This is a genomic window from Aeromonas diversa CDC 2478-85 (assembly GCF_000819805.1).
In the GTDB taxonomy this organism is placed as follows: domain Bacteria; phylum Pseudomonadota; class Gammaproteobacteria; order Enterobacterales; family Aeromonadaceae; genus Aeromonas; species Aeromonas diversa.
The window spans coordinates 76726-131478 of record NZ_CDCE01000020.1; the positions used below are offsets into that span (position 1 = coordinate 76726).

The 54753-nt window shown below is 62.3% G+C and carries 56 protein-coding genes, 6 tRNA genes and 1 riboswitch (1 of these 63 only partly in view); of the genes, 34 read left to right on the forward strand and 28 right to left on the reverse strand.

What is annotated here, in order from left to right; genetic code table 11:
- Nucleotides 1–639, reverse strand: a 639-nt coding sequence (locus BN1121_RS05195; RefSeq protein ID WP_082038227.1) for a YtjB family periplasmic protein, incomplete at its 3' end; no start/stop codon positions are given.
- Nucleotides 640–748: 109 nt separating this feature from the next.
- Here BN1121_RS05195 and serB point away from each other — a divergent pair.
- Both serB and BN1121_RS05205 read left to right on the forward strand, forming a co-directional pair.
- Entirely contained in the window at nt 749–1753 is a 1005-nt protein-coding gene (serB, locus tag BN1121_RS05200) for a phosphoserine phosphatase SerB (RefSeq protein WP_043156967.1), read from the forward strand.
- Nucleotides 1754–1774: 21 nt separating this feature from the next.
- Nucleotides 1775–2674 carry an alpha/beta fold hydrolase gene (locus tag BN1121_RS05205; protein ID WP_005345971.1) on the forward strand — a complete coding sequence of 300 codons (900 nt, stop codon included), beginning with the start codon at nt 1775–1777 and terminating at the stop codon, nt 2672–2674.
- Here BN1121_RS05205 and BN1121_RS05210 read toward each other — a convergent pair.
- Entirely contained in the window at nt 2649–5048 is a 2400-nt protein-coding gene (locus BN1121_RS05210; protein ID WP_005345975.1) for a PilZ domain-containing protein, read from the reverse strand. The two genes, BN1121_RS05205 and BN1121_RS05210, sit on opposite strands and share 26 nt — an antisense overlap.
- Nucleotides 5049–5154: 106 nt before the next feature.
- On the opposite strand from BN1121_RS05210, the gene radA reads away from it, so the two are divergent.
- Nucleotides 5155–6525 (forward strand): DNA repair protein RadA, encoded by a 1371-nt coding sequence (gene radA / locus BN1121_RS05215; protein WP_005345977.1) that lies wholly within the window; start codon nt 5155–5157, stop codon nt 6523–6525.
- 34 nt (nt 6526–6559) lie between these two features.
- On the opposite strand, the gene nhaC is transcribed toward radA, so the two are convergent.
- The gene (nhaC, locus tag BN1121_RS05220) at nt 6560–7960 is read right to left on the reverse strand and encodes a Na+/H+ antiporter NhaC (RefSeq protein ID WP_043156926.1); all 1401 of its coding nucleotides are present in this window, start codon (nt 7958–7960) and stop codon (nt 6560–6562) included.
- Nucleotides 7961–8247: 287 nt separating this feature from the next.
- Here nhaC and BN1121_RS05225 point away from each other — a divergent pair, with 287 nt between their 5' ends.
- A complete protein-coding gene (locus tag BN1121_RS05225) occupies nt 8248–8451 on the forward strand; it encodes a hypothetical protein (protein ID WP_005345982.1) in 204 nt (67 codons plus the stop codon).
- Here BN1121_RS05225 and BN1121_RS05230 read toward each other — a convergent pair whose 3' ends face one another.
- The 10 genes from BN1121_RS05230 to rsmC all read right to left on the reverse strand — a co-directional run bounded on the left by BN1121_RS05230 (nt 8452) and on the right by rsmC (nt 13484).
- On the reverse strand, nt 8452–8718 hold the full coding sequence (locus BN1121_RS05230) for a late competence development ComFB family protein (protein ID WP_005345984.1): 267 nt from the start codon (nt 8716–8718) through the stop codon (nt 8452–8454).
- 88 nt (nt 8719–8806) lie between these two features.
- A tRNA-Leu gene (locus tag BN1121_RS05235) sits at nt 8807–8892 on the reverse strand.
- A 42-nt stretch (nt 8893–8934) separates the two neighbouring features.
- A tRNA-Leu gene (locus BN1121_RS05240) sits at nt 8935–9020 on the reverse strand.
- 42 nt (nt 9021–9062) lie between these two features.
- A tRNA-Leu gene (locus tag BN1121_RS05245) sits at nt 9063–9148 on the reverse strand.
- A 41-nt stretch (nt 9149–9189) separates the two neighbouring features.
- Nucleotides 9190–9275, reverse strand: a tRNA-Leu gene (locus tag BN1121_RS05250).
- 41 nt (nt 9276–9316) lie between these two features.
- Nucleotides 9317–9402 (reverse strand) — tRNA-Leu (locus tag BN1121_RS05255).
- Between the two features lie 49 nt (nt 9403–9451).
- Nucleotides 9452–9537 (reverse strand) — tRNA-Leu (locus BN1121_RS05260).
- 116 nt (nt 9538–9653) lie between these two features.
- The gene (gene glgA / locus BN1121_RS05265) at nt 9654–11117 is read right to left on the reverse strand and encodes a glycogen synthase GlgA (RefSeq protein ID WP_005345987.1); all 1464 of its coding nucleotides are present in this window, start codon (nt 11115–11117) and stop codon (nt 9654–9656) included.
- The gene (glgC, locus tag BN1121_RS05270; RefSeq protein WP_005345989.1) at nt 11107–12324 is read right to left on the reverse strand and encodes a glucose-1-phosphate adenylyltransferase; all 1218 of its coding nucleotides are present in this window, start codon (nt 12322–12324) and stop codon (nt 11107–11109) included. Before glgC ends, glgA begins: the two co-directional genes overlap by 11 nt.
- Before the next feature lie 134 nt (nt 12325–12458).
- Complete coding sequence (gene rsmC, locus BN1121_RS05275; RefSeq protein WP_005345992.1) at nt 12459–13484, reverse strand: 16S rRNA (guanine(1207)-N(2))-methyltransferase RsmC; 1026 nt, start codon at nt 13482–13484, stop codon at nt 12459–12461.
- 283 nt (nt 13485–13767) lie between these two features.
- On the opposite strand from rsmC, the gene dapA reads away from it, so the two are divergent.
- The 3 genes from dapA to BN1121_RS05290 all read left to right on the forward strand — a co-directional run bounded on the left by dapA (nt 13768) and on the right by BN1121_RS05290 (nt 17489).
- Nucleotides 13768–14646 (forward strand): 4-hydroxy-tetrahydrodipicolinate synthase, encoded by an 879-nt coding sequence (dapA, locus tag BN1121_RS05280; RefSeq protein ID WP_005345993.1) that lies wholly within the window; start codon nt 13768–13770, stop codon nt 14644–14646.
- A gap of 91 nt (nt 14647–14737) precedes the next feature.
- Nucleotides 14738–16372 carry a GGDEF domain-containing protein gene (locus BN1121_RS05285; RefSeq protein WP_005345996.1) on the forward strand — a complete coding sequence of 545 codons (1635 nt, stop codon included), beginning with the start codon at nt 14738–14740 and terminating at the stop codon, nt 16370–16372.
- Between the two features lie 7 nt (nt 16373–16379).
- Nucleotides 16380–17489, forward strand: a complete 1110-nt coding sequence (locus BN1121_RS05290) for an HDOD domain-containing protein (RefSeq protein ID WP_005345997.1) — start codon at nt 16380–16382, stop codon at nt 17487–17489.
- Nucleotides 17490–17559: 70 nt separating this feature from the next.
- On the opposite strand, the gene hfq is transcribed toward BN1121_RS05290, so the two are convergent.
- Nucleotides 17560–17904 carry an RNA chaperone Hfq gene (gene hfq / locus BN1121_RS05295; protein ID WP_005345999.1) on the reverse strand — a complete coding sequence of 115 codons (345 nt, stop codon included), beginning with the start codon at nt 17902–17904 and terminating at the stop codon, nt 17560–17562.
- 180 nt (nt 17905–18084) lie between these two features.
- Between hfq and BN1121_RS05300 the strand changes: the two genes are divergently transcribed.
- Genes BN1121_RS05300 through BN1121_RS05310 form a run of 3 tightly spaced genes read left to right on the forward strand, consistent with a single transcriptional unit; the run spans nt 18085 to nt 21558 of the window.
- Nucleotides 18085–19359, forward strand: a complete 1275-nt coding sequence (locus BN1121_RS05300; protein WP_043156928.1) for a PqiA/YebS family transporter subunit — start codon at nt 18085–18087, stop codon at nt 19357–19359.
- Nucleotides 19352–21001 (forward strand): intermembrane transport protein PqiB, encoded by a 1650-nt coding sequence (pqiB, locus tag BN1121_RS05305; RefSeq protein WP_005346002.1) that lies wholly within the window; start codon nt 19352–19354, stop codon nt 20999–21001. Before BN1121_RS05300 ends, pqiB begins: the two co-directional genes overlap by 8 nt.
- Complete coding sequence (locus BN1121_RS05310; protein WP_005346005.1) at nt 20998–21558, forward strand: PqiC family protein; 561 nt, start codon at nt 20998–21000, stop codon at nt 21556–21558. The genes pqiB and BN1121_RS05310 overlap by 4 nt, the downstream gene beginning before the upstream one ends.
- Nucleotides 21559–21602: 44 nt before the next feature.
- Here the strand turns inward: BN1121_RS05310 and ompA are convergent, their stop codons facing one another.
- Nucleotides 21603–22649 (reverse strand): porin OmpA, encoded by a 1047-nt coding sequence (gene ompA / locus BN1121_RS05315; RefSeq protein ID WP_005346007.1) that lies wholly within the window; start codon nt 22647–22649, stop codon nt 21603–21605.
- Between the two features lie 187 nt (nt 22650–22836).
- Entirely contained in the window at nt 22837–23841 is a 1005-nt protein-coding gene (locus BN1121_RS05320) for an SGNH/GDSL hydrolase family protein (RefSeq protein WP_005346009.1), read from the reverse strand.
- Nucleotides 23842–24055: 214 nt separating this feature from the next.
- Between BN1121_RS05320 and BN1121_RS05325 the strand changes: the two genes are divergently transcribed.
- Nucleotides 24056–24436, forward strand: a complete 381-nt coding sequence (locus BN1121_RS05325) for a YgiW/YdeI family stress tolerance OB fold protein (protein ID WP_005346011.1) — start codon at nt 24056–24058, stop codon at nt 24434–24436.
- Between the two features lie 47 nt (nt 24437–24483).
- On the opposite strand, the gene clpB is transcribed toward BN1121_RS05325, so the two are convergent.
- The 3 genes from clpB to rluD all read right to left on the reverse strand — a co-directional run bounded on the left by clpB (nt 24484) and on the right by rluD (nt 29007).
- Nucleotides 24484–27057, reverse strand: coding sequence for an ATP-dependent chaperone ClpB (gene clpB / locus BN1121_RS05330; protein WP_005346013.1), 2574 nt, complete (start codon nt 27055–27057; stop codon nt 24484–24486).
- A 126-nt stretch (nt 27058–27183) separates the two neighbouring features.
- Nucleotides 27184–27924 carry a peptidoglycan editing factor PgeF gene (gene pgeF / locus BN1121_RS05335; RefSeq protein ID WP_005346015.1) on the reverse strand — a complete coding sequence of 247 codons (741 nt, stop codon included), beginning with the start codon at nt 27922–27924 and terminating at the stop codon, nt 27184–27186.
- Between the two features lie 102 nt (nt 27925–28026).
- Nucleotides 28027–29007, reverse strand: coding sequence for a 23S rRNA pseudouridine(1911/1915/1917) synthase RluD (gene rluD, locus BN1121_RS05340; RefSeq protein ID WP_005346017.1), 981 nt, complete (start codon nt 29005–29007; stop codon nt 28027–28029).
- Between the two features lie 117 nt (nt 29008–29124).
- Between rluD and BN1121_RS05345 the strand changes: the two genes are divergently transcribed.
- On the forward strand, nt 29125–29880 hold the full coding sequence (locus BN1121_RS05345; protein WP_043156969.1) for an outer membrane protein assembly factor BamD: 756 nt from the start codon (nt 29125–29127) through the stop codon (nt 29878–29880).
- Nucleotides 29881–29948: 68 nt separating this feature from the next.
- Here BN1121_RS05345 and BN1121_RS05350 read toward each other — a convergent pair whose 3' ends face one another.
- The 3 genes from BN1121_RS05350 to BN1121_RS19690 form a co-directional block, all read right to left on the reverse strand.
- Entirely contained in the window at nt 29949–31238 is a 1290-nt protein-coding gene (locus tag BN1121_RS05350; RefSeq protein ID WP_005355927.1) for an L-cysteine desulfidase family protein, read from the reverse strand.
- Entirely contained in the window at nt 31219–31935 is a 717-nt protein-coding gene (locus tag BN1121_RS05355) for a helix-turn-helix transcriptional regulator (RefSeq protein ID WP_005355924.1), read from the reverse strand. The genes BN1121_RS05350 and BN1121_RS05355 overlap by 20 nt, the downstream gene beginning before the upstream one ends.
- Before the next feature lie 353 nt (nt 31936–32288).
- The gene (locus tag BN1121_RS19690; protein WP_156139393.1) at nt 32289–32555 is read right to left on the reverse strand and encodes a hypothetical protein; all 267 of its coding nucleotides are present in this window, start codon (nt 32553–32555) and stop codon (nt 32289–32291) included.
- Nucleotides 32556–32743: 188 nt separating this feature from the next.
- Here BN1121_RS19690 and BN1121_RS05360 point away from each other — a divergent pair, with 188 nt between their 5' ends.
- Both BN1121_RS05360 and BN1121_RS05365 read left to right on the forward strand, forming a co-directional pair.
- Entirely contained in the window at nt 32744–33118 is a 375-nt protein-coding gene (locus BN1121_RS05360; protein WP_043157778.1) for a cytochrome b562, read from the forward strand.
- A complete protein-coding gene (locus BN1121_RS05365; RefSeq protein ID WP_005355915.1) occupies nt 33099–33623 on the forward strand; it encodes a cytochrome b/b6 domain-containing protein in 525 nt (174 codons plus the stop codon). The genes BN1121_RS05360 and BN1121_RS05365 overlap by 20 nt, the downstream gene beginning before the upstream one ends.
- An 80-nt stretch (nt 33624–33703) precedes the next feature.
- Here the strand turns inward: BN1121_RS05365 and BN1121_RS05370 are convergent, their stop codons facing one another.
- From BN1121_RS05370 to BN1121_RS05380, 3 genes are all read right to left on the reverse strand, one after another.
- Nucleotides 33704–34165: a tetratricopeptide repeat protein gene (locus tag BN1121_RS05370; RefSeq protein ID WP_005355912.1), complete on the reverse strand. Its 462-nt coding sequence runs from the start codon at nt 34163–34165 to the stop codon at nt 33704–33706.
- Complete coding sequence (locus BN1121_RS05375; RefSeq protein ID WP_005355906.1) at nt 34162–35205, reverse strand: NAD(P)H-dependent flavin oxidoreductase; 1044 nt, start codon at nt 35203–35205, stop codon at nt 34162–34164. The genes BN1121_RS05370 and BN1121_RS05375 overlap by 4 nt, the downstream gene beginning before the upstream one ends.
- Nucleotides 35206–35268: 63 nt before the next feature.
- Nucleotides 35269–35895 carry a ribonuclease T2 family protein gene (locus BN1121_RS05380; RefSeq protein ID WP_005355905.1) on the reverse strand — a complete coding sequence of 209 codons (627 nt, stop codon included), beginning with the start codon at nt 35893–35895 and terminating at the stop codon, nt 35269–35271.
- A gap of 204 nt (nt 35896–36099) precedes the next feature.
- Between BN1121_RS05380 and BN1121_RS05385 the strand changes: the two genes are divergently transcribed.
- From BN1121_RS05385 to BN1121_RS05450, 14 genes are all read left to right on the forward strand, one after another.
- Nucleotides 36100–36954: a FliM/FliN family flagellar motor switch protein gene (locus BN1121_RS05385; RefSeq protein WP_005355904.1), complete on the forward strand. Its 855-nt coding sequence runs from the start codon at nt 36100–36102 to the stop codon at nt 36952–36954.
- Between the two features lie 4 nt (nt 36955–36958).
- Entirely contained in the window at nt 36959–37336 is a 378-nt protein-coding gene (gene lfiN, locus BN1121_RS05390) for a lateral flagellar motor switch protein LfiN (RefSeq protein ID WP_005355903.1), read from the forward strand.
- On the forward strand, nt 37336–38067 hold the full coding sequence (fliP, locus tag BN1121_RS05395; protein ID WP_005355902.1) for a flagellar type III secretion system pore protein FliP: 732 nt from the start codon (nt 37336–37338) through the stop codon (nt 38065–38067). The genes lfiN and fliP overlap by 1 nt, the downstream gene beginning before the upstream one ends.
- 1 nt (nt 38068) lies before the next feature.
- Nucleotides 38069–38338, forward strand: coding sequence for a flagellar biosynthesis protein FliQ (fliQ, locus tag BN1121_RS05400; RefSeq protein ID WP_005355893.1), 270 nt, complete (start codon nt 38069–38071; stop codon nt 38336–38338).
- The gene (gene lfiR, locus BN1121_RS05405; protein WP_005355892.1) at nt 38335–39054 is read left to right on the forward strand and encodes a lateral flagellar biosynthetic protein LfiR; all 720 of its coding nucleotides are present in this window, start codon (nt 38335–38337) and stop codon (nt 39052–39054) included. Before fliQ ends, lfiR begins: the two co-directional genes overlap by 4 nt.
- Complete coding sequence (gene flhB / locus BN1121_RS05410; RefSeq protein ID WP_005355891.1) at nt 39051–40184, forward strand: flagellar biosynthesis protein FlhB; 1134 nt, start codon at nt 39051–39053, stop codon at nt 40182–40184. The genes lfiR and flhB overlap by 4 nt, the downstream gene beginning before the upstream one ends.
- A gap of 3 nt (nt 40185–40187) precedes the next feature.
- The gene (gene lfhA / locus BN1121_RS05415; RefSeq protein WP_005355889.1) at nt 40188–42263 is read left to right on the forward strand and encodes a lateral flagellar biosynthesis protein LfhA; all 2076 of its coding nucleotides are present in this window, start codon (nt 40188–40190) and stop codon (nt 42261–42263) included.
- Nucleotides 42264–42461: 198 nt separating this feature from the next.
- Nucleotides 42462–42551, forward strand: a riboswitch (cyclic di-GMP riboswitch).
- Between the two features lie 114 nt (nt 42552–42665).
- Complete coding sequence (locus tag BN1121_RS05420) at nt 42666–44042, forward strand: sigma-54 dependent transcriptional regulator (protein WP_005355888.1); 1377 nt, start codon at nt 42666–42668, stop codon at nt 44040–44042.
- 10 nt (nt 44043–44052) lie between these two features.
- The gene (gene fliE, locus BN1121_RS05425) at nt 44053–44379 is read left to right on the forward strand and encodes a flagellar hook-basal body complex protein FliE (RefSeq protein ID WP_005355883.1); all 327 of its coding nucleotides are present in this window, start codon (nt 44053–44055) and stop codon (nt 44377–44379) included.
- A 9-nt stretch (nt 44380–44388) separates the two neighbouring features.
- Nucleotides 44389–46131, forward strand: a complete 1743-nt coding sequence (gene fliF / locus BN1121_RS05430) for a flagellar basal-body MS-ring/collar protein FliF (RefSeq protein ID WP_005355881.1) — start codon at nt 44389–44391, stop codon at nt 46129–46131.
- Nucleotides 46124–47152, forward strand: a complete 1029-nt coding sequence (gene fliGL, locus BN1121_RS05435; RefSeq protein ID WP_051067529.1) for a lateral flagellar motor switch protein FliGL — start codon at nt 46124–46126, stop codon at nt 47150–47152. The genes fliF and fliGL overlap by 8 nt, the downstream gene beginning before the upstream one ends.
- A gap of 10 nt (nt 47153–47162) precedes the next feature.
- Entirely contained in the window at nt 47163–47849 is a 687-nt protein-coding gene (locus BN1121_RS05440; RefSeq protein ID WP_005355870.1) for a FliH/SctL family protein, read from the forward strand.
- Nucleotides 47842–49170 (forward strand): lateral flagellar FliI-like assembly ATPase LfiI, encoded by a 1329-nt coding sequence (lfiI, locus tag BN1121_RS05445; RefSeq protein WP_005355868.1) that lies wholly within the window; start codon nt 47842–47844, stop codon nt 49168–49170. The genes BN1121_RS05440 and lfiI overlap by 8 nt, the downstream gene beginning before the upstream one ends.
- On the forward strand, nt 49170–49580 hold the full coding sequence (locus BN1121_RS05450; RefSeq protein ID WP_005355866.1) for a flagellar FliJ family protein: 411 nt from the start codon (nt 49170–49172) through the stop codon (nt 49578–49580). The genes lfiI and BN1121_RS05450 overlap by 1 nt, the downstream gene beginning before the upstream one ends.
- A 1-nt stretch (nt 49581) precedes the next feature.
- On the opposite strand, the gene flgN is transcribed toward BN1121_RS05450, so the two are convergent.
- From flgN to flgA, 3 genes are all read right to left on the reverse strand, one after another.
- Nucleotides 49582–50010 carry a flagellar protein FlgN gene (gene flgN, locus BN1121_RS05455; RefSeq protein WP_005355865.1) on the reverse strand — a complete coding sequence of 143 codons (429 nt, stop codon included), beginning with the start codon at nt 50008–50010 and terminating at the stop codon, nt 49582–49584.
- Nucleotides 50007–50282, reverse strand: coding sequence for a flagellar biosynthesis anti-sigma factor FlgM (flgM, locus tag BN1121_RS05460; protein WP_005355863.1), 276 nt, complete (start codon nt 50280–50282; stop codon nt 50007–50009). Before flgM ends, flgN begins: the two co-directional genes overlap by 4 nt.
- Nucleotides 50283–50364: 82 nt before the next feature.
- Nucleotides 50365–51054, reverse strand: coding sequence for a flagellar basal body P-ring formation chaperone FlgA (gene flgA / locus BN1121_RS05465; protein WP_005355862.1), 690 nt, complete (start codon nt 51052–51054; stop codon nt 50365–50367).
- 135 nt (nt 51055–51189) lie between these two features.
- Here flgA and flgB point away from each other — a divergent pair, with 135 nt between their 5' ends.
- The 6 genes in view from flgB to lfgG are tightly spaced (at most 32 nt apart) and all read left to right on the forward strand, a layout consistent with a single transcriptional unit that may run on beyond the window.
- The gene (gene flgB, locus BN1121_RS05470) at nt 51190–51564 is read left to right on the forward strand and encodes a flagellar basal body rod protein FlgB (protein ID WP_005355859.1); all 375 of its coding nucleotides are present in this window, start codon (nt 51190–51192) and stop codon (nt 51562–51564) included.
- A gap of 2 nt (nt 51565–51566) precedes the next feature.
- Complete coding sequence (flgCL, locus tag BN1121_RS05475; RefSeq protein WP_005355843.1) at nt 51567–51992, forward strand: lateral flagellar basal body rod protein FlgCL; 426 nt, start codon at nt 51567–51569, stop codon at nt 51990–51992.
- Entirely contained in the window at nt 51989–52684 is a 696-nt protein-coding gene (locus BN1121_RS05480; protein WP_005355839.1) for a flagellar hook assembly protein FlgD, read from the forward strand. The genes flgCL and BN1121_RS05480 overlap by 4 nt, the downstream gene beginning before the upstream one ends.
- Before the next feature lie 20 nt (nt 52685–52704).
- Nucleotides 52705–53925 (forward strand): flagellar hook protein FlgE, encoded by a 1221-nt coding sequence (gene flgE, locus BN1121_RS05485; RefSeq protein ID WP_005355837.1) that lies wholly within the window; start codon nt 52705–52707, stop codon nt 53923–53925.
- A 10-nt stretch (nt 53926–53935) separates the two neighbouring features.
- Entirely contained in the window at nt 53936–54670 is a 735-nt protein-coding gene (gene lfgF, locus BN1121_RS05490; protein WP_005355834.1) for a lateral flagellar basal-body rod protein LfgF, read from the forward strand.
- 32 nt (nt 54671–54702) lie between these two features.
- On the forward strand, nt 54703–54753 hold the start of the coding sequence (gene lfgG, locus BN1121_RS05495; protein WP_005355831.1) for a lateral flagellar basal-body rod protein LfgG. 735 nt of this gene lie beyond the right edge of the window; the window shows 51 of its 786 coding nt (coding positions 1–51); it begins with the start codon at nt 54703–54705; its stop codon lies beyond the right edge, outside the window.

Sequence of the window (54753 nt, forward strand, 5' to 3'; positions counted from 1 at the left end):
GGGCTCGCTGGGCTCGCTGGTTACGCTCTGGGGAGGCGTCGGCAACGTAGCGGTCGCGCTGCGTTTCCTGTGCTTGCGTACTCGCACATAGTTGCGGCGCACGCCAAAGGAGACGAGAAAGCCGGCCATTAACATCACCAGCAACATCAGTCGCTGTCGCTCCTGCTGGCGCAGCAGCTTCTCCTGCAACGGCTCCAGCAGTTGCTGCTCCTCTAGCGTGATACGCAGATAGCCCAGGGTATCGTCCCCCTTGCGGATCTCTTCGACGAAGGGCCTGCGCCCCTCGCTCTGCGGTGTGCGGTTATCGCTGCCGATGGGGAGCAGTGCCTCCAGGGGCAGGGCATTGCCAGACTGGGCGATGGGAACCCCGCGTCCGTCGTAGAGGGTCACGTCTGTGATGAGCGGATCGCGAGCCAGGTTATCGGCCAGCAGGGAGAGTTCGTCCTTGTTCTTCTCCTGCAACCAGCGGCTCATGTTGCGGGCGGCGTAGCCGACCAGCGCTTCGGCCTGTTCCCGGGCCTGGGCATGCAGGGCCTGCCGCTCACTGGCTTCGATGCTGAGCAGGGTGGTCAGTACCCAGGCACAGAGCAGGGCACCCAGAGTCAGGCTGAGGGTCCGTTTGAGGGGCTGATGGCGCACGCAGGCAACTCCGCTGACGGGGAAGAGTGGCGGGATCTTGGGGCTTGCCTGCGGAAAATGCAATACGCTACTCTGGCTCCACATTGATAGAGGGAACCCTTTGACCGTGATACGGATTTCAACCCTGCCTGCCTGTGTGCAGGCGTGGCCACAGGCCCTGGCCGCAGCACCTCTCTGGCGCCTCTCGCACGATGCGCTCCTGCCGCAGACGGACCCACTACAGGAGGCCTGGCTGGTCATCACCGGGGCTCATTTTAGCGCCGAACACCTGGCTTCTCTGGCCGCTATGCTGGGCCGGCACCAGGTGGAAGTATGTCTCTATCCACCGGCTGCCGCCTGTCGTCAGACCCTGCTGCTGGGGTGTGATCGCTTCTCGCCCGAATTGGTTCATTCCTTGCGTGAGGCGAGCTTTCCCTTCGAGGTCTGCCATCTGACCCACCTTCCGACCCTGACCGAGCCCGGTCTGCTGGTGATGGATATGGACTCCACCGCCATTCGTATCGAGTGTATCGACGAGATTGCCCGTCTCGCCGGGGTCGGGGATCAGGTCGCGGCGGTGACGGCTGCTGCCATGCAAGGGCAGCTGGAGTTTGCCGATAGCCTGCGCAACCGTGTGGCCCTGTTGGCCGGTGCCCCGGTCGGGATCCTCGATGAGGTGGTCGCTCACATGCCCTGGATGCCGGGTCTGGCCGAACTGGTCGAGACCCTGAAACAAGCGGGATGGCGGGTGGCCATCGCCTCGGGGGGCTTTACCCGTTTCGCCAGCGAACTGCAGCAGGCGCTTGGGCTCGATGCCATCTTCGCCAATGAGCTGGCGGTGGAGGATGGCAAGCTGACCGGTCAGGTGAGGGGGCCCATCGTCGATGCCACCGTCAAGGCCGAGGTGCTGACCCGACTGGGGGAGCAGTATGGCGTTGCACGGTCGCAGCGGGTCGCCGTCGGCGACGGCGCCAACGACTTGAAGATGATGGCCGCGGCTGGCCTGGGTATCGCCATCCATGCCAAGCCGGTGGTGCGTGCCCAGGCGGCGGCCAGCATAGAGCACCACGATCTGGACGGGGTGCTCAGCCTGTTACAGTCATCGGGCGCGGCCTCGCTGCGCTGGGACCGATAAGCGAGCGGCCAGGGAGGGCCTATGACACTGGAACAAGAATCCTGCTATGTGACCGTGGGTGAGCACACCCTGCATGTGCGCCGTATCGCGCCGGCAGTCCCGGTTCATGGTGAACCCGTGCTGATGGTGCACGGCGCCATCGAGAATGGGCGCATCTTCTACACAGAATCGGGCAAGGGGCTTGCCTGTTTTCTGGCCCGCCACGGATTTTGTGTCTATGTTGCCGATCTGCGTGGGCGTGGGGCGAGCCAGCCCTGCATCGCCAGTGAGGCGCAGCACGGTCAATTTGAGCTCATCACCGAAGATATCCCGGCCCTGCACGCCTGGGTGAGCGCGCGGCACGGAGGGGCCAGGGTGCACTGGATGGCTCACTCCTGGGGGGGCGTCATCATGGCGTCGACCCTGGTCCGTCTTCCGGCCCTCTGCGAGGGGGTCGCCTCACTGCTCTTCTTCGGTACCAAACGCGGGATCTCGATACAGGGGCCCGAGCGCTGGTTCAAGGTGGATCTGTTATGGAACCGCCTCGCCCCCTGGTTGGCGCGCCGGCAAGGCTTCTTCGCCGCCCGTCGCTACCGGATCGGGGCCGACGATGAGCCGCTGGCCTATCTGCAGGAGACGATTCCCTGGGTCAAGGGGGAGCCCTGGGTCGATCCGCGGGACGGGTTCGATTATCGCAGCGCTGCTCCCCGAGTCAGTTGGCCGCCACTTTGGATGATCGCGGCCAAGGCAGATCGGGTCTTGGGGCACCCGACCGACGTGCAACGTTTTCAGGACGAGATGGGGGCGCAGGGGCGCTTCACCTTGCTTTCGCGCACCAATGGCAATCGGCTGGATTACGACCATATCAACATGCTGACGGCGCCCCAGGCGACCGAGGATCACTTCCCCGCCATCCTCAACTGGCTGGATCGGGTGGCGTAATCCCCAGGGCAAACAGGGTGGCGGCCGTGGTGTCGATGATGTCACCCAGCCCCACCACGCTCCAGAGCTCTTCCTCAAGCTGGCGCGCCTTGTGGATCGCAAACTTGGCGATGTAGTCGAGCTCGTTGGCGATGAAGTTGGTATCGGGGCGACCGGTGCGAGAGATGGCTACCCTGACCGAGAAGAAGTGGCCGTCGGCGACGGCCCTGGCCACGAAGGCGTGGCGTTGCGCCTGGTCGGCGAAGGAGTCGACCGGGCGGCACTCGCTCTGGGGCAGCAGGCCCCCCTCTTTCCAGATATGGATGTAGACCTCCTGCTCGGCCGGTGCCTCTTCCCGCTGACGCTCGCGCAGTACCTCCAGCACCAGAGTCTTGTACATCTCGTCGCCCAGCAGAGGGGCGAGGTTGTCCATGCCCTCCTGCTCGGCGAAGGTGGTCAGCAGGGGATCGAGCCGCCTGGCCCGGGCACAACGACCCACCGCCGTGATCCGGGTGCCGCTCTTGAGCTTGTTCACATAGAAAGGAACGGTGAAGAGGTGATGGGTGTAGAGGTTACGCAGTGCGCGCGCCAGCCCACGATAGCGGCGCCCCTCCTGTACTGCCTTGAGCTTGTTCTGGTTGCTCTCGATCAGCAGGGTGAAGAATTGGCGTCCCACATGGCGCTCAGGCGCACCATCGATACAGAGATGCAGCACTGTGCCGCTGCCATTACTGCCCACGACCCGATAGGCCAGGCTGCGCAGGTCCATGCTCTTTGAGAGCTCTTGCAGGCTGGGCAGAGAGAGCGAGAGCACATCATCCTTCTGACAGTGGAGTCCCTCTTCGAGCTCGATCTGCAGGCCATGGGTCGAGATATCTCGCGTCCAGCCCAGGTGCTTCTTTCCGGCATAGCGCAGGACCACGGCCGTCTTGTGGCTGTAGCGGCGTTCCTTGCGTAGCTGGATATAGTGCAGCGTTTCCACTTCGAAGGGGTCGGCTTCGATCGGGTGGCCAAAACGCTGTAGCTCGTTGGCGTTTGACCCCTCTTTTGGCGAGAGTTGGTAGTCTTCCAGAGTAAGCTCGTTGTCGATCTGTTGCAGCATGCCGACATAGGCTATCTGCTTAAGACGCTGCTGTAACAGGCTATCTTGCGGGTTACCCTGCTCGCCGGGCAGCAGGCTGCTTATGTCGGCCTCGAGCTGATTACAGGGCTCCATGATGAGGCGATAGACACGCCAGCTCGGGCGACGGGCCCCCACTTGAAAGAAGAGATCCCGCAGACCGCTCTCGATGAGCTCTTCACGGGTGGCGGAGAAGAAGTAGATGTGGCTGCGTACCGAGTGGGTAAAGCTGTAGATCACCGTCTCTTTCGTGTGCTCGGGTTGTTTGAGCAGACGCTGCATCCGCAGGGCCGAGAAGAGCCCCCCCAGCATCTCCCGGTTGTGCTCGTCACGCCAGTACTCGAGGATGCTCTGGTTGTTCTCGGTACGCAGGGCCATCTCCAGACGAGGGGCATCACCGGTGCCGAAGAAGAGGGGAATGCCCCCCATGCGCGGCAGGTAATACTGCTCGTATCCCTTGATGATGGCGGCCGACAGCAGGTAGTCGACGCTCACCCGGTAGCGGCTCTTGTTGCTGTCGATGAAGCCACGCAGGAAGTCGTCAAACTCCCTGTTCTCCCCTAGACGCAGCAGGCGCAGCCAGATCTTGTCCTCGCGCCGGCTCTCCCCCAGGATCTGGTATTTGACCGGTTGATGCAGCACCGGGTGTGGATTCTCTCGCTCCAGCCCGGTGAAGTAGACCTCCAGTTCATCGCCGGGTAGGTAGGGAGGAAGGTGGGGAACCTGAACCCTGATGCCGCCGACCGAGAGATCCGAGGTCTTGGCAAATAGACGCTCACCGTCATGGGTCTTGAGCAGCACGGGCGAACTGAAGTGCATCCGCTCTTCCCGGCGGCCATAGTAGCTGGCAAACGTGACCCGTTTGACATCAAATTGGCGCAAGGGGCTCTCGGGGGGCTGCAGCTGAGCGGCCCCGTTGGCACTGAGGCGGCCGTTGGAGTGCTCCTTTTGCCAGTGGGTGAGCGCTTCAAAGACACCCAGGGTATATTGATCGCGATAGAGATAGCAGTGAGAGTTGAAGAGCGCCCAGGCTTCCGGCGGCATGGCATGTTGTATGCCCTTGTACTCGGCGATCTGGCAGAGCTCACCGAAGTGATCGCGCATGTCGATGACGCGCCTGCATGGGGTGCAGAGGCGGTTGATCTCCATTTTGATCAAGAAACGGCTGTTGCTACTCTCCTGATGGGTCACCCGCTCGAACAGATCGTCGAAGTCCGGTTCCCGCAACAGGGGGATCAACTGCTCTAGCAGCGTGTTATCGATATCGCGTTCCATGCCTGCCTGCTGCGAAATGAGTGATTCTTAGTCCAACGGCAATTTGATCTGCCAAGTGCAAACAAGTATATCAAGCATCGAAATATTCTGTCTTAGAGTTGTGACCATGGCCAAAAACAAGACTGCCTACGTATGTTCCGAATGTGGGGCCGATTTCAGCCGCTGGCAGGGCCAGTGCACCGAATGTAAGGAGTGGAACACCATCACAGAGGTGCGCCTCGGGGTGAGCACGCCGCGCGGCGGCGCCTCGGCCCGCCTGAGTGGTTATGCCGGCGCCGCCGGCAGCCGGGTGCAGACCCTGGCCGAGATCGCCACCACCGAGATCCCGCGCTTCACCTCCGGCTTCAAGGAGCTAGACCGGGTGCTGGGGGGCGGCGTGGTGCCGGGCTCAGCCATCCTTATTGGCGGTAATCCGGGGGCAGGCAAGTCGACGTTGTTGCTGCAGACCATGTGCGGCCTGGCCGAGCGGATGAAGACTCTGTACGTGACCGGGGAGGAATCCCTGCAACAGGTGGCGATGCGCGCCACGCGCCTCGGCCTGCCTACCGACAAGCTGCGCATGCTCTCCGAGACCTCGGTCGAGCAGATCTGCGTGATTGCCCAGCAGGAGCAGCCGCAGCTCATGGTCATCGACTCCATTCAGGTGATGCATGTGGCTGACGTGCAGTCGGCGCCGGGTTCGGTCTCCCAGGTGCGCGAAGCCGCCGCCCTGCTGACCCGCTACGCCAAGCAGAACAACGTGGCCATCTTCATGGTCGGCCACGTCACCAAGGACGGCACTCTGGCCGGCCCCAAGGTGCTCGAGCACTGCATCGACTGCTCCATCCTGCTCGACGGTGGTCATGACTCGCGCTTTCGCACCCTGCGCTCTCATAAGAACCGCTTCGGGGCGGTCAACGAGCTCGGCGTGTTCGCCATGACCGGGCAGGGGATGCGCGAGGTGAGCAATCCTTCCGCCATCTTCCTGAGCCGTGGCGAGGAGCAGTCCCCCGGCTCGGTGGTGATGGTGATCTGGGAAGGGACCCGTCCCCTGCTGGTGGAGCTGCAGGCGCTGGTGGACTACTCCCAGCTCTCCAACCCGCGACGGGTGGCGGTGGGGATGGATCACAATCGTCTCGCCATGCTGCTGGCGGTGCTGCACCGCCACGGCGGCCTGCAGATGGCTGACCAGGATGTCTTCATCAATGTGGTGGGGGGCGTCAAGGTGGAGGAGACCAGCGCCGACCTGGGCCTGCTGCTTGCCATGGTGTCGAGCTTTCGCGATCAACCCCTGGCGCGGGATCTGGTGGTATTCGGCGAGGTGGGGCTGTCGGGGGAGATACGCCCGGTCCCGTCCGGTCAGGAGCGGCTGCAGGAGGCCGCCAAGCACGGTTTCCGCCGTGCCATCGTGCCCTGGGCCAACGCACCCAAGTCCCCCATCGAGGGGATGGAGGTGGTGCCGGTCAAGAAACTGGCCGACGCCCTCGAGGCGTTGTGATGATGAAAAAGGCGCCCAAGGGCGCCTTTTACGTTTAGCGGGAGCTCGCGGCCTCGATGACCGGCGCCCGGTTCACTGCCTTGCCGAGGTAGGCGAGGGTGATGGTGACTATGATGCAAGTGAAGCTCAGCCACATGTAGGGCAGGTAGTCGAGGGTAGCAACTCCCAATACCCCGGCCATGAAGATGCCGTTGTCGCTCCAGGGCACCATGCCGCAGGTCAGGGTGCCGCCGAACTCGGCGTTGCGCGAGAGGTTCTTGCGCTGCAGGCCGAGGCGGTCGTAGTTCTTGGCCATGATCTTGGGGGTCAGGATCAGCGACACGTACATGGCGGAGCCGAACACGTTGGCCAGGAAGGCGGTGCCTATGGTGTGGCTGGTCAGGCTGCCGACGCTGTTGATGCGCTTCTCGAACGCGTTGGCGATCACCTCCAGCACTCCCACCTTCTCGAGCAAGCCACCGAAGCCCAGACCAAAGATGATCACGGCTACCGAACCGAGCATGGACTCCATGCCGCCGCGACCGAGGATGTTGTCGATGAAGGGCACGCCGGAGGTGATGCTGAACGGACTGTAGGCCGAGTGCAGTGCGCGTACCGGGTCCATATCCTGGAAGGCAATAGCCCAGATGAGGCCGAGCAGGGCGCCGAAACTGATCACCGGGAAGGCGGGCTTGCGGTTAGCCAACAGACCCAGCACCACTATGATGGGAACCAGGGCCAGCGGGGTGATGTTGAACTGCTGCTCCAGGGCCTGCATCACCAGGTCGACCTGCTCCAGGCTGACATTGCCGGCGTACTGCATGCCGACGACGGTGAACAGGGCGGCGGTGATGACATAAGAGAAGAGGCTGATGGGCAGCATCCCCTTGATGTGCTCCACCACGTCCACGTTGGACATGGTAGAGGCCAGCACTACAGAGTCGGAGAGGGGGGAGAGCTTGTCACCGAAGTAGACGCCAGAGAGCACGGCGCCCGCCACCAGGGGAGCCGGAATCCCCAGGCTGTGACCAATCCCCATCATGGCGATGCCGGCTGTGGCGGCAGAGCCCCAGGAGGTGCCGGTGGCCAGGGAGGTGAGGGAGCAGATGATCAGAGTGGCCAGCAGGAAGATGGATGGATGGATCACCTGAAGGCCGTAGTAGATGATGCTGGGGACTATGCCACCGGCAATCCAGGTGCCGACCAGGGCTCCCACGGAGACCAGGATAAGGATCGCCCCCATCCCCTTGGCAACGCCGTCGACGGCGGCCTGCTCGAGGGACTTATAGTCGTGTCCCAGCGTGATGCCTAGGCCCATGATGACAAACCAGGCGATGAACAGTGCCAGCTGGATCGGCAGATCGAGGAGGCTGGTGAAGGAAAATGCCAGGGCCAGGAAGATGGCCAGACAGGCCATTACCTGGTGCATTTTCGGTAATCGGATTTGGTTTTGCATAGATACTTCCTAACTCTTGCTCGCCAGGATCGGTCCCTGCTCGTTCCTGACGGGCAGTTCGCCCCGAGGGGCCGATCGTAAAATGAGGGCGCAATCTAGCATAAAAAGTCGTTGATAAAGGCAAAAAATCGTTGAGATAAGATCTGTTTCTGCCACTGTCTGTGTTTTTTTTGATCCAGCCCCTGTTCACCTCTGATCTCTCTTCTATCAACAAGGATGCGTACTTGCATCGGAACGAGAAATGATCTCAAATGATAATTGTTTCCATTTGATGGTGTAATTTCCCCATGAGACCCTTATTCACCCTGATCCTGTTGCTCGGCCTGGCGGCGCAACTACTGGCCGGGCGGCACCACCCCTATTGGCTGGCGTCGGCGGCATTTCTGCTGGCGGCCCTGATCATGACAGAGCCCAGACTGAGGTCCGGGCTCATACTGCTTCCCATCGGTGGGATGGCCGGGGTAGTCACGCTCTTGCTGATGCACCCCTGATCAGGTTGTACTTGAGTTGAGTACCTTGTCATGGGCGAGTGCGAGTGCATCCTTTACCTTGGTCGTCATCTCTTTGCGTTGTTCATCGGTGAGGAAGTAGATCATGTCCACATCGTGGCGAATGTAGTGGGCAGGCAAGTGGTTGAGCGTGATGCAGCAGAGGTCGGCCAGTTGATCCAGCGTCAGGCGTGAATCCAAGCCCTGTTCGCGGATGGCATTGAGAACCAGCTGTTCATAGAAGTTGTGGATGTCATTATCCAGTCTCATGGTGGGCTCCCGGAATAAGAAAGAGTCGACCACAAGCATAGCCAAAACGAAAAGGCCGCAACCTGAGGTTGCGGCCTTTTCTGAATGATGGTGCGAAGAGAGGGACTTGAACCCTCACGCCCGGGGGGCACTAACACCTGAAGCTAGCGCGTCTACCAATTCCGCCACCTTCGCACGAGTGTTTTCCAGTTAGATTTACATGCTCTGGAAGAAGCATGGTGCGAAGAGAGGGACTTGAACCCTCACGTCCGTGGGACACTAACACCTGAAGCTAGCGCGTCTACCAATTCCGCCACCTTCGCACATTGTGTTTCCAGTTATATTTACATGCTCTGGAAGAAGCATGGTGCGAAGAGAGGGACTTGAACCCTCACGTCCGTGGGACACTAACACCTGAAGCTAGCGCGTCTACCAATTCCGCCACCTTCGCACATTGTGTTTCCAGTTATATTTACATGCACTGGAGAAGCATGGTGCGAAGAGAGGGACTTGAACCCTCACGTCCGGGGGACACTAACACCTGAAGCTAGCGCGTCTACCAATTCCGCCACCTTCGCACATTGTGTTTCCAGTTATATTTACATGCTCTGGAGAAGCATGGTGCGAAGAGAGGGACTTGAACCCTCACGTCCGTGGGACACTAACACCTGAAGCTAGCGCGTCTACCAATTCCGCCACCTTCGCACATTGTGTTGCCGCTGAGATTAACATGCATCGGCCTGCATGGCAGTAATGGTGCGAAGAGAGGGACTTGAACCCTCACGTCCGGGGGACACTAACACCTGAAGCTAGCGCGTCTACCAATTCCGCCACCTTCGCATCGCTGCGGAGGGGCATTCTATAGAGTTTTCAAAGGTCGTCAACAGCAAGCAGTGACTTTCTTCGCTCTTGGTCGGGTTTTTTGCGCCAATGGTTCAAATGTTGTACGTAACCCCTCATACCACCTTCGCCAGGGCCGCCCGGTACATGATCTCGTATTGTTTGACCGACGCTCCCCAGCAGAAGCGGGTGAGCATGGCGTTACGCTGCATGCGCTTGAACTCTTCAGGCTCTTGGAGGAAGAAGAGCAGGCTGCGGCGCAGGGTATCGAGCAGGGCACCTGCGTTGGGCTCGACAAAGCAGAAGCCATTGGCACGCAGGGGATCCTGGTTGAGGTCGATCACAGTGTCTTTGAGCCCCCCCACGGCGCGCACCAGCGGCAGGGTGCCATAGGCCAGGCTGTACATCTGATTCAGGCCGCACGGCTCGAACAAAGAGGGCATCAGGAAGAAGTCGGCCCCCGCCTCGACCAGATGGGCGAGGCGGTTATCGTAAGTGTTGAGAAACACCAGGCGGCCTGGGTGGCGTTCGGCCAAGTGAGTCAGCTGCTGAGCCAGCAGGGGATCGCCGGTACCGACAATGACCACCTGGACCCTGTGCTGGAGGAATTTTTCCAGCGCGGGGATGAGCAGGGGAACCCCTTTTTGCTCCGTTAACCGGCAGATCATGCCGTAGATGGCGACAGGGGACTCTGCCAGACCGAGTTCCTGCTGCAACTGGCGGCGACAGATCCCCTTGCCGCCCAGATCGTCGACGTGGTAGGTCGCGGGCAGGTAGTGGTCGGTGGCCGGATCCCAGTCCCGGTAGTCACAGCCGTTAATGATGCCGCACAGATCGTCGGCACGGGCGTGAAAGGCCTGTGCCATGCCGTGGGCGCCGAGATGAGTGAGCAGCTCCTGGGCATAGTTGGGGCTGACCGCGTTGATCTTGTCGGCGAAGCAGACCCCGCAGCGCAGGAAGTTGACTGGCGCACCGACCGGTTGCCCAACCCGACCGTAGTTCTCGAGCACCTCGGGGACCATCCAGAGCTGCCCGTGATCGAAGATGCCCTGGAAGGCCGCATTGTGGATGCTAATGACGCTGCGGGTACCATCGAAGAAGCGGGAATGGGCATAACGGGTCCGCAGCAACATAGGCAGCAGTCCGGTATGCCAATCGTTGCAGTGGATGATGTGGGGGCGAAACCCGGTGACTTCACAGCTGTGGAGGGCCGCGGCGCAGAAGAAGGCGAAGCGGGCGCCGTTGTCATCGTAAGCCTGGTTATTCTCGGCATAGAGCTGCTCGCGCTCGAAGAAGCGTGGGCAGTCGATGAGATAGAGCATCAGCCCATCTTGTTGCAGGCGCAGGATGCGATAGGGAATGGGGTCACCCTCAGGCACTATCAGTTGGGTCGTGGCGAGCAGGGTCGCCTTCTCCCTGTGTTTCATGCTTTGGTAGTAGGGCATCACCACGATGACGTCGTGGCCCTGTTCGGTCAGGCTGAGGGGCAGCGCCCTGGCGACATCGGCGAGACCACCTGTCTTGGCAAACCCTTCTACTTCCGAGGCAACAAACAGGATCTTCAGGGGATCAGTAACCAACTCTTGCTCCTTTGGGAACCACGACGATGCCACCTTCAGAGACGGTGAATCGTTCTCTGTCATGGTCGAGATTTTCACCGATCACCGTACCCGGTGCAATTTCAACATTTTTGTCGATGATGGTGCGACGTATGACACACCCTTCACCAATCTTGGCATCCCCGAGCAGGACCGATTCGCTGATGTGGCTGCAGGCGCCGATGTTGCAGCGAAAGCCCAGTATGCTGCGCTCTATGGTGCTGCCCTGAATGAGGCAACCACCGGCTATCAGGGCATTGGCAATCTTCACCTTGCAATGGTCCGTATCGACAAAGGTGGCCGGTGGCAGGGGGGGGTAGTAGGTGTGCAGTGGCCACTTGCGGTTGTAGAGGGAGAAGAGGGGCTCGTCAGCCACCAAATCCATGTGCGCCTGCCAGTACGCATCCAGCGTGCCCACATCGCGCCAGTACACCCGCCCCGGCTCACCCGGGATCACGTTGGTGCTGTAGTCATAGACATAGACGGGGGCGCGTGGGAAGAGATCCGGGATGATGTCTTTGCCAAAGTCGTGGCTCGACTCTTCCCGGGCGGCATCCAACTTGAGTTCACGATAGAGGGTCTGGGTCTCGAAGAGATAGTTACCCATGGAGACCAGCGCCCAGTCCGGATCGCCGGGTATCGGTTTGGGGTGCTTGGGCTTCTCCTGAAAGCCGATCATCCTCCCCTCGGCATCCACCTCAATCACACCGAAGGCGCTCGCTTCGTGGATCGGCATGCGCAGGGCCGCGACTGTCATGGCCGCCTGCTTCTGCTTGTGAAACGCCACCATCTGGCCCACGTCCATCTTGTAGATATGGTCCGAGCCGAAGATGGCTACGTGGTCGGGATCGGAGAGTTCGATGAAGCGCAGGTTTTGATAGATGGCGTCGGCGGTGCCGTCATACCAGCGCTTGCCCATACGCATCTGGGCAGGGATGGGGTCGATGAAGCGATCCGTGATGCCGACCAGGTTCCACCCCTTTTTCATATGCAGGTAGAGGGACTGAGACTTGAACTGGGTCAGTACATAGATGCGCAGGAAGTCGGCATTGACGAAGTTGTTGAGGACAAAGTCGATGAGACGGTAGCTGCCACCGAAAGGGACCGAGGGCTTGCTGCGAGTGGTGGTAAGAGGCTGCAAGCGTGTTCCTTCTCCTCCTGCCAATACCATAGCGAGTAGTCCTGCCATCTCTTTTCCCCCTGCTTCCTGCTGAAAAGGTTTTCATCTCGGTTCTAAAAATTACCCCTTGCGGGGTAATTGAGCGAATATTTAGTACTTTATCAGATCTCATTTCCGGCTGGCTATCGGGTGAGCGTTTTTCTTCATTGATGGCAGTGATAGATCCGGAATCGTTTGTCATCGGCCATTATGTCGGCGTGTTTGAAACTCTGTTGCAGTATAGGTTGATAGCGCAGGAAGGCGTTGGCGACTATGGTCAGGGCGCCGCGCGGCTGTAAGTGCCTGCGGGCATCGGCCAAAAAGGTCTCGGTGGCGGCATAGAAGGTCTTGAGCCCCGCATGGAAGGGGGGGTTGGAGATGATATGGGTGTAGGGGCCCTGGATGTCGGAATAGACATCGGAGGCACAGACTTTGGCGCTGACGCCGTTGGCGGCCAGGGTGCGGCGGCTCGATTCCAGGGCGAGGGCGTTGATATCCACCAGCTCCAGTTGAAGGTCGGGATAGCGTGCACCCATGGTGCAGCCGAGCACCCCGGCGCCACAACCGAAGTCGAGCACGCGGCCACTCAGAGGAGGCAGATGATCCAGCAGCAGGCGGGAGCCGTTGTCGAGCTCTGCTGCGCTGAAGACGCCGGGCAGGGCATGGATCTCCAGGGCCTGTCCCCCCAGCTCACACCGGTATCGCCCCACCCATTGTTCGATGTCGAAGGGAGAGACGGCCTTGCTCAGCTCCGCGTGGTAGAGGGAGGCGCGGCGCGCCGAATCGCGCTTGATGGGCTTGTCCGCATAGGGGGCGAGCAGCTTGTCGGCACCGTTTATGCCGCCCTTGTTGTCGCCGGCGACCAGCAGGTCGGCGTCCGCTGTCAGGAGAGGCGCCGCCATCGCCATCAGATATTGGGCTTCTTGCTTGGCCTTGGGGAGTAGCAGCAGCAGCGCATCGTAGCGAGCATCGCAGGCGAACTGGTGCCCGAATACGATCCTCTCTCCCAGCTGTGGCTGGTAGCGGCGATAGTAGCTGTAATCGGTGGTGAAGGCGGTCATGGCGGCGACATGAGGGCGCAGCAGGAGCGGCAAGTCATCGTCCAGCAGGCCGCAGACGAGCAACTGCTTTCCGGCGAAAAGCTCCAGGTTACGCTCCAACATTTCACTGACATTGCTCAGGCTGCTCATGACATCTCTCCGCATTGAGGGGCGCTTATTATACATGGCTTGCAGGTATTGACATTTCGAGCGCCTTGCCAAAAGATGCGGAAAGCTGATTTTTGAGCAGGAAGTGTCCATGATTGTTTGCGCATTGAAACGAAAGCCATTGAAAGCCCTGAAAAAATTGGGGCCGGCCAGGTTGCGCGCATAAATCCCGAGTCTTGCTTCATCATATTGACCCCGGTCGCGCCACAGGCAGACCGGGGTTTTTGTTTACCCCGATTATCTCTACACCTGACAAGGAGTTTGCATGTTTCAAGGATCGATAGTTGCCCTGATCACCCCGTTTCGAGATGGCCAGTTAGACGAGGCGGCGCTGCGGCGATTGGTGGAGTGGCATGTAGAGCAGGGGACCCATGGCATAGTGCCGGTGGGCACCACGGGGGAGAGCCCGACTCTGACCCACGACGAGCACTGCCGGGTGATCGCGCTGGTGGTCGAGCAGGTGGCAGGCCGGATCCCGGTGATCGCCGGCGCCGGCTCCAATAACCCGGTCGAGGCTATCGAGTACACTCGCTACGCCGAGCAGGCCGGTGCCGATGCCACCCTGCATGTGGCCGGTTACTACAACCGCCCGAATCAGGAAGGGCTCTACCATCACTTTAAGGCAGTGCATGACGCCACCGAGCTGCCCATCATCCTCTACAACATCCCGCCGCGTGCGATCGTTGACATCCAGCCCCAGACCATGGCTCGCCTGGCCGAGTTGCCGCGCATCGTCGGTGTGAAGGATGCCACCGGCGATCTCTCCCGCCCCTGGACCGAGCGGCAGCTGATCAAGAAGCCCTTCACCTGGCTCTCGGGCGAAGATGCCACTGCGGTCGCCTACAACATCGGCGGTGGTACGGGTTGCATCTCGGTGACGGCTAACGTGGCGCCCAAGTTGGTGGCCGAGGTGCAAAATCTGACCCTGGCCGGGCGCTGGGAAGAGGCGCGTGCGCTGCAAGACCGACTGATCCCGCTGCACCAGGCCATGTTTGCCGAGCCGAGCCCGGCTGGCGCCAAGTATGCAGTCTCATTGCTTGGCATGTGCAGCGAGGAGTGCCGCCTTCCGGTGATGCCCCTGAGCACCGCCACCAAGGAGCGGATCCGTCAGGTCATGCTCGATCTGGATCTGCTTGAAAAATAATGCGGTATAGATCGTATTTTGAGTGACCAAACCAGAATCGGGTTTCGAAAGAGACTAAACTCCCGCTGTTTTAAGCTGGGAGCATGACACTATGCAGGAGTGGGTACCGGAGGAGTACAGCAGCCTGGAGGAGCTCTGTACTGTCGTGCTGGGCGCCATTCGTGAGAAAACCGATGCCCATCTGGTGGGGTTGGTGCTGCTGGCTCCCCAGCAGCGCCAGCTCTGGCTGACCCACTCCGGGGGGCTGGTCGAGCAGTGTCCGGCGGGGAGCGCATATCCCCCTGCCGGTTTTCTGGAATCCTCCCTGAGCAACGGTAGCCTGCGCTGTGAGACCTTCGATACGCTGCAGAACGAGCTGGATGAGGTCGAAAGGCCGCTCAGTCTCATACGTTGTGCCATTCCCCTCAAGCGGACCGAACAGCTCCAGTGCGCCATCTATCTCGAGACTCGTCGCCGCGTGGATCGCTTTGCCGCCAGCCAGCGTTATCCGCTGCAACTGCTGGCCCACTATCTGGCGGCCGAGCTGGAAACCCGTTTCCTCAGTGGTTGTATCGATGAAGAGCGTGATCTGCTACGCCATGCGCGGCGCGATCTCGATCTCAGCTTGCAGGTGCAAGAGACTTTTTTGAATCTACTTCGCTCCCTGCATGAGGTGAGCGTGCATCTGGCCGGTTGTGGCAGTGAGCGCGAGCTGTTGCGTGAAGCCGTGTTGCAGGCGCGCGGCAAGCTGCAGATCGATAGGCTGGCCATCTTCCTCATCGATGAGGAGCGCCGCATCATGCGGGGAACCTGGGGGACCGACGAATTCGGCAACCTCACCGATGAATCCACCTATGTCAGCGCCATTCCCGACCATCCAGTGGTCCAGCAGGCGCTGAGCAGCAAGGACTATGTGGTGCTGCGCGACGATGTGCCGCTCTACTATGAGCACAGGGTGGTAGGCCATGGCTGGAATGCCATGGTCTCCCTCTGGCATGACGAGCGTCCCATCGGTTGGATTGCGGCCGATAACCTGCTGCACGGTCGACCGGCCAAGAATTACTACTGCGAGATCTTCAAACAGTTCGCCGCCAGCCTCTCTCAACTGTTGATCCGTCAGCGGACCGAAGAGGCACTGCGGCGCCTCAACCAGGAGCTGGAGCTGCGGGTGTGCGAGCGAACGCGTGAGTTGGCGCAGGCCAATCAGGCCCTGGCGCTGGCGAATCGGCAGCTCGAGGCGATGAGCCTGGAAGATCCGTTGACCGAGATCGCCAACCGTCGGCACTGGGATCTCTTTCTCTCCGGCTCCTGGGATCGGGCGCGCCGCGATGGCTGCCGGTTGGCGGTGCTGATGCTGGATGTGGATGAGTTCAAGGCCTACAACGATTCCCTTGGGCATCCCCAGGGCGATCGCTGCCTGCGCCAGCTCGCCCAACTGCTGCACCGCTGCGAGCGGCGCAGGGCCAATCTGGTGGCCCGTTACGGTGGTGAGGAATTCGCCATCCTGCTCTATGCCCCTTCCCCCGGGGAAGCCGAGTGCCTTGCCGAGCGGATCCACCGGGAGATCCGGCACCTTGCGATACCTCATCCCGGCTCCCGAGTTGCCGATTTCGTCACAGTCAGCATAGGCTTCAGTTATGTGACCCCCCTCAGCGGTGACGATTGGCGGAGTCTTATGAATCAGGCCGATCAGGCGCTCTATAGTGCGAAGCAGGCTGGGAGGGCGCAAAGCTTCTCGTTTGAGTGAGGTAGCTATGCTGATCCGTCGTTTCCCGGTCTTTAATCGTCGTCTCGGTTTGGTGGCTTATGGCCTGGATTATCCCCGCCAGGAGCTGCAGGAGCGAGACTGGGAGTGGTTGGTCACCCATACCCGGCTCATGGCGCAAGGCCGGCAGTATTTACTCTCTTTTTCCTATCAGGCGCTCGATGAGCAGCGCCCCCTGTTGTTTGACGCCGACCTGATTCCCCTGATCCAGGCCAGCTCCGAGCGACTGCCCGCCTCGTTTCCCGTATTGCAGGAGTGGCGTGTTCGCCGCCGCCGTCTGGCAGTCCACCGCGCCCGGATCCATGAGCGCTGGCAGGCGATAGCACAGCTGCATGTCTTTGAACTCGGTGAGGAGGGGTGCAGCGAACCGGGCGACCAGAAACGGCTGGTGATGGGGATATGTGCCTGGCAAGACTTCATCCCGCTGCGCGATGCGGGGGTCGACTTCTTTGCGGGGGCATTTCTCGATCGCCCCATGTTGATCCACCGGCGGGAGGATGAGCCGGATCAGCATGTGGTGCAGGAGATACTGCAGTTGATCTGCCTGGAGGGGTTCTCGTTTCCCAAGGTAGCGACGCTGCTGGAAAAAGACACCTTCCTGCCGGGACAGCTGCTGGGCTATGTCAACTCATCGGGCTTTGAGCATGTGACCCCGATTACCTCCATCGCCAGGGCATTCTCCTATCTGGGAGAGGAGGAGCTGCGCAAGTTTGTGCTGGTCTACGGGCTGGCGCGCCAGAGCCGTCATCTGCCCGAGGTGTGCAGCCGGATGGCTATCTCCAAGGGGCGCTTCTGTGAGCTGCTTGCCGAGCGTTATCTGCAGGGGGAGGGGAGGAGCTGGGCCTTTCTGGTGGGGATTGCCATGGAGAGGGAGTTGCTGCCGGCGCATCTGTTTGGACAGCTACCCGCCACGGTGCGACAGGCGATGGAAGAGCGTCGGGGGCCCCTCTTCGAGCTGTACCGTCTGGTGGATGCCTATGACCACGGCCATTGGGAAGCGCTCAAGACCCTCTGCCTTCCCTTTGGCATGTCGCCCGTTGCGCTGGTCACGCCCTATCTGCAGGCACTGCAGTGGAGTCACTCGTTTCCCCTTACCTGACAGCGAGTCGGGGAGGATGGCCGAGGTGATGCCCCGTTGCCGGCGGGAACTGCGGCAACGGGGATGAAGCTTACTGGTCGCTACCCTCGTCGCTGCGGGAGGAACCATAGGGGCGCGGTGCCATGGTCACGCGCGGCTTGCGAGCACGCTGAATGTTGACCTGGGGGCGACCGGAGTGCATGGCAATGGTGGAGATCTTGGCCTTGTAGACCAGCTGCTGGTTACCGTGGGCGTCGGTTAACAGTACGCTGTACTGGTCAAAACCGCTGATGATACCTTCCAGCTTGATGCCGCTGACCAGAAAGATGGCGACCGGAGTACGGTTCTTGCGGAGCCAGTTGAGGGCAGAATCCTGACCATTACCCAGGGAAAATGCCTGTTCAATGGTGGAGTAGCTGGGGGATTCGGTTGTCATAAGTTATTGTCCCGCGGAAAAAATGGAAGTGGCGCTTGATTGTGCAAAATGGTCTGGGGCTTGTCAAAGCCAATCTGGGGGGACATGACCGCCGCGCCAGCCCTGCTATCTCTGCCTTCATGCTGGTTTGCCGACCCTATCACTGCGATAATCGCACCTCGTTTTTTTAGCCGGTTAGGGATGCCTTTGTCTCTTCACCCTGATGTGCCAGCGTTTCACCATGACGCCACTGCCTGCGAAGAGTGTGATCTGCTGATCCCACCTGCCGTGTTGCAGCCTGGTGAGGCCTCCCGCTGCCCCCGCTGTGGTCACACTGTGGTGCGCTGTCACAGCCATCCCCGTCTGCGACCACTGGCTTACGGTCTGGCCACGCTGATCATGTTCCTGCTGGCCAACAGTTTCACCTTCATGTCCTTTTCCAGCCATGGGTTGGGGCGGGAGATGACCTTCTTGCAGACCATCACGGCACTGGCCGATGCCGGCTACCTCTTTCTGGCCGTGGTGCTGAGCGTTACGCTGATCGCGTTTCCTCTGGTGTATATCTGTTCGCTCATGCTGGTGGTCTGGCGTCTGGACAAGGATCTGCATCCTAGCGCGGTGCGCTCGCTGGGACGCGCCCTGTGCCGGATCCGCCCCTGGTTGATGGTCGATGTGTTCCTCATCGGCGTGCTCATTTCGCTGGTCAAGCTGATGGGGATGGCGGACATCACCATGGGGGCGGGCTTCTGGGCCTTTGTCGGCTATACCCTGATGTTGATAAAGACCATCTCGACGCTGGACATTCACTGGCTGTGGCACCACCTGTTCGGGCCGGTTCCTGCTGTGCTGGCGGAGGATGAAGAGCGAATGGCCCGTGAGGCCGGCCTCATCGGCTGCCATGTCTGCGGAGCCTTGGGTGCCCAGGGACAGGGGCGCTGCCACCGCTGTGGTAGCCGGCTTCACAGCCGAAAGCCGGCAAGTCTGCAGCGCACGCTGGCGCTCCTGGTCACGGCCTCGATCCTCTATATCCCGGCCAACCTTTATCCCATCATGGATACCGTCTTCTTGGGGGATGTCAGCCCCTCCACCATATTGGGGGGGGTGGTGCTGCTCTGGGGGCTCGGCTCTTATCCGATAGCGGCCGTCATCTTCCTGGCTAGCGTGGTGGTGCCCCTTGCCAAGCTGATCGCCCTCTATTGGCTCTGTTGGCAAACCCATTCGGGGCGTATTCGGGATCCTCTGGCCCGCCTCAAGCTCTATCGCATGACCGAATTTGTCGGACGCTGGTCGATGATCGACGTGTTCGTGGTCGCGATTCTTGCAGGGCTGATCCGCCTCGACAATCTCATGACCATCTATCCCGGCCCTGCCGCCGTCTCATTTGCCGGCGTGGTGATCATCACCATGATCGCCGCGATGAATTTCGATCCCCGTCTCATCTGGGATCTTCAAGAAGGAGAACGCGACCTTGAGTGAGCGTAAGAAACGCTGGAAGGCGGGCTCGGATTTTTTGAGCTCCGCCGCCGCCATCTGGATGGTGCCCTTGGCAGCCCTGCTGATGGGGGGCTGGATGCTGTTCCAGCACTGGTATGAGCAGGGGCCGCTGGTGACCCTGACGGTGGCGCGGGCCGAGGGCATAGTGGCGGGCAAGACGCCCATCCGGGCCCGTGATGTGGACATAGGCCGTATCGAGAGCGTCCAGCTGAGCGAGGACTTCTCCCACGCGATTCTGCAGGCACGCATCAACAAGCCGGCGGCGGACATGTTGCGGGGCGACAGCCTGTTTTGGCTCGTCAAGCCGAGAGTCGGGCGCGAAGGGGTGTCGGGGTTATCCACCCTGCTCTCGGGCTCCTATATCGAGCTCGCGCCGGGCAAGAGCGGGAAGGCCAAGAAGCGTTATCAGGTGCAGGATACGCCGCCCCTGGCCTCCAATGATCAGAAAGGGCTCCACATTACCCTCACCAGTCGTGACACCAGGGCGCTGGGGATCGGCTCGCCCGTCCAGTTCCAGGGGTTCTCCATCGGTCAGGTCGAGCAGATGAGCTTCATCCCCGAGAAGGCCAGGATGGAGTACAAGATCTTTATCCGCGCCCCCTATGACTCCCTTGTGAGCAGCAACAGCCGCTTCTGGATGACCCCGGGGTTTGAGGTCTCGGTCAGCAGCGAGGGGATGAAGGTGAAGATGGACTCTTTGGAGACGCTTCTCGATGGGGGCATCACCATGGGGCTGCCCGATGGATGGAGCGCCGGTGAGCCGGTCAAGGATCACAGCCGTTTTACCCTGTTCAAGGATGAGTCCAGCGTGCTGGAGGGGAACCTCAGCCAGTTCATCAACTATGTCTTCCTGTTCCAGGACAGTCTGGCCGGACTCCACCCCGGGGCGGCGGTCCAGTACCGCGGGATCCGGGTCGGCACCGTGGTCTCTGTGCCCTACCTCGTGGACGACAAGCTCTATAACACCTTCAACAAGCACACCATACCCGTGTTGGCCCGCATCGAGGTGCAGCGTTTGAGCTACCGTTATGCCGATTCGGATCATGAGCAGTGGCGCAAGCTGTTTGAGCAGCAGTTCCGCCAGGGGTTGCGGGCCTCGGTCAAGACCTCCAGTCTGCTGACCGGCGGCAAGATCATCGATCTCAACTTCTATAACGAAGTGACCCCCTACCAGCCGCTCACGGTCAAGAAAATGCCGGTCTTCCCGACCGTGACCGCCGGCTTCGACCAGATCGAACGCAAGGTCAACAAGATCCTCGACAAGTTCGCCGATATGGACGTGGAGCAGACGCTGTCCCAGGTGAACCAGACCCTGGCGACCCTGGACAAGACACTGCAGAGCGTACGTTCGGTCAGCAGCAATCTGGAGACCCTGACCGGTCAGCAGGCCGCCCATGAGCTGCCAGACTCGCTCAACCAGAGTCTGCGCCAGTTGCAGCAGACGCTGCAGAGCTATGACGGGGAGTCTCGCACCAACCGGGAGCTGCAGAAGTCCATCTCGGCACTCAACCAGATGCTGCATGAGTTACAGCCCTTGGTTCGCTCTCTCAATGAGCAACCCAATGCGCTCATTTTTGATCGCAATAGCAACCCCGATCCCCAGCCGAAACGAGGTGAACGATGATCCGCTGCGTGACCATTCTGATGCTGGCCCTTGGGCTTGGGGCCTGCGCCTCCACCGCACCTACGGTGCACTACTACTCGCTGGGGTTGCCTCAGGCGCAGACGCTTCCTGCCCGTGCCCCCGAGCATGAGTTGCGCCTGGCCCCGCTCTCCATCTCGGATCAGATAGACTCGGTCAGCCTGGTCTATGAGCTGGAGGGACATGAGCTCACCTTTACCGAGCGCCATCGCTGGGCCGGGACGCTGGACGATCAGCTGGAACAACTGACGATCAGCGGTCTCTCCAGCCGCCTGCCTGGCTGGGCTCTGCGTGATAATGGTGGCAAGGGCAATCGTCTCTCCATCCGGCTGCAGCAGTTTGCCGGCCGTCACGATGGCATGGCGGTATTGGCGGGGCGTTGGCGCCTGGAAGGGGAAGATGGGCGTGTGCTGCTGGAGCGCCCCTTCAGCCAGGTGAGGCCGTTGCCGGCCGATGGCTACAATGCGTTGGTCGGAGAGCTTGCCAAGGGGTGGAACCAGCTACTCGACGAGATTGCCGCCGAGGTGATCCGCGACTGATGAAAAAGCCGGGCGATCGCCCGGCTTTTGCTATGAAGGGCCGATTACTGCTGGGTATCGGCAACCCCTTGTACCATGACCTCGACACGGCGATCCGGTGCCAGGCAGACGATCAGCTCACGCTTGTTTTTGCTGGTGCAGCTGTCGCCGGTGACGGGAGCTGCCTTGCCACGCCCCTCGGCGCTCACCTTGTCAGCCGGAATCCCCTTGCTCACAAGATAGCTGGCCACCGTTTGGGCTCGTTTCTGGGAGAGCGCCTGGTTGTAGCCATCTGAGCCGATCCGGTCGGTATAACCGATGACGGTGGCTGTGCCGTCCTTGGGACGCTCCGCCTTGATCTGCTCATAGAGGGTATCGAGCGCACCATAGCCTTCGGGCTTGAGGGTGTGTTTGTTGAAATCAAACAGCACGTCGGCATTGAGGGTGAAGTTCTTCTCGACCATCTGGGGCTCGGGGGCCGGGACCGGGACCGGTGTCGGGGTGACGGCGGCGACCTGGCCGAAGCGATAAATCATGGCCAGAGAGAGCAGGCCATTGTCCATGCTGACGCCGGTGTCACGGATGTCGTCATTGCCGATGGGGGTGGTGTACTGGTATTCGAAGCGTGCTGCCCAGTCACGGTTGATGGCGTACTCGACACCGAGTGCGCCGAGGAAGGCGCCACCATTGTCGTTTTCGAATTGATCGCTGTCGGCCCAGACATAAGCGCCGCCCAGACGGGCATAGATGTCCCATGCATCGCTGACGGGAATGCCGAGTTTCATAGAGAGCTGGGCCAGTTGGGCGCTTACCTCATCGGTTCCGCTCAGTCCACCCATAGTGGCGGTGTACTTGTACTTACCAAGCCAGTCATAACCCAGCTCGAAACCGACATTTCTGTTGAGTTGATAGCCGACCAGAGCACCGAGACCCACATCGTCTTTGCTCTCATCCGTGATGGCGGCGCCAGTGAAGGCCGGGTCGTAGTCGACACCGTAGAAGTTGGACCAACCGAGCTTGCCGCCCGCATACCAGGTGTTGTCCTGTCCTGCCGCCTGTACCGTGGCGGCAAAGGAGCCGGCGATCATAATGGCCACTACGCTCTTTTTCATGGGTTGCCTCTGCTTTAGTTCTGATAGTGACGGGGCCCTGAGGGGGACCTCGGTTCACGACAGCCATAAACATGAACTACTCAATACTAACGGTGCGGTATAAAAAAACAACGAAAGGCTTCGAAAGGGGCTTGTTGCCATTGATGGCAGAGGGAAGAAGGGCCGGCGTGAGCCGGCCCTGAACGAGTTAGTGAGCCAAAAACTCGTAGTGACGTTCGATAAAATCGCCGGCCCGCTCGGCCAGAGCCGAGTGCACCAGGGTGGTGGGGTGCACCTGATCAAAGAACATCTTGCCACCACACTCGCGGGAGGCCGCAGCGCGGCTGCCCGGAGAGGCGACGGCCTGTGCCAGCAGCGGGTTGCCGGCGATGGCCAGGCGTTGGGCCGCGGTGATGGTGCTGGGGGCGCTGTTGTCTGCGGAGAAGGGTTTCCACACATAACCACCGTCGTAGCAGGGGGTCTGGGTATCGGTCAGGCCGAACTGCTCGGGGTTTTGCATCATCTCGTCAAACTGCTTGTCGATCTCGAACAACTGCACCGCACCCGTGGGAGTGAGCTGACGAGTGAGGTTGAGCAGCAACTGGTTATGATATTGGGAGACGTGACGAACCTTGTCGACGACCTTCTGGCTGCGTGCCGACGGCACTGAGCCCAGGTCCGGCAAGTTGAAGAAGAGCACCTGCTTGGCCCCTTTCATCACCACCCGGTTAGCCGCATCCTGGATGCTGTCACGCACTCGGCGGGCATCTTCTTCCTTGTTCCAGCCGTAGGCCAGATAGTCGTTGGCGCCGACCCAGAAGATCACCAGATCGTCGGTGTTGAAACGATCCTGCTCGAGAAACTGGGTGATCTCGTAGTCCAGGTTGTTGATCACCTGATACTTGGGATCCCAGGCCCACAGATTGAGCCAACCCAGCTTGTTGTAAGCAACCGCAGTGGCGCCCCCTTCGGCGGCGTTGACGATCTTGAGGCCGGGGAAGCGATCTTTAAGCTGCTCCAACCAGACCGGACCATTGCTAAAACGCCCCTGATAGTAAGGGGGGCTGGAAGGGAGATAGCCGTGCATCTTGGCGTACATCTTTCCGGTATCGGAGAGGCTGTCGCCAAACATCACGATGCGCGTGAATTGGGGGCCGGCCGCGTGGGCAGAGACCGCCATCAGCCCGAACAGGCCAATCAGTATCTTTTTCATTATTTTTTCTCTGGTTATGGGTCAGGGTTGTACTGACCCTGCTTCGTTCATGGTGCCGATCAATCTGGGAAGTGATTGATCGGTTTCATCCTAAACAAGATCCCGTGCCCGAGTGAGTGGTCCGATGAGAAAAAGCGATTCCCCTCTCATTTTTCACAAGGCTTTCACGCCGGCATCACCAGAATGGGCGCCATCACAAATGAGGAGTTGAATGATGAACAAGATGATGCCTGCTGCCCTGATCCTGATGGCCTCCCTGAGCGGTGGTGCCCATGCCGCCTTCACGGGGCCCCAGCAGCAAAATGCCGTGACTGCGGTTCAGGTCAAGGACGCCAGCGATGATAGCTGGGTGACCCTGGAGGGTAAGCTGGTCAAGCATCTGGGCGGGGAGAACTATCTGCTGCGCGATGCCAGTGGCGAGGTCGAGGTCGAGATCGACGGGGATGTGTGGCGCGGTCAGGCGGTTGGGCCGAACGATACCATTCGCCTCTACGGTGAGGTGGACCATAGCTGGAACCGGGTCGAGGTGGAGGCGAAGCGTCTCGAGAAGGTGGGGGCCGCCCCCGTGAGCAAGGGGGGCTTCGTCGCCCAGTAAGCCCCAGAGGATAATACGACGCCGGCATCTTGCCGGCGTCTTCGTTTTTACTGGCCCAGGGTGAGCCCGTTGCCATCGGCGCCGAGGCGCAGCAGCTTGCCCGGCACCACCCGGCCGGAGAGGATGGCCTGGGCGAGCGGGTTCTCGACCCTCTGTTGGATGGCGCGCTTGAGGGGGCGCGCCCCGTAGACGGGGTCGAAGCCGGCATGGGCGAGGCGGGTGAGCAGCTCCTCGCTGACCTCCACCTGGAACCCCTGCTGCTCGAGACGGGCCACCAGCCCCTTGAGCTGGATGCGGGCGATGGATTTGATGTGATCCTCGCCGAGGGGGTGGAACACCACGGTCTCGTCGATCCGGTTGATGAACTCGGGGCGGAAGCTGCGCCCGAGCACCTCCATCAACAGGGCCTTCATCTCGTCGTAGTCCTTCTCGCTATGGTGCTCCTGGATGAGGTCCGACCCCAGGTTGGAGGTCATGATCACCACCGTGTTGCGAAAATCGACCGTGCGGCCCTGGCCGTCGGTGAGGCGACCGTCGTCGAGTACCTGCAGCAGTATGTTGAACACGTCCGGGTGGGCCTTCTCCACCTCGTCGAGCAGGATCACCGAGTAGGGGCGGCGGCGCACCGCCTCGGTCAGATAGCCCCCTTCCTCATACCCCACGTAGCCGGGAGGCGCCCCCACCAGGCGGGCCACGCTGTGCTTCTCCATGAACTCCGACATGTCGATGCGCACCATGGCGTCCTGGGTATCGAACAGGAACTCGGCCAGCGCCTTGCACAGCTCGGTCTTGCCCACCCCGGTCGGCCCCAGGAACAGGAAGGAGCCGATGGGGCGGTTCGGATCGGAGAGGCCGGCGCGGGAGCGGCGGATGGCGTTGGAGACGGCATCGACCGCCTCGTTCTGGCCGATCACGCGGCTGTGGAGCTGATCCTCCATGCGCAGCAGCTTCTCTTTCTCGCTCTCGAGCATGCGGGCGACCGGGATACCGGTCCAGCGCGCCAAGACGTCGGCGATCTCCACGTCGGTAACCCGGTTGCGCAGCAGGCTGGTCTCCTGCATCTCGGCCTGGGTCGCCAGATCGAGCTGCTTCTCCAGCTCGGGGATTCGGCCGTATTGCAGTTCGGACATGCGACCCAAGTCGCCTGCACGGCGCGCCACGTCGAGATCCTGGCGCGCCTGCTCCAGCGCCGCCTTGATGTGCTGGGTGCCGGCCAGGGCGGCCTTCTCGGCCTTCCACACCTCTTCCAGCTCGTTGTACTCGCGATCCTTCTCGGTCAGCTCCAGGTTGATGAGGTCCAGGCGCTTGCGGCTGGCATCGTCAGACTCCTTCATCAGGGCTTGCTGCTCGAGTTTCAGCTGTATGATGCGCCGCTCAAGGCGATCGAGCGCCTCGGGCTTGGAGTCTATCTGCAGCCGGATGCTGGCGGCCGCCTCGTCGATGAGATCGATGGCCTTGTCCGGCAGCTGGCGATCGGCGATGTAACGGTGCGACAGCTGGGCCGCCGCCACGATGGCGGGGTCGGTGATCTGCACATGGTGGTGCAGCTCATAGCGCTCTTTCAGGCCGCGCAGGATGGCGATGGTGTCCTCCACCGTCGGCTCCTCGACCAGCACCTTCTGGAAGCGGCGCTCCAGGGCGGCGTCTTTTTCCACATACTGGCGGTACTCATCCAGAGTGGTGGCGCCGACGCAGTGCAGCTCCCCGCGCGCCAGGGCGGGTTTGAGCATGTTGCCCGCGTCCATGGCCCCCTCGCCCTTGCCGGCGCCGACCATGGTATGCAGCTCGTCGACGAAGAGGATGACGTTGCCCTCCTCCTTGGCGAGATCGCTAAGTACCGCCTTGAGGCGCTCCTCAAACTCGCCGCGGTACTTGGCACCGGCCACCAGGGCGCCCATGTCGAGCGACAGGACCCGTTTGTTCTTGAGCCCCTCCGGCACCTCACCGTTGATGATGCGCTGGGCCAGCCCCTCGACGATGGCGGTCTTGCCGACGCCGGGTTCGCCGATGAGCACGGGGTTGTTCTTGGTGCGGCGCTGCAGCACCTGGATGGTGCGGCGAATCTCCTCATCGCGGCCGATCACCGGGTCGAGCTTGCCGAGCTCGGCCCGCTCGGTCAGGTCTATGGTGTACTTCTCGAGGGCCTGACGGTTCTCCTCGGCGTTGGCATCGTCTACCTTCTTGCCGCCGCGTACCTTGTCGATGGCCGCCTCGAGTTTTTCCTTGGTCAGCCCCTGGGCGCGCAGCAGCTCGCCGAGGTTGCCCTTGTCGTCGAGCGCCGCCAGCACGAACAGCTCGGAAGAGATGAACTGATCCTTGCGCTGCTGGGCCAGCTTGTCACAGACGTTGAGCAGGCGGCCGAGGGCAGGGGAGAGCTGCACGTCGCCATCCACGCCGCTGACGCGGGGCTGGCGATCGAGCTCTTCACCCAGGCGCGAGCGCAGGGCGTTGACGTCCAGACCGGTCAGGGTCAGCAGCGGACGGATGGAGCCGCCATCCTGATTGACCAGGGCTGTCATCAGGTGGACGGGCTCAATGAATTGGTGGTCACGACCCAGCGCGAGCGACTGGGCATCGGAGATGGCAAGCTGGAACTTGCTGGTGAGGCGATCAAGACGCATCGCATTCCCCTCTAAAAGAGACGCCGCAGCGCGGCAACAACAACTTTCTGAAAGCAAAGATGAGGGTTAGGTCAGGGATTTCAAGGGCGCCGCTGCCGTTTTTTTACTCAGTAGCGGCGCCTCGTATTATTCGAGCCAGATGAGAGAGACCATGCGTCCGGTCTGACTATCGCGGCGGTAGGAGTAGAAGCGTGCCGGATCGCTCACGGTGCAGTGCTCGCCGCCATAGACGGCGCTGACGCCGGCGCGAGCCAGGCGCAGACGGGCCAGGGCATAGATGTCCGCCAGCCACTTGCCAACATTGGGCGATGGTGTGAAGGCGGCGACCGCCTCGGCCTGATCGGCTAGGAAGGCATCACGCACCTCGGGACCCACCTCGAAGGCGTTCGGGCCGATGGCTGGCCCCATCCAGGCCAGTACCTCGGCCGGCTCGCAGCCCATGGCGTTGAGGGTTTCCTCCAGCACGCCGGCGTGCAGGCCGCGCCAGCCAGCGTGGGCTGCCGCCACCACTGTGCCGGCGCGATCGCAAAATAGCACCGGCAGGCAGTCGGCTGTCATCACGGCGCAGGGTTGACGGGCCTGATGGGCGCAGGCGGCGTCAGCCTCTGGCGCAGTGGTGAAGGGGGCGCCGGCTTGGTGCACTGCGGTGCCGTGTACCTGGGTCAGCCAGGGAATCCTGCCCGGGATGCTGGCCTCCTGCTGGAGCAGAGCCCGGTTGGCCAGCACGGTGGCCGGGTCGTCCCCCACGTGATCCCCCAGGTTGAGGCCGGTAAAGGCGCCCACGCTCAGGCCGCCGGCGCGGGTGGTGGAGAGGGCGCGTACCCTGGCCGGGGCCGGCCAGTCGGGCTGAATAAAGAAAAGCGGCATGAAGAGGCTCCGGTGCGATCGAGGTCGCCGACCATAGCGGTTGCCAGGGAGCGGGGCAATAAAAAACGGGGCCCGTGGGCCCCGTCGCTCTGTATTGGTGGCTTACATCCAGACCAGATCGTCCGGGTTGGCCTCGGTGTCGGCGCGCAGCACCTCCATCAGATCCACCATGTCCTGGGGAGTGGGGGAGTGCCACTGCATCATCTCGCCGGTGATGGGGTGGGCGAGCTGCAGCATGGTGGCGTGCAGCGCCTGACGGCGGAAGCCGCGCAGGGCCTCGGTCAGCTCGGGGGTGGCGTTGCGCAGGGGGCGCAGGCGACCACCGTAGACGGGATCGCCGACCAAGGGGTGCTTGATGTGGGCCATGTGCACGCGGATCTGGTGGGTACGACCGGTCTCCAGGCGCAGGCGCAACCGGGTGTGGCCACGGAACTTCTCGTGCACCCGGTAGTGGGTGACCGAGGGGCGCCCGTTCGGGATCACGGCCATGTGGGTTCGCTGGGTCGGATGACGACCGATGGGGGCATCGACGGTGCCGCCGGCGGTCATGTGACCGATGGCGATGGCTTCGTACTCCCGGGTGATCTGACGCGCTTGCAGGTCCTCCACCAGGTGAGTCTGGGCCGGTACCGTCTTGGCGATCACCATCAGGCCAGTGGTGTCTTTATCCAGACGGTGCACGATACCGGCGCGGGGCACCTCGGCGATGCTCGGGTAGCGGTGGAGCAGGGCGTTGAGCACGGTACCGTCCGGGGTGCCGGCGCCCGGATGGACCACCAGACCGGCCGGCTTGTCGATGACCAGAATGTGCTCATCCTCGAAGACGATGTTCAGCTCGATATTCTGGGCGTCGAAGCGGGTGTCCTCTTCCAGCTCGGCACGGATGTGCACGCTCTGCCCGGCCAGGATCTTCTCGCGCGGGGTATTGGCAATCTGACCGTCCAGGGTCACTCTGTCCTGTAAAATCCACTCTTTGATGCGGGTCCGGGAGTAGTCCGGAAAGAGTTCGGCCAGGGCCTGGTCCAGGCGCTGCCCGAATTGGTGATCCTGGAATTCACCTGTCAGTTCAATATGCTGGCTCATCTAACGTCTCTAGAGCTGGGTTATCAATTCAAAAAGAATCCGGCTATTCTAGCTTTTCTTTTAGCCAAGCATAACGGATACTTTGCCAATTTCGTGGAAATGGACCGGATGTTGTTGATGGGAAAGAAGTCTCGCCTGCTGTTATCACTGGCTCTGGCCACTGTCATGGCCACGGGTTGTTCCAGCACCAAGCCCAAGGTTCCCGACGAGCCGCCCGAGGTTCTCTACCAGAAGGCGCGCCTCAAGCTGGACGCCGGTAACTACGCCAATGCCGTCGAGTTGCTCGAAGCGCTCGACTCTCGTTACCCGTTCGGTGCCTATTCTACCCAGGTGCAGCTGGACCTCATCTATGCCTACTACAAGCAGGATGACAACGCCCAAGCGATCGCCAACATCGACCGCTTCATCCGTCTGAACCCGGCGCACAAGAACATCGACTACGTCTATTACATGCGTGGTTTGACCAACATGGCGGCCGACTACAACTTCTTCCAGGATCTGGTGGGGATCGATCGGGACGACAAGGATCCGGCCTACGCCCGTCAGGCCTTCCGTGACTTCAAATTGCTCATCCAGAGCCATCCTAACAGCCAGTATGCGGCCGATGCCCGTGCCCGCATGATCGGTCTCAAGAACCGACTGGCCAAGTATGACCTGAGCGTCGCCGAATACTATGTCCGCCGTGGCGCCCTGGTGGCTGCCGCCAACCGGGCCAAGCAGCTGGTAGAAGATTTCCCGGACACGCCTCAGGCCGAGCAGGCCCTGGAGATCATGGTGAAGTCTTATGATGACCTCAAGCTGCCGGATATGGCGCGCCATGCCCGTGAGGTGCTTGCCAAGAACTACCCGGACAACCGCCTGGGCAGAGGCTAACCACCCCTTCCAATAAAAAAACCGGAGCATCAGGCTCCGGTTTTTTTATTCCTGCGGCTTGACCCTTATCAGGAGGGCTTGGCCTGCTTGTTACGCATGATGTTGATGATCTCGATGTCGGTATCCAGCATGCCCTCCTTGGAGAGGCGCCCCAGGTTGGCAATGGTCTGATCCACATCATCGGCCACGATCCCCTCGCTCTGGGTCACCCTCAGGTTGTTGATGGCCAGCAGGGAGGATTTGACGGCGGCAGAGGTCGAGGTCGACACCTTCATGGAGCAGGCACTGCCGGCCCCGTCGCAGATGATGCCAGATACATCCCCAATCATGTTGTTGATGCAGTGACTGATCTGCTCGTACTGGCCCCCCAGCAGCCAGGTGATGGCGGCGCCGGAGCCCATGGCGGCGGTGCTGGCGGCGCACAGGGCCGACAGCTTGTTCTGGTAGGTCTTGATGTAGATGGCGATGAGGTGGCTCATCACCAGGGCCCGGGTGAGTTGCTCGTCGCTCGCCTGGAGGAAGCGGGCGGCGGCGACCACCGGCATGGTGGCGGCGATCCCCTGGTTGCCTGAGCCCGAGTTGGACATGGCCGGCAGCATGGCGCCGTCCATGCGGGCGTCGGAGGCGGCCGAGGAGAGACGCATGGCCAGCGTCATCAGATCGTCCGAGAGCAGCTTGCGCTCCACCTGCTCGGTGAGGATCTTGCCGATCCGCAGGCCATAGCCCTGCAGCCCTTCATCGGCAAGCGCCTGGTTGAGGCGCGCCGCCTCGCGAATAAAATCGATCTCGGCAAGGGGCACGGCCAGGGCGAAGTCGACGATCTCACGCAGGGACATGCTGGGGGTGGCGGACTTGGCAGGTTGGATCTGCACGCCGGGAGCGCTGTCTTGCTGCAACAGCACCTCGCCATCCTTTTCCATCAGTATGATGCGAGTGTGATCGGTGCAGATCACCACCCGGGCCGTGTGTCCCGCCGCCTGCGCCTCGACCTCGGCGTAGAGCACATCCGGTACGTCCTTCACGTCGACCGAGATGGCCGGCAGCAGGGTCTTGGCATGCTCCACATGCGCCTGGGTGAGGCCCTTGAGCACCTCCAGCCCTCCCTGCGGATTCCCGCCTACGGCGCCCACCGCCGCCGCAACCGGCAGGCCTATCATGCCGGTGCCGGGTACCCCGACCCCCATGCCGTTTTTGAACAGGTTGCCGCTCACCCAGACATTCATTTGTTCGGGCTCGACGCCGAGCAGCTGACGGCAGTTGGCAGCCGCCAGGGCTACCGACATGGGCTCGGTACAACCGAGTGCCGGCACCACCTCGCGCTTGAGCAGGGTAATGAAATCAGACCAATGTTGCGTCATGGGACGGGTTCTCTGTGTGTGGGCCTTCCTGATGCTTTGCCAGGGCGGCCTTGTGATTGCGAATATGCAGATAGACGGTATGGCGCGACAGGCCGAGCCGATCCGCTACCTGCTGGGCGGCATCCTTGATGTCGAAGATGCCCTGATCATAGAGGCGGCAGACGATGGCCCGGTTGCGCGAGCCGGGCGTCAGGGCCGGATCCTCGTCGACCCGGGCCATCACCTGTTCCACCAGATCCTCCACCGAATGGGCGAAGGTCTCTTGCTGCTGACTCTCCTGGGTCACCGGGGCCAGCGCCTGCAGCAGGCCCGACAAGGGGGTATCGAGGCTGAAGTTGACGCACAGCATGCCGACGGCCTGCCCGGTCCGTGAACGCAGCGTGACCGAAGCGGACTTCATCAGGCCCCCCTCGCGGGTTCGGGTGAAGTAGCTGCTCCATGCCTCCCCCTCGAGGGCCGTGATCCGGGAGAGCGCAAAGTCAGTCACCGGGGCCCCCTTCTTGCGTCCGGTAACATGGCCGTTGGCTATCTTGATCACCGAGGCGTGCAGGTTGTCAAAGGCGTGCAGCACGACCTCACAACCCGGTCCAAACAGGGCGGCCAGCGCATCGACCACCGGCTCGAAGCTGGCGAGCAGGTGGCGCGCCTCTTCATCGAGTGGCGACGTGGCAGAGACGGTGGCAGGAGTGAGAGGCATGTCAACAAAAGTTTAGTTATTAAAATGGAAAGTCATGTTAAACGGCGAATTGAGGGGGTTCAATCCGTTTAATGAAGAAAATGGGATAAATTACTCAACTTTTTTTAATGTGGACTCAGCAGGGCGCGAGCGGCCCATGAGTGACCCCGGATAATCTTGTGGTCAAAAAAAAGACGACATTTTGCTTGCGTCGTGACCAACAGTTAGCGCAGAATGCGCCCCGGCCCGTCAAGACGGCCCGTTTGTGTAATCCCTGCCATATCCGCCGCCACGTTTGTCAGTCTTTCACAGCCCCGCAGTCTGAACAGGTCCGGCTCCCTCGAGGAGTCATACCGAGCTATTCCTCCCTTGCGTTATTCCGCCACAGCGGAAGAGGGATCCTGAACCACGCCACCCAGGTGCCAGCCAGAAGAGGAGTTATCAAAACCAATATCTTTGTGAGAAGTACCATGAAAAAGTTGATTACCCATAAGCCGCTGCGCCGTAGCAAACCGCTCGAACTCCCGCAGGACGAACCCTTCGTTCACACCACTCTGATCCGATTCAGCACCGCCAGTTGCGGCGGATATGCCATCGAGATCGACGGCTGTCCAGGCGAGTTCTCCATCGACGATCTTCATTGATCTTGTGGCCGGGTCGCAGCTCACGGCGACCTGCCCTGCCATCACTCTCCCCGCCTCGGCACTATTTGTCACAAAATAGTGCGATTTTCACAAACGGTTCACCTAATGCCATGGCATCATGTGCTCCTGGAAGTATTTTTCAGGCTCAAATGAGCTCATTCGCCGTCGATTATAAGGAAACCATCATGCTGAAAACCTTGCTGCTGCCTCTCGTTATCGGTGCCATCGCCCTTCCGGCCCTTCCGGCCCTGGCGGGGGATCTCGAACAACCCATGAAGAAGATCGGCTTTAACTACAAGCAGGCGCTCAAGGCCGATGATGCCGCCACCATGGAGAAACACCTGGTAGCGATGAAGAGCGAGGTGGAAGAGGCCAAGGGACGCCAGATGCCGGCCGCCAAGAAAGAGAAGTTCCTGCAAGGGCTGGACGAAGTACAAAAGGAGCTGGATGCCAGCCTGGCTGCCCTCAAGGCGGGCGATGAGGCCAAGGCGCGTCAGCACCTCTCCCGGATCAACGATCTGAAGAAGGAGTATCACCAATATGCCAAGCAGAAAGGGTAACCACTTTCGCTGGGATCCCCTGGTGCGCTTCGCGCACTGGGGGGTGGTGTTCTGCTGTGCGGCCAACCTCTGGTTTAACGAGCCGGGGGAGCCGCTCCATGAGCGGCTCGGCTATCTGGCCATGGCCCTGATCGCGGTGCGGTTGGTCTGGGGCTTTACCTTCGCCGGACCCCATGCCCGCCTTGGCGCCCTCTGGCCGAGTCTGGGTGAGCTGCGTCAGCAGCGTCAGGCGATGCGAGAGCGACATCCGCCGGCGGCGGGTCACCACGGTACCGGCAAGCTGGCGGTCTGGGCTCTGTGGGGCACCATATTGGCCACTGCGTTTACCGGTTGGTTGCAAAACACCGAGCAGGGGTTTGTCTGGGGGGCCGACGAGTGGCACGAGTGGTGCACTTGGGCGCTGCAAGGGCTGATCGCCCTGCATCTGGTCGCCATTGCCCTGACCTCCTGGCGCCAGCGCAGTAACCTGGTGCTGCGCATGCTGCCCGGCAGGGAAGTTCGTTAATCCCCGCAGGGGCTATGGTGATGAGGCCAGTATACCCTCACCATGAGCCCCTCCTGTTGACCCCGATCGTCGCGATGGCGCTAGCCCATCTGTTGGCGCAGTGCGAGGCAATGTGCCGCCAGCGTCGGGTCGGCGGCGGTCTGCTCCAGCAGGGTCAGCAGGCGTGCTATCGCCGCCTCTGGCTGCTGTGCCTCCAGCTCGCTGAGGGCCAGAAAGAGGCCGAACTCCCGGGCGCCGGGAAAGCGCTTCATTCCCTCTTCCAGCACCTGACGCGACTCGGGAAAACGGCCTAGCTGCCTCAGCACGGCACCCAATCCCAGCTGGGCGCTGCGCCACTCCTCCCGCGCGAGTCCAATCGCGATCGCTTGCCGATAATAGGCCTCTGCCTCCGACTCACGACCGAGGCGCTCGCAGATGCCTGCCAGGGTCAGGCAGGTCATGGCGTCTTCGGGCTGGCCCCGCAGGGCCTGCTTGCCGACCGTCAGGGCCAGATCCAGTTCGCCCTCGTGGCAGAGCCGCTCCATCTCCTCGCGCACACTCATGATGTCGACTCCAACCCCTTGGCCAGCATGGCGACGATGGCGGCGGCCGGGCCTGTGCGGCAGGCGGTGAAGCCCTGGCCGGCCCAGAGTGGGCTGTAGTCATCTTCCCCTCTGGCTTCGGCGGCGGCGCGCAGCGGTGCCAGGGCCTGCGCCGCATGGGGGAAAGGGGGAGCCAGGGGCGAGAGGGGATCGAGATGGCGCATCAGGCCGTTGACCAGGCCTCTGGCCGGGCGGCCGGTGAAGAGGGTGGTCAGGGCGGTGTGGCGTTCCCGATGTGCCAGTGCGGCCCGGTGCAGGGGAGAGGTGGTCGCCTCATCGCTGAGCAGGAACGCCGTGCCGGCCTGGACCCCGCGGGCCCCCAGGGTGAGCACGGCACGCACCGATCGCTCACTCATGATGCCGCCGGCGGCGATGACCGGCAGCCTGACGGCGGCGGCAATGGCCGGCAGCAGGGTGAAGAGCCCCTCATGCAGGGTGAGATCGTCGGACAGGAAGTGACCGCGGTGGCCACCGGCTTCCAGTCCCTGGGCGATGATGAGGTCTGCGCCGTGGGCCTCCAGCCAGCGCGCCTCGGCCACCGTGGTCGCCGAGGAGAGCACCAGGCCTCCCCATTGCTTGATCCTCTCTATCTGCTCGGCAGAGGGGAGCCCGAAGTGAAAGCTCACCAGCGCCGGCCGGTAGTCGGCGAGGATCGCGGCTTGTTCCTCCGTGAAGGGGTGGCGTCCACTCGAGGGGATGGTGCACTCCTGGGGGAGCCCCAGTTGCTGGTAGGCCGGCGCCAGAGCGTGGCGCCAACGAGCCAGCCGGCTGGCCTCCGGTGGTCCCTGACGATGGCAGAAGAAGTTGACGTTAAACGGGCGATCGGTGTGCGCCGTCATCCACTCCAGCTGCTGGCGCAGCTGATCCGGGGAGAGCATGGCCGCCGGCAGTGAGCCGATGGCTCCGGCCTCGCAGACGGCCAGCGCCAGACGGTGATCCTGAACGCCGGCCATGGGGGCCTGGATGAGGGGCAGGGGGCCAGGTAGTGTGTTTAGCGTCATCTTCCCTCCATGGTCGATTTATCAATCGCTCTGTTGGCAGGCTATCTCATCCCGTCCGCGCTGTCAGCGCACGCTTCTCATCAAAAAGCTGCCCTGGGCGCAGAGCCGCTGCTCGCGCTGGCGCATCTCGATGGAGCAGGCTCTGGGATGTGCCCCGTCAGGGGTGAGACAGAGATAGAGCTCTTTTAGAAAGCGCCCGCCCACACTGCAGCTGAGGGTAATGCTCTCGGGGAGCAGCCAGGGGTTGGCCGCGAGCAGCTCTGTCCGCAGTTGATCTGGGCTGCGGCGCAGGGGCTGGGGCGGGGACTGATAGGGTTCCGGCAGCACCAACCGGCGTCTCAGGGTATCCGCCAGCTTGTGGTAGGCCAGCTGGCTCAGGCCGGAACAGGTACCGTGCTTGCGCCACTCGTGGCGATAGAGGTGCGGGCTCGGGTAGAGGTCGGGAAAGCGCCGTGCCATGGCCGGATCCCAGCGCTCATTGCCACAGTCGGCGGGATAGCCGCGTTCGAACTGGGGCCAGAGTCCGTGCAGCACGAAGCCATAGCCCCGGTCGCACTGCTGCGCCTGTGGCCGGTTGGCACAATGCTCCGGGGACCAGGAGAGGGTCAGGGCATAGAAGTCAAACGGCGCGTCGCCGGCGTGGCATCCAAGGGGGGCGATAAGGCTGAGCAGCAGTAGCAGGCGGCGCATGGCGAACTCCTGAACGATGGAGGTGACATGTTATCCGTTTGGGGCAGGGTGACAAAGGGGTTCACCACTCCCTCACGCTTTTTATGCATCGACATGGTGGCGGTGCCGAATTTGTAATAAAGTTGCGCCCCACATCTGGTCGCTCTCCATCCAAGCGTCTCTTTACGGATGCGTATATCTTCAACCCGGATCAAGGTCGTCTTCATGCCATCCACATTCACCCGCTCAGCCCTCATCCCGGCCGAATTGGGCGCCACCCTGCCTCGCTACGATCTGTTCGGGCGAGAGCGGGCCGAACAGGCCAGACTCAACGGTTTCAACAGCCTGTTCTGTCAGGTCGCCGCCCCCTTGTCCGCCAGCCTGAGTCAGCTCTTCAACAGTGCCGACTGCGAGTTGCAACTCACCCCCTTCGCCGCCAACCAGCAGCCTGACGCCGAAGAGACGCGGGTCTGGTTGCAGGCTCGCGCGGCGGGCGCCTCGATCCCCCAGGCCTGGTTTGCCATCACGCCGGCGACCCTCTATCGGCTGGCGATCCTCTTCTTCGGTGGCAGCCTGCAGCCCGGTTCTCAGGTTGCGGTGCAGAAGAACCCGAGTGACTCTGAGCTGCGCCTCTTCCAGCGCCTGTGCCGTTATCAGATGGAGCATCTCTGTGGCGCATTGGGCTGGGGCGATCTGGGCTGGGAGATCACGTCGGCCACGCCGCCCGAGGGGGATCTCTGGTCTTGCGAAGGGGTCTTGCAGCTTGGCGAACACCGTCAGAGCTGGCAGCTGTGGTGGCGGCCACCGGTCGATGAAGAGAAAGAGAGTACACAGGCGCACAATTTGGCTGACAAATTGCATGAGGCGCTGCCCAATACTCCGGTTCAGCTCAGGGTGGTTCTGGCTCAGATGCAGATGACCCTGGCCGAACTGGAGGGGCTCAAGGTGGGCGAGGTGCTGGCGCTCGACATGTACGAGTCCATGCCTGCGCTCATCGGTCATCGTCCCTGCCTGCGGGGGCGGCTGGCCGAGCAGGGTGGAAGCCTGGTGTATCAAGTGAATGCGGTGGCAGAGGAGTAAAACGATGAGTGATGCACAGAACCACGATTTCCTGGAGTTTGACGGCCTGGATCAGCTCTTTGATGATGAGTTGGGGCTGCCGGATGCCCGCCAGGAGAGCGTGGCGCAACCCGCCACCCCGCCTCGGGATCTCTCCTTCTTCCGCCATATCCCCGTCAAGGTGACCCTGGAGGTGGCCAGTGCCGAGGTCTCCCTCGGGGAGCTGATGCAGGTCAGCCCGGGGGCCGTCATCGAGCTCGACAAGATGGCTGGGGAAGCGCTGGACGTGAGGGTCAACGGTCGCCTGCTGGCCCGTGGCGAGGTGGTGGTGGTCAACGGCAAGTATGGCCTGCGTCTGGTAGAGGTGATCGACACCGCCATGCTGGGCGGTGCAAGCGACTGATGCGCATCTGGTGCTTGCTCCTGCTGGTGCTGGGGATGCCGGCCTGGGGGGCGGATTTAACCCTCTTCTCGGTCACGCCAGGGGCAGCGGGAGGGGAGGAGTACAACATCAAGTTGCAGATCCTGCTCTTGATGACGCTGCTCGGCCTGCTGCCCACCCTGCTGCTGATGATGACCAGCTTCACCCGCATCATCATAGTGCTGGCCATCCTGCGTCAGGCGCTGGGTCTACAGCAGAGCCCGCCCAACCGGGTCTTGATCGGCATCAGCCTGATCCTGACCCTGGTGATCATGCGTCCGGTCTGGACCGACATTCACCAAAATGCCTTCCAGCCTTTCGAACGGGAGGAAATCACGCTTCCACAGGCGCTGGAAAGAGCGGAAGTGCCCCTGCGTAACTTCATGCTGGCCCAGACCCGTGAGGCGGATCTGGAGCAGATGCTGCGCATCGCCGGTGAGGCGACCCGGATGGAGAAGAAAGAGGTACCGTTTGGCATCCTGGTGCCGGCCTATGTCTTGAGCGAGCTCAACACGGCGTTTCAGATAGGTTTCATGCTCTTCATCCCCTTCCTGGTGATCGATCTTGTGGTGGCCAGCGTGCTGATGGCGATGGGGATGATGATGCTGTCGCCGCTTATCATCTCGCTGCCGTTCAAGTTGATGGTCTTCGTGCTGGTGGATGGCTGGGCCATGACAGTAGGCACCCTGGCCGCCAGTTTCAGCGGAGGTTGAGATGTCTCCCGAGCAGAGCGTGTCCCTCATCGGCGGGGCGATCAATCTGGTGACCGTCATGGTCTGCGTACTGGTGGTACCGGGCCTGCTGGTGGGCCTGGTGGTGAGCGTCTTCCAGGCGGTGACCCAGATCCAGGAGCAGACCTTAAGCTTTCTCCCCCGTTTCGTGGTGACCCTGCTCACCCTGGTGTTCACCGGTAACTGGCTGGTGGCCAAAATGATGGCCCTGTTTCACGACATCTTCCAGAATGTGCCGGGCATGATTGGATGAGTGGCCTCATCAACGTCAGTGCCGCCGAGCTGACGGCCTGGCTGGGCCAGTGGTGGTGGCCTTTCGTGCGCCTCTTTCTCGCCTTCGCCATCAGTCTGGCCATGGCGCCCATGATGAAGGGCATGCCCACCTTCGATCCCCTCTCGCTCTCGGCTCTGCTGCTCTCGTTCGAGCAGGTGCTCTTCGGTCTGCTGTTTGGCCTCTGCGTGCAACTGCTGTTTCTGGTGATGACCCTGGCGGGGCATATCATGTCGATGCAGATGGGACTGGCCATGGCGGTGATGAACGACCCCTCTCACGGGGATTCGGCCCCTATCATCAGCCAGCTGATGCTCGTCTTCTGTACCCTGCTCTTTCTCGGCCTCAACGGCCATCTGGCGGTGCTCGATATCCTGGTGCAGAGCCTCTATCGCTGGCCTCCCGGTGTCTCTTTCTATCGCCTCGATCTGGGGATGGTGGTCGGATTGCTTGGCTGGAGCATAGGCGCAGCCCTGATCCTGACCCTGCCGGCCGTGGTGGCCATGTTGATGGTCAACCTCTCCTTCGGGGTGATGAACCGTTCAGCGCCTTCCTTGAATATCTTCTCCCTCGGTTTTCCCATGACCCTGCTGCTCGGGCTGCTCACCATGGCCATCTCCATCAGCGGGGTGCCCACTCGTTACCTTGATCTGGTGACCCATGTGCTCGAGGTGTTGCGAGGTTTGACCCCGTCATGAGTCAGGCCAGCGCCCAGGACAAGACCGAACAGGCCTCGCCCAAGAAGCTGCGACAGGCCCGTGAGGAGGGGCAGGTCGCCCGCTCCAAGGAACTGGGGTCGGCCGGGCTCTTGCTGCTCGGCGGCATGGTGATGCAGTGGATGGTGCCGAGCTTCGGCCTCTTCTTCGGGGAGCTGATGCGCCAGCCCCTGCGGTTTGACTGGCACCAGAACGACCCCTCCATGATGTTGCGGGCCTTCGGTGAGGCCCTGCTCGGCATGACGGGCGTGCTGCTGCCGCTGTTTTCCGTGTTAGGGCTGCTGATGATAGGGCTGGGGTCCGTGCCGGGGGGCATGCTGCTGGCCTGGAAGAACATCATGCCCAAGGGACAGAAGATTAACCCCATCACAGGGTTTGCGAAGATTTTCTCTTCGCAGAGCCTGATGGAGTTGGTGAAATCCATTCTCAAGATCACCCTGATAGGCGGCGTGTTGGCCTTGCTGCTGCAACACTACTGGCCGACCTTGCTGATGATGAACCGCATGCCTCCCCGGGCGGCCATGGAGCTCTCCCTGCGCTTGCTCTCCCAGGCATTTATCATCCTGGGGAGCGTGCAGATGTTGATCGCCGTGCTTGACGTTCCCTACCAGCGCTGGTCTCTCAACAAGCAGTTGAAGATGACCAAGCAGGAGGTGAAAGACGAGCACAAGAACAGTGAGGGGAGCCCGGAGATCAAGGGCAAGATCCGCCAGGTGCAGATGATGATGGCGCGGGCTCGCATCGAGCAGCGGGTGCCGACTGCCGATGTGATCATCACCAACCCGACCCACTACGCCGTGGCTATCCGCTACGATCCGGCCAAGGCCAATGCTCCCTATGTGGTGGCCAAGGGGATCGATTCCATGGCCGCACGGATCCGTCAGGTGGGGGAGCAGCATGGCAAGACCATCATGTCCCTGCCCGAGCTGACCCGGGCCATCTATCACTCAACCCGTATCGATCAAGAGGTGCCGGCCGGACTCTATACCGCCGTCGCCTATGTGCTGAACCATGTCCTGCAACTGCAGGCCTATCGGGCCGGGCGCGGCAAGAGACCGGCCGCGCTGGCTCCGCTCTATGTTCCTCCCGAGCTGCGTCAACCAGAGAGGTAAGCCGTGAACTGGCGTGTTCTGACCAACTCCTATACCGCGATTCCACTCATGTTGCTGGCGGTGCTGGCCATGATGATCCTGCCCCTGCCGGGCTGGCTGCTGGATGCCCTGTTTACCTTCAACATAGTCCTGGCCGTGTTGGTGCTACTGGTGTCGGTCTCGGCGCGGCGGCCCCTCGACTTCTCTATCTTCCCCACCGTCTTGCTGGTGGCGACCCTGATGCGGCTGTCGCTCAACGTCGCCTCGACCCGGGTGGTGCTGCTCAACGGTCATGAGGGGCACGATGCCGCCGGTAAGGTGATCCAGGCCTTCGGTGAAGTGGTGATAGGCGGCAACTATGTGGTCGGTCTGGTGGTCTTCATCATCTTGATGATCATCAACTTCGTGGTCATTACCAAGGGGGGAGAGCGGATCTCCGAGGTGTCGGCCCGCTTCACCCTGGACGCCTTGCCCGGCAAGCAGATGGCCATCGATGCAGACCTCAACGCCGGCATCATGGATCAGCATCAGGCCAAGGCGCGGCGCGAGGAGATCGCCCGCGAGGCGGACTTCTACGGTGCCATGGACGGTGCCTCCAAGTTTGTGCGTGGCGATGCCATCGCCGGCCTCTTGGTGCTGATCATCAACCTGGTCGGTGGCCTGGCCATCGGTATCTTCCAGCACGCCATGCCGGTGGCGGAGGCCTTCCAGCGCTACGCCCTGCTCACCATAGGTGACGGTCTGGTGGCCCAGATCCCCTCCCTGCTCATGTCCACCGCGGCCGCCATCATAGTGACCCGGGTCAACGACGAGGGGGAGATGACCGATCAGGTGGGTCAGCAGCTGCTGGCCTCGCCACGGGTCATCTACACGGCTGCGGCCGTGATGACCATCCTCGGGTTGATACCCGGCATGCCGGCGATGGCCTTCTTGAGCTTTGCCGCCGTCCTGGCCTGGAGTGGCTGGCGAGTGAGCAAGCGTCAACCCGAGGCGCCCGAGCTGGAGGCGGCCGAGCAGATCGCCAAGCAGATGGATCTGCGGGAACCACAGGGCTTGGAGTGGCAGGATCTGCCGGCCCTCGATAACGTGGTGATCGAGCTGGGTTACCGGCTGGTCTCCCTGGCCGAGCAGGATAAGGGGGCCGAACTGCTCTCCCGGGTACGCGGCATCCGCAAGACACTCTCCGAGCAGTTTGGATTCCTGCTGCCGGAGATCCGGGTGCGCGACAATCTGCAGCTACAGCCGGAGCAATACAGCATCAAGCTGGCCGGTGTCGCCCTGGCGGCCGGTCAGGTGGATTGCCAGCGGCTGATGGCCATCGGCAGCAGCGAGACCTATGGGGCCCTGGACGGGGAGCTGACCCAGGACCCGGCCTTCGGCATGGAGGCGGTCTGGATCCTGCCCGATAGCAAGGCCAAGGCCCTCAACCTGGGCTACTCGGTCGTCGATTCGGCCACCGTCATCGCCACTCATCTGAGCAAGCTGCTGCGCGAGCATCTGGACGAGCTGTTTGGTCATGACGAGGTGGGCAAGCTGGGGCAGCATCTGGCCGCCCAGTCGCCACGCCTCAATGAGGAGCTCAACCTGGCCCTGACCCAGATGCAGCAGCTGCGGGTCTACCGTCAGCTGCTGCGCGAGCAGGTGAGCCTGGTGGACATTCGCACCATAGCGACCACCCTGCTCGATTCGAGCGAGATCACCAAGGACCCCGTGCTGCTCGCCTCGGACGTGCGCTGTGCTCTCAAGCGTCAGCTGGTGCGTCAGGCCATCGGCCAGCGCGACGTGTTGGCGACCTTCACCCTGGATGATCGCCTCGAGCAGACCCTGCTGGCCGCGCTCAGCCAGTCACAGCAGCAGGGCAAGGTCTCCCTCGACAGCTTCCCCATCGATCCCCAGCTGCTGGCGCAATTGCAGCAAAACATGCCGTTGGTCAAGACCCAGTTGCAGCAGCTGGGCCATCCTCCCGTGCTGGTGGTGATGCCGCAGTTGCGTCCCCTGCTCTCCCGTTATGCCCGCTCATTCAGCCGTGGGCTCAAGGTGCTCTCCTACAACGAAATCCCCGAGGAGCTGCGGGTCGATGTGATAGGCACCCTGGGTTAACCGGTGGGGAAAAGGGCTTCCTCATGGGGAAGCCCTAATTCCTGAACTGGACCTTGCACTCTCTCCAAAAGCCGATATCATCTGCGCCAAACGGTGACACATGTGCCGTTAAAGATAAAATAATCAAAAACTTAACAATAACGGGCCTGTGCCTTAACAAAGGGTGGATATGGTTGTAATCCACTCAGGGTACTTGGTTGTTTGAAAAGGCAAACTGAACTGAAAGGTCAGGACGCAAAGCCTCCGGTCTAATAACGCTGCGGCGTTGACGATAGCGGGGTTGCCAAAGATCAAGGATCTGGCCGTCGCAGGACGGTATCGGGCAGGGTTCCACTCGCCCCCTATTCCTTCTCTTTGTCGCGCGTTGTCTTTCGGTTCCCAGTATCAGGGTTTCCATTTTTTATGCACGGTTACACGCATCATGGCGCACTCTTGCAGAGTGAGTCCTCGTTCGTCTCCTATTCCTCCCTGCTCTGGGTGGGGAGTGAGGAGGAGACGGCCTTCACCGCCCCCGAGGTGACTAAACTCGCCCGGGTCCACTTTACTCATGTTCCCGGCATCGAGCAGGCCAGAAGCTGGTTGACTGCGCATCCATGCGATCTCGTCGTGCTCGATCTGGACTGCTATCCCGATGTCGGCAGCCACCAGCTCAGAGCCCTGGTCGCCGCGCTCCCCTCCGGGCGCCTCATGGTGGCAGCCAACGAACGGCAGGGCGCCGCCGTGGCCGAGGCGATGCGCTGCGGCGCTGCCGACTATGTCATCAAGCCCTTCAGCGCGCGCCAACTGGCCGATGCCATTCAGGGAGCCCTCCTGCTCGATCAGGGCGAGCCCGGTCTCATCGCCGTGTCTCGTATCAGCCAGCAGCTGTTACAGCTTGCCCGCCGCGCCGCCAAGACCTCCGCCTCCATCTTGATCGCTGGCGAGTCAGGTACCGGTAAAGAGTGTCTGGCCCGCTACATCCACGGCATGTCGGATCGCGCCGACAAGCCGTTTGTCGCCATCAACTGCGCCGCCATCCCCGAGTCTATGCTCGAATCTATCCTGTTTGGTCACGCCAAGGGGGCCTTCACCGGCGCCGTTGCGGCGCAGCCCGGCAAGTTCGAGGCCGCCAACGGGGGCACCCTGCTGCTTGACGAGATCTCCGAGCTGCCTCTGCCCTTGCAGGCCAAACTGCTGCGGGTGCTGCAGGAGCGGGAGGTGGAGCGCCTCGGCAGCCACCGCATCATCCCGCTGGATGTGCGCATCATCGCCGCCAGCAACCGCGATCTGCGCGAGCTGGTCGCGCGCGGCGAGTTTCGCGAGGATCTCTTCTATCGCCTCGACGTGTTGCCCCTCTGCTGGCCGGCCCTGCGGGATCGCCCCGAGGATATCCTCCCTCTGGCCGACTACTTTCTGGCGCGCCACGCTCCCCAGCCGGGCTATCGCTTCAGTCGGGAGGCCTCGCTGCAGCTGCAGAGCTATCGCTGGCCGGGCAATGTCCGCGAACTGGAAAATGTGATTCAGCGGGCTCTCATTATGGCGCGAGGATTGCATATTCAGCCCGCCGATCTGATGCTCCCGGGCGTCGTCGCGCGCGAGAGCGAGCCGTCTGCCGCGGACGGCCTCACCGAGGCACGCCGACAGGCCGAGTTCCGTTATGTGCTGGAGACCCTGCGCCGTTTCGATGGCCACAGGGCGCGTACCGCCGAAGCGTTGGGGATGACCACCCGCGCCCTGCGTTACAAGCTGGCGGCCATGCGCGAACAGGGCATCGACATAGACCTGCAGACTCAACAATAAGGAAGAGAGCGTGAAGATCGAGATGATGACCTCCCAGGTCGCCCTGCTGAATCGGATGCAGGAGATGGAGCGAATTGCTACTCAGCCCGAGCAGTCCTTGTCCGGCGTTGGCCCTGATCTCTCCTTTGGTGGTGCCATGCGCAATGTGATCAACCAGGTCAATGCCCAGCAGAACCTCTCCTCACGCATGGTGAGTGCCGTCGATGCGGGCCAGAGCGACGATCTGGTGGGGGCCATGGTGGCCAGCCAGAAGGCGAGCCTCAGCTTTTCCGCCCTGATGCAGGTGCGCAACAAGCTGATGACCGGGTTCGATGACATCATGCGCATGCCGCTCTGAGGGTGATCCATGAGTGAACTGGTAAACAACATGCCTGCCACCGGGCAGGAGCCCGATCTGCGTCAGCGTCTGGAACAGGGTCTCAAGAATTGGCGCAGGCTCTCGCGCGACAACAAGTCGGTGCTGGCCATCGCCCTGCTGGCGGCCATCGTCGCCGGCACCATCGTCATCATCCTCTGGACTTCCAGCCAGAACTATGTGCCGCTCTACGGTAAGCAAGAGCTGTATGACACCGCCAACATCATGGAGCTGCTGGAGAAGGAGCAGGTGCCATTCCGTCTCGAGAAGAGCTCGGGTCAGGTGTTGGTGCCGGAAAACCAGTTGGCTCAGGTGCGAATGGCCCTGGCCGCCCGCGGCGTGCGCGCCGCCATGCCCGCCGGTCTGGAGGGGCTCAGCAATGTCACCGGACTCGGCACCAGCGAATTCATGGAGGGCGCGCGCTATCGCCACGCCCTGGAAGGGGAGCTGGCGCGTACCATCATAGCGCTGGACTCGGTACGCAGTGCCCGGGTCCACCTGGCCATTCCCAAGCGTACCCTCTTCGTCGGCCGTGACGAGGAGAAACCCACGGCCTCCGTCATGCTCGATCTCATTCCGGGTCAGAGCCTGGATGCGGGTCAGGTGGAGGCGATCACCAACCTGGTCGCCGGCAGCATCTCCGGCATGAAGCCCAGTGCCGTCTCCGTCGTGGATCAGACCGGTCAGCTGCTCACCAGCGAGAGCGGCGACAAGATGCTCTTCGGCAAGCTGAGCGTCCAGCAGATGGACTATGTGCGCAAGCTGGAGCAGTACATCCGTCAGCGGGCCAACGACATGCTGCTCCCCATGCTGGGCAGCAACAACTTCCGGGTGCAGGTCGCCGCCGATGTCAACTTCAGCACGGTGGAGGAGACTCAGGAGCAGATCGACCCCAACGGTGTGGTGACCCAGGAGAGCAGCAAGTTCGACAAGAGTGTCGATGCGCTCGCCATGGGGATCCCCGGCGCCCTCTCCAACCGCCCTCCCGAGACCCCTGCCAACAAGAAACCCGCGCAAGGGAACGAGCAGCAGGCGCGCAGCAACGACTCGCGCAGCGAGCGTAGCGAGCAGAGCAAGAGCTACTCAAACAGCCGCTCCGTGACCCACACCCGCTATCAACAGGGTCGGGTCGAGAAGCTGAACGTCTCTGTGCTGCTCAACAGCCAGGTCGCCCCCAAAGAGGGGTGGAATGAGGGTCAGCTCGAGCAGATCCGCCAGATGGTCGAGCGGGCGGTGGGCTTCGACGCCCCGCGCGGGGATGCCATCAGCCTGCAGAGTTTCCCCTTCAGCCAGGAGGTGCTGGTGGCACCGCCCGAATCCACCTGGTGGGAGTCGCCGGCCTGGCAAAACTCCCTGCGCTATCTGGTGGGTGGCCTGCTGGGTCTGGTACTGGTCATCTTCGGCATTCGTCCTCTGGTCAAGCATCTGGTGCGCATTCATAACCCCGACGCCGTGCTGGACGAAGAGGAGAGCGAAGAACCTGAGGAGCAGGTCAACGGAGCGATCGGCCATCAGCGCCGCGCCGTGGATGAGCTGGAGGCGCCGAACCTGGGCAATGGCTTGATCCGCCATGAAGGGGAGGCCAAGGACAGCCTTGACGAGCTGGATCTCGCCGCCCTGCCGGAGCCGGGCTCCGAGCTCGAGGTGCAGCTGCGCCATCTGCAACTGCTGGTAGACAAGGATACGGATCGGGTCGCCGAGGTGATCAAGGCATGGGTGAGTGGCGATGAATAACATGAATTTCAATCAGGCGGCGGTCGATATCGACATCGACAACCTCGAGAAGGCCGCCATCCTGCTGCTCAGCATGGGCACCGAGGCTGCGGCCAAGGTGATGCAGAAGCTCTCCCGCGATGAGGTGCAGCGCCTCATCGGTCGGATGGCCAACATGCCGAGCGTCAGCTCCAACGAGGCGCGCTGGACCCTGCAACAGTTCTTCTATGACTACCGTGAGCACAGCGGCATCGGCCGCGCCTCGCGGGAATACCTGGAACAGACCCTGGATCTGGCCCTGGGCCAGCGGCTGGCCCGCAGCCTGCTCGACAGCCTCTACGGTGACTCCGTGAGTCAGGATATTCAGCGCCTGCAGTGGGTACCTGCCGAAGTGCTGGCCCGCTTCTTCCGCAACGAGCACCCGCAGATGCAGGCCGTGCTGCTCGCCTTCCTGCCGCCCCAGACGGCCTCGGCGGTGCTCGATGCTCTGCCGGCCCCCGTGCACGACGATCTGCTGCTGCGGGTCGCCAACCTCACCTCGGTGAGCGAGCACGTGCTGGGTGAGCTGCGTCTGACCCTGGATCGCTGCCTCACCTTCGTGGCAGAGCAGTCCGGTGCCAAGGTGAACGGGGTGAAGCAGGCCGCCGACATCCTCAACCGCTATCAGGGCAACAAGGAGGCGATGCTGGGGCAGCTGCGCGAGTTCGACCTCGACATGGCCAAGGAGATCGAGAAGAACATGTTCGACTTCGCCACCCTGCGTCGCCAGTCCGACGACACCCTGCAGCGCCTGGTGCAGGAGCTGCAGCCCGAGCTGTTGGCGGTGGCCCTCAAGGGGGCCGAAGAGCCCCTGCGCAAGGCGATCCTCTCCTCCATGCCCAAGCGGATGGCCCAGTCTCTCGAGGCCCAGATCCAGGATCAGGGCTCGGTCTCTCTGCGCAAGGTCGAACAGGCCCGCGAAGAGGTGATGCAGCTGGTACGCGAGCTGATGGAGCAAGGCGAGCTCGAATATCAGCTCTTCGAAGAGCCAACGGTGAGCTGAGGAGGGCGGCATGAGTCATAAGTTGCGCAAGCTGGCCCCCGGGGCGACCCGTCTCTATCGCTTCCCGCCATTGCGGGGGGAGGGCGATGAGCAGAGCCAGCAGGCCCAGTTCGAGTTCGGATACCGGCAAGGGGTCGAGCAGGGACTGGAGCAGGGCTATCAGGATGGATTGGAGCAGGGGCGTCAGTGCGGCCACCAGGAGGGACACCAGCAGGGATTCCAGGCTGGCTACCAGCAGGGGGTTGAGCAGGGGCGTGCCGAGGGGCAGGCCCGCTTCGACGAGGCGCTGCGTCCCTTCCCGGCCTTGCAGGAGCAGCTCAGTGCCCTGGCACGGGAGAAGCTCGATGCTCAAAAGAACCTCTTGTCTCAGGTGGTGACCCAGGTCGTGCGCCGGGTCATCCAGGCCGAATTTACCCTCAACCCGAGCCAGGTGTTGCTGCAGGTAGAGCAGGCCCTCGCCGGTCTGCCGGCCGGGCAGGAGAGCGTGACCATCTTCCTCTGCGAGGAGGATCGTCAGCGGCTGGCCGATCTGGGCATGACCGAGTGCCAGGGGTGGCCGCTGCAATCCGATCCCGCGCTCTCGGTCGGTGACTGCCGGGTCGAGTGCCTCGCCGCGGTGATCGAGGCGCGCACCGACGAGCGCATCGATAGCTGCCTCGCCCAGGTGGCGCAGGTGCTGGACGGCGTTCATGCATGACGCCTTGCAACAGGCCCTCGAACGGCTCGGTGAAGAGGCGCTGCCGAGCGTGGCGCCGTTTCGCCGCTACGGCCGGCTGGTGCGGGTCACCGGTCTCACCCTGGAGGTGGTTGGCTGTCAGCTGGTGATAGGCCAGCGCTGCCAGGTCGAGGCCGCCGGGGAGCACCGCCTGATGGCCGAGGTGGTGGGCTTTAACCGCGACGTCGCCTATCTGATGCCGCTTGAACCCATGCGCGGCCTCTATGCGGGGGCCCGGGTCTTGCCTCTGGAGGGGGAAGAGACGGTCCACATAGGCCCGCATCTGTTGGGCCGGGTCCTCGATGGCACCCTGTCTCCCCTCGACGGTCGCCCTCTCGAGCCGGCCGGCACCCCGGTTCCCCTCTTCAATCTCCCCCCCAATCCCTTGCTGCGAACCCCGGTGAGCGAGCCCCTCGACGTGGGGGTGCGCGCCATCAATGGCCTGCTGACGGTGGGCAAGGGGCAGCGGCTTGGCCTGTTCGCCGGCTCCGGGGTGGGCAAGAGTATGCTGCTCGGCATGATGACTCGTAACACCACGGCCCAGATCGTCGTCGTGGGGCTCATCGGCGAGCGGGGACGCGAGGTGCGCGAGTTTATCGAACACAGCCTGGGAGCCGAGGGGCTGGCCCGGGCCGTGGTGATCGCGGCACCGGCCGATCAATCGCCCCTGATGCGGCTGCGGGCGGCCCAGGTGTGCCACCGCATCGCCGAGCATTTCCGCGATCAGGGGCAGGATGTGCTGCTGCTGATGGACTCGCTCACCCGCTACGCCCAGGCCCAGCGCGAGATCGCCCTGGCCATCGGCGAGCCGCCGGCCACCCGGGGATACCCCCCGTCCGTCTTCAGTCTGCTCACCCAGCTGGTAGAGCGGGCCGGCAACGGGATACACCCCCAGGGCAGCCTGAGCGCCTTCTATACGGTACTGGCCGAGGGGGATGATCAGCAGGATCCCGTGGTCGACGCGGCCCGCGCCATTCTCGACGGCCACATAGTGCTGACCCGCCGTCTGGCCGAGGAGGGGCACTATCCCGCCATCGACATAGGCGCATCGGTGAGCCGGGTGATGACCCAGATCGTCGCCCCCGACTGGTTGCAGGCGGCGGTGCGAACCCGGCAACACTGGGGCCGTTATCAGCAGGTGCGCGAGCTGTTGCCCCTGGGCGGTTATCAGGCCGGCGCCGATCCCCAGATGGACGAGGCGGTGCAGCGTTATCCGCAGATTGCCGCCTTCTTGCAGCAGGGGATCCACGAGGCCTCGCCCCTCGGTGGTGTGGTTGAACAACTCAGGCAGGTGGCCGGCTGATGCTAAAACGCTATCTCACCTTGCAACAGGACTCCCTCTCCCGTCTCGGGGAGGAGCGTCAGCGCCTGCGTACGCAGGCCGAGCGGGAGGAGCAGCGCGCCCTGCGTCTGCAGGGCGTGCTTGGCGAGCTCGCCCGCCCTCCCGCCAAGCCTCATCCCCTGCTGTGGCAGAATCAGCAGCAGATGGGGCAGCAGGTGCGCCGCTTGTTCGAGCATCAGGTGCAGCAGAGCGCCCTGGCCCGACTCGAGCTGGAGCGTCATGAAGAGGCGTTACGCCATCAGTTTGGTCGGGTGAAGGGGTTGGAGCAGCTGCTTTCACGCCGCGAAGAGGGGCAGAAACAGCGGGAGGAGCTGGCCACCCAGCGCCAGCTCGACGAGCTGGCCACCCAGCGCTTCCTGCGCCGGGAGTGACTCAGGGCATCGGCTCCGGGTAGGCTTCCTGTTGGCCCAGCAGCTGGCGTATGGTCTCGACCTGGCCGGCCAGCAGACGGCCGTTGCGTTCGTTTCGCTGCTTGCACTGGAGCAGCAGCTCTTCGAGCCTGAGCCACTGGGGGGAGAGACGTCGCTGCACCGGCTCGGGCAGCCGGCCGATGAGGCGGGCCATGCCCTGCTGGTTCGGCTCGAGCCCGAAGGCGCGCAGCTGTTGGCAGCGATCCTGGGCCGAGAGTTGCACCTCGCCCATCAGCCCGGTCAGGGTCAGGTTGAAGCGGGTCAGCCCCTCAACGTCATGGGTGCCCAGCAGCTGATACTGCTCGTCGAGCAGCTGACAGAGCCGCTGATAGCGGCCGAGATCCTGCTGCACCCCCTGGATCAGGGTCTGGAGACGCTGACGCGGGGTCATTTACGGTGCAGATCGACGATGGCGCGTCCCAGGGTTTCCATGTCCAGGGTCAGCTTGCCCTCGGCGATGGCCTGGCGGATCTGCTGGACCTTGTCCATGTCCACGTCGGAGAGATCCTGCATGCGCTGGCGTGCCTGCTCGAGCCCCTGCGCCTCGACGCTGATCTCGGCCTGGGCCCGTGGGGCGGCAGCGGCGGGCGTACCCGGCAGGCTCTCCTGCTTACGGGGCTGGGCGGCGTGAAAGAGGGCGCCGTCGGTTCGTTGAATCTTCATAGACTGATGCTTCCTGTTGTCCTGTCACTGAAAAGCGACCGCTCTTTCCCATAACTTTAGGCGAGCGCCATCTCATTTCCCCTCAGAAGCGGGTCTCCACTTCCCCCCGCCCGGTCACCCAGGCCTGCACCTCCTTGCCGGAGGTGAGGTTGCGTACCCGAATGGCCTCGCCCACCACCCCATCCTGCAGGGCCTCGCCGCGCATGGAGGCGCTAAACCCCTCGCTGCCGGCGCGGATGATCACCTCCTGACCCCGCTCCACCGCATGGCGCACCTTGAGATCGAGCTCGCCAATCAGCTGGCCGGCACGCAGCTTGCGGCTGCTCTGCTCTCCGATCAGGGGGCGGTTGGCGGGGATAAAGCCGCGGTAGAGGCGGCTCACCTCGACCGGCTTGCTCACCAGGTCCCCGTTTCCGATCGGCTGGCCCCGCTCAATGTCTCGCGCCGCCCGCCACACCTGCAGGGTGACGCGCACCTCGACCCGGCCGCGCAGGCTCCAGACCGGATCGCCGCAGCGGATGAGATAGGGGCGGCGACCAAACGGCTCGCGATACTGACCGCCGGCTTCCAGCATCAGGGGCTGCTTGCAGGGGGGCAGCTCGCTGGCGCCTGGCGCCACCCAGACCTGAAACTGGCTCTCGGGGGTCGGCCAGTGCTGACTCTGGCCATAGCGCTCGAGCTCGGCACGGGCATCGTCCAGCAGCAGCTGCTCCAGGGTGGCGTGCGCCGGCCAGGCGAGCAGCAAGGGCAGGGCAAGCAGGTACTTCCTCATCGGAAACAGGACTTCCTCTTTCATGGCGCCGTGGCCAATGGGGGCCGGTAAGGGGCCCATTATACGCCATGATGCAAGCTGGCATGACTCTTGTTTAAGGCATCGCCACCCAGCCATGCAACCACAGGATGAAGGATGAGCATCTCATTTGACCAAGCCCTCGGGGTTCACCCCTATGCCTTGCAGGTGCGTACCGAACGGGCGCGCATCATCGCCGGCAACCTGGCTAACGTAGACACACCGGGTTATCTGGCACGGGATCTCGACTACAAGGCGATCCTCTCCCGTGTGGCCGACCAGGTATCGGCCGGTCAGATGGACAACTTTGCCATGAGCGAAGTGGATCATCCTCTCTACCGCATCCCCTATCAGCCCTCACAAGATGGCAACACGGCGGAACTCGGGGTGGAGCAGGGCAAGTTTGCCAACAACGCCATGGACTACCAGACCAGCCTGACCTTCCTCAACATGAAGATCAGCGGTATCGCCAAGGCCATAGAGGGACGCTGATCATGTCGTTCAATCGTATCTATGACATCGCGGGCAGCGCCATGCGTGCCCAGACCGTCCGCCTCGACACGGTCGCCTCCAACCTGGCCAACGTGGACAGCGTGGCGGGCAGTGAGGACGAGGCCTTTCGCGCCATCAAGCCGGTCTTCTCCACCCTCTACAAGCGGGTGCAGGAGAGTGGCGGCCTGGGGGCGGCCGAGGTCTCCATCGCCGGGGTGGTGCAGTCGGATCGGGAGGTGCAAAAGCGCCTCGAGCCCGATAATCCGCTGGCCGACGAGCAGGGCTATGTCTACTACTCCAACGTCAACGCCGTGGAAGAGATGGCCGACATGATGAGTGCCTCCCGTGGCTTCGAGACCTCGGTCGAGGTGATGAACCGTATCGCCAGCATGCAGCAGGGTCTGCTGCGTCTGGGGCAGGGCGTATGAGCCTCGCCAGTGTAAGCGCCCTCGACTCGGCGCGCAGTACCAGCCAGAGCGGCAAGAGCGAGCAGGTGGCGGCCAACGGCACCGGCCAGAGCACGGGAGCAAACGGTCTCCCCCTGCGCAACGAGTTCTTGCAGATGATGGTGGCGCAGATCCAGAACCAGGATCCGCTCAACCCCCTCGACGGTACCCAGTATGTGAGCCAGCTGGCCCAGTTCAGCATGGTGGAGGGGGTCGAGAGCCTCAAGGTGATGCAGCAGCGCAACATCGCCATGCAGGAGTCGTCACAGGTGCTCTCCAGCACCGCCCTCATCGGCAAGGAGGTGATGGTGCCGGGCGAGCGCATGACCCTGGCCAAAGAGCAGCCGCTGCGCGGTCAGATTGAGCTGCCCCAAGGCGCCGATGGCGTGGTGCTCAAGGTCTATGACCAGCACGGTCAGGTGGTGGCCGGCAAGCAGTGGGGGCAGAGCAAGGCGGGCACGCTGGATTACGATCTCCCGACCTTGCCTGTGGGTCAGTACCGCTTCGAGGTGACCGCCAAGGTCGACGGCAAGCCCATGAGCGCTCGCCACTATCTGGCCAGCGAGGTGGAGCGGGTTGCGCTCAACAGCGATGGTCAAATCATGTTGCATGTCGCCGGGCTTGGCGATGTCCCCCTCTTTAGCGCCATCCAGTTCGGCAAGGGCGCCGCCTAACGGCACACAGGAGCACTACCATGTCTTTTAATATCGGTCTGAGCGGCCTGCGTGCCGTCAACCAGGAGCTGAGCGTCATCAGCAACAACGTGGCGAACGCCAGCACCGCAGGTTTCAAGGCCAGCCGCGCCGAGTTCGCCGCCATCTACAGCGGCGGCCAGGCCGGCGGTGTGGAAGTCGCCAACGTCTCGCAAAACTTCGATCGCAAGGGCGATGTGCTCAGGAGCGGTCGTCCCCTCGACATGGCGATCTCGGGCAACGGCTTCTTCGTATTGAAAGATGCCAACGGCCAGACCAGCTACACCCGTGCCGGCATGTTCCGCAAGGATGCCGACAACTATCTGGTCTCCAACATCTCGGGCAAGCGCCTGCAGGGCTACGGCATCGGTGCCAACGGCCAGCTGCAGACCGGCGTGGTCGGGGATATCCAGGTCAGCTCGGCCAGCCTGGCGGCCAAGCCGTCGGACAAGCTCGAGTTTGTCGGTAACCTCAAGGCCGATGCCAGCAAGATCACCGTCACCCCCTTCGACCCGAACAAGGCGGAGACCTATAACTTCTCCCAGTCGAGCAAGGTCTACGACTCCCTCGGCATCGAGCACTCCCTGACCCAGTACTTCGTCAAGACCGGGGACAATGCGTGGCAGATTAACTACACCTTCGATGGCAAGGTGATGGAAACGGGAACGCCTGCGGCCGCTCTTTCCACACCACTGAAGTTCAAGCCGGATGGCACCATCGACTTTGGTACACCGGCTGTTCTCCCCCCCAAGCTGGACCTGGCTCCTCCCGGTGCCGATCCGATTAAGCTGGAGGTCGATCTGAGCAAGCTGAGCCAATATGGCTCTGACTTCAACGTGACCCGCAACCAGTCCAATGGCTATGGGGCGGGCGAGCTGACCGGCGTCAGTGTCGATGACAAGGGCGGCGTCTATGCCATGTTCACCAATGGCCAGCGTCTGCAGCAGGGTCAGGTGGTGATGGCCAACTTCACCAACCCAGATGGCCTGATGCAGTCTGACAACACCAGCTGGGTGCAGACCTTCAGCTCCGGCCAGCCGGTCATGGGCGCGCCGGGGACCGGCACCCTGGGCTCCCTGGCCACGGGCGGTTACGAGAGCTCCAACGTGGATATCTCCAGCGAGCTGGTGGGGCTGATGACGGCCCAGCGCAACTACCAGGCCAATGCCAAGAGCATCAGCTCGGCCGACAAGATGACCCAGGTCCTCTTCAACAGCTTCTAAGGGGTAAGGCGTGGAGAAACTGATCTACACCGCCATGTCCGGGGCCCAGCACACCCTGATGGCCCAGCAGATCCGGGCCAACAACCTGGCCAACGTGAACACGGCGGGTTTTCGCGCCGACTTCGAGCGGGTCTCTGCCTACTCGGTGGGCGGAGATGGTCTGCCGAGCCGGGTGCTGGCCAAGGAGCAGCAGGCGGGTTCCAACTTTGCCGCCGGCGCCCTGATGAAGACGGATCGCACCCTGGATGTGGCGGTGCGCGGCTCCGGCTTCTTCACGGTGCAGACCGCCGATGGCCAGGAGGCCTATACCCGGGCCGGCAACCTCGAGCTGGACGCCGATGGCCTGCTGACGGTCAACGGCCGCCCGGTGCAGGGTGAGGGGGGCGAGATGGTCTTGCCGCCCCACCGCTCCTTGAGTATCGGCAAGGATGGCACCCTCTCCATCGTCCCCCTCGGCCAGGGGGCGCGCCTCGAGGTCGGGCGCCTCAAGCTGGTCGACCCTGAGCTGGGTGAGCTGGTGAAGGGGGTGGATGGCCTGTTTCGCCTGCGCCAGGGGGGCGAGGCGGAGGCGAGCGAACAGGTGGCGGTGGCCTCAGGTTTTCTCGAAGGCTCCAACGTCAACGCGGTGGACGAGCTCATCAACACCATGTCGCTGAGCCGCAACTTCGAGTTGCAGGTCAAGTTGATGAAGAGCGCCGACGATCAGGCCCGGCAAGGGGCTAGACTCATTTCCGGTCAGGGCTGATGGCCCTGACTCCAGCGAAGGATAAACAATAGATGCACGCAGCACTCTGGGTGAGCAAGACGGGTCTCTCGGCGCAAGACGCC

What these genes read in the sequence shown, in the direction of transcription:
- lfiN (WP_005355903.1), top strand. Translation starts at nt 36,959, where the DNA reads ATGAGTGATGCACAGAACCACGATTTCCTGGAGTTTGACGGCCTGGAT.
- hfq (WP_005345999.1), bottom strand. Translation starts at nt 17,904, where the DNA reads ATGACAACCGAATCCCCCAGCTACTCCACCATTGAACAGGCATTTTCC.
- radA (WP_005345977.1), top strand. Translation starts at nt 5,155, where the DNA reads ATGGCCAAAAACAAGACTGCCTACGTATGTTCCGAATGTGGGGCCGAT.
- BN1121_RS05205 (WP_005345971.1), top strand. Translation starts at nt 1,775, where the DNA reads ATGACACTGGAACAAGAATCCTGCTATGTGACCGTGGGTGAGCACACC.
- ompA (WP_005346007.1), bottom strand. Translation starts at nt 22,649, where the DNA reads ATGAAAAAGAGCGTAGTGGCCATTATGATCGCCGGCTCCTTTGCCGCC.
- rsmC (WP_005345992.1), bottom strand. Translation starts at nt 13,484, where the DNA reads ATGAGCAGCCTGAGCAATGTCAGTGAAATGTTGGAGCGTAACCTGGAG.
- BN1121_RS05320 (WP_005346009.1), bottom strand. Translation starts at nt 23,841, where the DNA reads ATGAAAAAGATACTGATTGGCCTGTTCGGGCTGATGGCGGTCTCTGCC.
- BN1121_RS05210 (WP_005345975.1), bottom strand. Translation starts at nt 5,048, where the DNA reads ATGGAACGCGATATCGATAACACGCTGCTAGAGCAGTTGATCCCCCTG.
- BN1121_RS05370 (WP_005355912.1), bottom strand. Translation starts at nt 34,165, where the DNA reads ATGAGTGTGCGCGAGGAGATGGAGCGGCTCTGCCACGAGGGCGAACTG.
- BN1121_RS05310 (WP_005346005.1), top strand. Translation starts at nt 20,998, where the DNA reads ATGATCCGCTGCGTGACCATTCTGATGCTGGCCCTTGGGCTTGGGGCC.
- BN1121_RS19690 (WP_156139393.1), bottom strand. Translation starts at nt 32,555, where the DNA reads ATGAAGATCGTCGATGGAGAACTCGCCTGGACAGCCGTCGATCTCGAT.
- flgB (WP_005355859.1), top strand. Translation starts at nt 51,190, where the DNA reads ATGAGCATCTCATTTGACCAAGCCCTCGGGGTTCACCCCTATGCCTTG.
- flgE (WP_005355837.1), top strand. Translation starts at nt 52,705, where the DNA reads ATGTCTTTTAATATCGGTCTGAGCGGCCTGCGTGCCGTCAACCAGGAG.
- BN1121_RS05385 (WP_005355904.1), top strand. Translation starts at nt 36,100, where the DNA reads ATGCCATCCACATTCACCCGCTCAGCCCTCATCCCGGCCGAATTGGGC.
- BN1121_RS05365 (WP_005355915.1), top strand. Translation starts at nt 33,099, where the DNA reads ATGCCAAGCAGAAAGGGTAACCACTTTCGCTGGGATCCCCTGGTGCGC.
- BN1121_RS05325 (WP_005346011.1), top strand. Translation starts at nt 24,056, where the DNA reads ATGAACAAGATGATGCCTGCTGCCCTGATCCTGATGGCCTCCCTGAGC.
- dapA (WP_005345993.1), top strand. Translation starts at nt 13,768, where the DNA reads ATGTTTCAAGGATCGATAGTTGCCCTGATCACCCCGTTTCGAGATGGC.
- BN1121_RS05225 (WP_005345982.1), top strand. Translation starts at nt 8,248, where the DNA reads ATGAGACCCTTATTCACCCTGATCCTGTTGCTCGGCCTGGCGGCGCAA.
- lfiI (WP_005355868.1), top strand. Translation starts at nt 47,842, where the DNA reads ATGCATGACGCCTTGCAACAGGCCCTCGAACGGCTCGGTGAAGAGGCG.
- clpB (WP_005346013.1), bottom strand. Translation starts at nt 27,057, where the DNA reads ATGCGTCTTGATCGCCTCACCAGCAAGTTCCAGCTTGCCATCTCCGAT.
- fliQ (WP_005355893.1), top strand. Translation starts at nt 38,069, where the DNA reads ATGTCTCCCGAGCAGAGCGTGTCCCTCATCGGCGGGGCGATCAATCTG.
- BN1121_RS05290 (WP_005345997.1), top strand. Translation starts at nt 16,380, where the DNA reads ATGCTGATCCGTCGTTTCCCGGTCTTTAATCGTCGTCTCGGTTTGGTG.
- BN1121_RS05380 (WP_005355905.1), bottom strand. Translation starts at nt 35,895, where the DNA reads ATGCGCCGCCTGCTACTGCTGCTCAGCCTTATCGCCCCCCTTGGATGC.
- BN1121_RS05345 (WP_043156969.1), top strand. Translation starts at nt 29,125, where the DNA reads ATGGGAAAGAAGTCTCGCCTGCTGTTATCACTGGCTCTGGCCACTGTC.
- BN1121_RS05300 (WP_043156928.1), top strand. Translation starts at nt 18,085, where the DNA reads ATGCCTTTGTCTCTTCACCCTGATGTGCCAGCGTTTCACCATGACGCC.
- fliF (WP_005355881.1), top strand. Translation starts at nt 44,389, where the DNA reads ATGAGTGAACTGGTAAACAACATGCCTGCCACCGGGCAGGAGCCCGAT.
- BN1121_RS05375 (WP_005355906.1), bottom strand. Translation starts at nt 35,205, where the DNA reads ATGACGCTAAACACACTACCTGGCCCCCTGCCCCTCATCCAGGCCCCC.
- pgeF (WP_005346015.1), bottom strand. Translation starts at nt 27,924, where the DNA reads ATGCCGCTTTTCTTTATTCAGCCCGACTGGCCGGCCCCGGCCAGGGTA.
- glgC (WP_005345989.1), bottom strand. Translation starts at nt 12,324, where the DNA reads ATGGCAGGACTACTCGCTATGGTATTGGCAGGAGGAGAAGGAACACGC.
- flgN (WP_005355865.1), bottom strand. Translation starts at nt 50,010, where the DNA reads ATGACCCCGCGTCAGCGTCTCCAGACCCTGATCCAGGGGGTGCAGCAG.
- flgA (WP_005355862.1), bottom strand. Translation starts at nt 51,054, where the DNA reads ATGAGGAAGTACCTGCTTGCCCTGCCCTTGCTGCTCGCCTGGCCGGCG.
- BN1121_RS05360 (WP_043157778.1), top strand. Translation starts at nt 32,744, where the DNA reads ATGCTGAAAACCTTGCTGCTGCCTCTCGTTATCGGTGCCATCGCCCTT.
- fliGL (WP_051067529.1), top strand. Translation starts at nt 46,124, where the DNA reads ATGAATAACATGAATTTCAATCAGGCGGCGGTCGATATCGACATCGAC.
- flgM (WP_005355863.1), bottom strand. Translation starts at nt 50,282, where the DNA reads ATGAAGATTCAACGAACCGACGGCGCCCTCTTTCACGCCGCCCAGCCC.
- fliP (WP_005355902.1), top strand. Translation starts at nt 37,336, where the DNA reads ATGCGCATCTGGTGCTTGCTCCTGCTGGTGCTGGGGATGCCGGCCTGG.
- BN1121_RS05355 (WP_005355924.1), bottom strand. Translation starts at nt 31,935, where the DNA reads ATGCCTCTCACTCCTGCCACCGTCTCTGCCACGTCGCCACTCGATGAA.
- BN1121_RS05440 (WP_005355870.1), top strand. Translation starts at nt 47,163, where the DNA reads ATGAGTCATAAGTTGCGCAAGCTGGCCCCCGGGGCGACCCGTCTCTAT.
- rluD (WP_005346017.1), bottom strand. Translation starts at nt 29,007, where the DNA reads ATGAGCCAGCATATTGAACTGACAGGTGAATTCCAGGATCACCAATTC.
- BN1121_RS05230 (WP_005345984.1), bottom strand. Translation starts at nt 8,718, where the DNA reads ATGAGACTGGATAATGACATCCACAACTTCTATGAACAGCTGGTTCTC.
- flhB (WP_005355891.1), top strand. Translation starts at nt 39,051, where the DNA reads ATGAGTCAGGCCAGCGCCCAGGACAAGACCGAACAGGCCTCGCCCAAG.
- lfiR (WP_005355892.1), top strand. Translation starts at nt 38,335, where the DNA reads ATGAGTGGCCTCATCAACGTCAGTGCCGCCGAGCTGACGGCCTGGCTG.
- BN1121_RS05350 (WP_005355927.1), bottom strand. Translation starts at nt 31,238, where the DNA reads ATGACGCAACATTGGTCTGATTTCATTACCCTGCTCAAGCGCGAGGTG.
- flgCL (WP_005355843.1), top strand. Translation starts at nt 51,567, where the DNA reads ATGTCGTTCAATCGTATCTATGACATCGCGGGCAGCGCCATGCGTGCC.
- BN1121_RS05450 (WP_005355866.1), top strand. Translation starts at nt 49,170, where the DNA reads ATGCTAAAACGCTATCTCACCTTGCAACAGGACTCCCTCTCCCGTCTC.
- BN1121_RS05480 (WP_005355839.1), top strand. Translation starts at nt 51,989, where the DNA reads ATGAGCCTCGCCAGTGTAAGCGCCCTCGACTCGGCGCGCAGTACCAGC.
- BN1121_RS05285 (WP_005345996.1), top strand. Translation starts at nt 14,738, where the DNA reads ATGCAGGAGTGGGTACCGGAGGAGTACAGCAGCCTGGAGGAGCTCTGT.
- BN1121_RS05420 (WP_005355888.1), top strand. Translation starts at nt 42,666, where the DNA reads ATGCACGGTTACACGCATCATGGCGCACTCTTGCAGAGTGAGTCCTCG.
- nhaC (WP_043156926.1), bottom strand. Translation starts at nt 7,960, where the DNA reads ATGCAAAACCAAATCCGATTACCGAAAATGCACCAGGTAATGGCCTGT.